Raw genomic sequence first — 55,533 nt, forward strand, 5'->3', positions numbered from 1 at the left:
GCTATTTCCTCTGGCCCGACGTTGGGCATGCCCCATTCGTAGCCGAACCGCCAAAGCTTGGTCTGAACGCGCAGCAAGTCGTGCGTCGCGGCGAGATCGATGGGCGTCACCCGTTTCAGGCGATGCGCCTCAACCTGCAGCAAGCCTTCTGCCGCCAACGCAGCAAAAGCCTCCCGAACGGGCGTCGGGCTTACGCCCAATTGTTCGGCAACCGCGGTTTCCCGCAAAAGGGTTCCGGGGGCGATGCGGGCGCTGACTATTTCCAGCCGCAGCCTGTCCGCCACCGCTTCGGCGCGTGTCGCGTTCGGCTGGAGCGGGGTTTGCGAGCCGGTGGCAAGCGCCACCTGCGGCTTGATGCCGGGCGACGGCATATGCGAATCTGTTCGGTCCAGCGCTCCCATCTTTTACCTGCTAGGGACGATCCGAGCTATACGCCATATATTCTATAGAATGTTTTGTTGCGCGAGCAGCACTTCGACCGATCGACGGATCGACCGCCAATCCCCCGGAAATGATCGTGTCAGTATCGGCCAGCCCGAACTTGCCGGGCCCGAATCATGGCCATTGCGAAAGCCTGCCCCCCATCCCGTCGAACACCGGCTTCATCTGTTCCGGTACGTTTCCGATGCCAACGCCGGTTCCGAAATTCACGCCTCGCCGTTCGTAGATCCGCCAGCCGTCGGGGTGCGCCGCAGGCGATCCTGATAGCCGCCGATGGCCAGCAGGTCCGTCTGCGCATGTTCGTCGCCATCTTCGCGATGGAACCAGTGCCACGCCATGATGCGGGAACTAGCGCGGGCCTCGTCGCCGTCGATCTCGATGGTGCTTTGCAAGGAAATTCCCGCGCCCAGCACTAGATTGACGCGTCGACCAGCTTGGCGGTCTCGAGATCTTCATAGGCTGTCGTCAGGCGAAGGTGGTTCATCACATTGATTTCCCACCCGTAATTTACGACCGGAGTGGTAAGCCACCCGATATAGACCGCCCATACCATCATGTGCCGATACTCGTTCCAGACCGTATCCATCGATGGCGCGTTCGCGACGCCTTCCTGCGACAGCCGGTCGAGATAATAGGCAAGCAAGTCACGTTCGCTGCCGCGCCGATCTTCGATCGAAAGCCCGGTTGCGATAATATAGCTGACGTCGTGCATAGCATAGCCGCGTACCATCAGTTGCCAGTCGAGCAGTCCGGCGACACCGTTGGGCAGCCGGTAGGTGTTCCCAAAGTGCGTGTCGCCGTGGAGCAGTGTCTGAGGCAGGGTCGATTGATGCCGCTGAAGTGCCTGGACGCCCGCCAGAAGTCGGTCAGGCGTGGAGCGGAGCCGCTGCACCATCTCGCGCTTGAAGTTTTCGTTCTCAACCTCATGCGCAATATAGGATGGAGCCACACGGTTCATCAGATCCGTCACCTTGCCCTCGATATGGGTCTCGACCCAGACGAGATCGCCCGATAAACGCGGTGAATCCCAGAAGCGGGCGTGAAGACTTGCCAATTGGTCGAGCAGCAGGCGGATATCGTCCGGTGCGCTGCGTCGTATTGGGAAAGGTTGCACCGCGTTCGGTCAGGTCTTCCAGCAACAAACCGAAATGGGTGGATTCCGCATTGAAATCCCCTCCGTAGCAGCGGGGCGCCTCAATCGTCAGTTCGGGACGAATGTTCAGGTAGAATGCGACTTCGTTGGCGTAAAAGGGTGCCATCACCTCATCGATCGCGCGGGTCAGCTTGATGACCAGCCGGGTCGGAATATCGGCGGGCGATCCGGCGGCATAGTCGACTTCGATCGCAACGCGTCCGGCGGTCGATACCATCTGTTCGCCGTAAGTCTTGGCATCGAGTATACGAACAGCCGTGACTGATGCGGATGGATTCGTGGTCGCCAGCAAAAGATTGATGTAGTCCGGCGTAATCGCGTCGGTTGATGTTGGATGGGCTAGAGCCATGATCCTTATCCCTTATTTCGCGGCTATTGGCCTAATCGGCAATCAAGGCTTCGTGCGCCGTAGGGCGCGTCCGTCACCTGTTCGCCGATCTAAGTGGCGAACGCCGTCATCGTGGCCCTTCCTATTTCATCTTCTTGAGTTCGCGCAGTGCGCGATTGGCCGCGATGCGCCCCGCAATACCCGATACGCCGCCGCCCGGATGGGCGCCCGCGCCGCCGATAAGGAAGCCGGGGAATGGCGGCTTGGGCCCGCCAAAGCCTGTGGCGGGACGATGGACCCCGGCGCGCAGGGCACCGAAATCGACGTGGGTGACACAGCCGTTGGTGACGTTGAGCCGCTTCTCACGCTCGCGCGCGGTTTCGACGAACCGGCCCACTTCGGTATCGAGACCGTCATAGAACTCACCTAGCTGCGTCTTGATCGACGTCATCGTGCGATCCTTGAGCTGCTGCGACCAGCCCTCGCGCGCATCGACTGCGATGCTGGGGAGGTAGACATAGGCCAGCGAACCGCCCGGAGGAGCCTGCGTCGGGTCCGAGTTCGACAGTGGCGTCACCGACACCGCATGTCGCCTCGGAATATCGCCGCGGCGGGCGGCGGCAAAGGACTCGCGCACTTCATCGGGCGTGCCAATCAGGCCCACGGCCTTGTTGAGATCGGCATCGTCGTGACGCAGGTCCTGATGCTTCTTCAGCGTCAGCGGACCCGACATCGCCAGATTGGCGAGGAAGGGGGCGGCATTGGAACGGTTCGCGGGCGCGTGCTCGATGCGCTTCATCAACGTGCGGGGCACGCAGCCAGGCGTGGTCAGGCGCATGGCCGTGCGCGGATCGCAGGTGGCGATCACCATCTTGGAACGAATGACCCGGCCATCCTGCAGCCGCACACCTTTTGCCGCGCCATCGTCGACGATGATCTCGGCAACAGGAGCATTGAGTTCGATCTGCGCGCCCGACGCCTCGATACTGCGCGCCAGCGCGTCGGAGAACGACTGGAGGCTGCCGATGGGCTTGCCCGTGCCATATTTGTGGGTGACGGCGAAAATCATATAGGCGGCCGCATTGCCATCGTCGTCGACGGGGCCGGCGCCCGCGGCAATGCCCAGCAGCAGTGCGATGGTCGCCGGATGTTCGAAACGCTCGCATGCGACCTGGTCGGCGGTGGCCTTAGACAGCGCCACCAGCTCGTCCTTCAGCCGCACGTTGCGTACTGCGCTGCCGATCATCTTGGACATGTTCTTCACGTCGGGACGCCCGGGTTCCGACATCATGATCGGAAAGCCGATGTCCATCATGACGTTCAGCGTCTTCATGAACTCCAGATAGGCCTTGCCGTCATTGCGATTGATGCGCGCGATGTCTTCGGCGGTGCGGCGATAATCGTAGAACAGCGCGATCGAACTGCCATCGGGATGGAGATAGGCGTAGGTCGGATCGGGATCGACCGTGCGCAGCCCGTATTTGGGCAGGTCGAAATCCTCGATGATCCCGGATTTGCGGGCGAACAGCAGTTCCACGGCGCATGGCGTGACGAGGTGTTCGGGCGCTTCGGGGATCATATAGCCCGAACTGGTCATGCCGCCGACCTTGTCGAGCCGCTCTACCACGAGCACTTTCTTGCCCTCGCGCGCCAGATATCCGGCAGCGGCCATGCCATTGTGGCCGGCGCCAATCACGACGGTGTCAAACTGGTCGGCGTCAATGTTGGGGTGCGTTGCCATGGTTCAGGCGTCTGCCGTTGTGGTGTAGGCCTTGCCCCATTCTGCCAGGGCCAGCAGGCGGGTCTTGCGATCGCACTGGATCTGCGGGATCTTTGCCTCGTCCGGTCCGTCGGGGACCAGCACCAGCGGTTCCTTGCCCAAGCTGGCCAGCGCCAGCGCGCACACGTCGTCAGGGTCATAGGCGATGGAGTAGTCCATCCCCAGCCCCTCGGTTGACTTGCGCAGCGTAGGCGTATCCATGATCGGGGCGCCCATGCCGAGAATATCGACATTCTGCCCGTCAAGTTCGGCCCAGAGCGATTCCACGAAGTTCAGTTCGAAAGCCTTGGTGGCGGAATACATGACGAGCCAAGGCTGGCCGCCAAGTCCGGCACCAGAGGACATGACGATGATGCCGCCCTTGCCGCGCTTTAGGAAGCGGTTGCTAAAGCCGTGGGTGGCTTCCAGCACATTGGCGGCGTTCATCGTCAGCAATCGCAGCGACCGTTCGACCGGCGAGGCGAGGAAGCTGTTGCCCGCCCCGTCCGCACCGGCATTGGAGATGTACAGACCCACGTCGAGATCGGCGGTTTCCTCGACAATGCGGCCACCAGCGCCCTGCTCGGTCAGATCGGCAACAAGCGCGCGGAATTCGATACCGTATTCGGAAGCGAGCTGCTTTCCCAGCGCGTCGAGCGCCTCTTGCCGGCGCGAGATGAGGACGAGGTTGATGCCCATGGCGGCAAGCTGCCTGGCATAGCACGCACCCGTGCCGTCGGAGGCACCAGCGATGACGGCCCAGGGACCATATTTCCCCGAAAAGGCGGCCCGGTCGAAATCGGGCAGGTCGATCTTGCGCATAAGCTTTTCTGTTCCTTTCAATTGCCGCAGGCGCGTGCTGGCCCCGGCGATGCTGTTTGCGGCGCAGCCTATAGATACGTGAAGTGGCGCCCGCCTATCGAGGGGAGGGCGGGCGGGAAGGCTCGGAGCCTGCCGGCCCGCTCAATGTTCGCGGTCTTGCCGGTGACGACTCCGGTATAATTTCCGACCGCCGCGCGTGTATAGAGATAGGCGAAGCGGGCGCGGTCCGTCGCGCCCTCCATTGGAATCGCAAGTCCTGCCGCTTGCGCCCGATCGTGCGTGGCGGTTCAGGCCGCGATGTTGGGCTGGCGATAGCCGATATAATGCAGCGCGATAGTGCGATCGTTTGGGAAAGGGCATCGATAGGTCTAGGCCATGCGAAGCGAGGTTCGATCAGCACAGCCTTTCGCAGATCTAGGTGCGAGTGCGTGCGGATGATAACTGGATTGCCCTAAAGATCGCGGAATTCTTCTTACAAGTCGATTCCCACCGTCAAATCCCCTACGCTCCGTCGACATCCCACAGCACATGCAGGGCATCAGGCCCGCGCATGTTCAGGCCGCGGATTTCGGGCTGGGGATAGGCCGGGTCAAAGCGCAGGCCCGGAAGGTCGAGTATCTCTTCCAGCGCGACCTCCATCTCGGTCAGCGCCATGTGCATGCCAAGACACATGTGCGGCCCAAAGCCAAAACTCAGCAGCGGCCGCATCGGGCGCTTGAGCCACAGCCGGTCGGGATCATCGTACACTTCGGGATCGCGGTTGGCGGAAGCGATCGAGCATAGCACCGCCGTTCCCTTGGGTATGGTCATTCCGCCGATTTCCATGTCGCGGGCGGCAATACGGGCAACCGCGCCGGCCGTGGGATCGCGGCGCATGGTCTCCATGACCGCCTTGGGCACAAGGCTGAGATCCTGGCGCAGTTCCTCCAGCACGTCCGGCTCTTCCAGCAACTGTACCATCATATTGGCAAAGCTGCGGGTCGTCGTTTCGCCTGCGGCCAGCAGCAGCATGCGGATGAAGTTCGCGATATCCTCGTCGCTGAACTTCTCGCCCTCATGCTCGGTCGTCATCATATAGCCGAGGATGTCGTTACGCATTTCACCGCGCGCGCGATATTGCTGCACGATCGGCATCAGCGTTTCGAACATGGATTGCCCGGCGACCATCGATTGGGGGATGGTGACCTTGGCGACTTCGGGATCGGTCTGCGGGGCGGCGACGACCTGAATGGCCCAGCTTGCCAGATTGCCCAGCAGGTCTTCGTCATGCGGAAAGCCGAAATAGGCATACATCGCGCGAATGGGGAAGGGCAGGGCAAACTCGCGCAGCAGGTCCGCCTTGCCGTTGGGGCGCAGTTTCTCGACGAATTCGTTCACAACCACCGGACGGATCAGCGTTTCCATCAGCTTGCGGATCTGGCCGCGCATGAACGGCTTTTGCAGCGTCTTGCGGTATTTGGTGTGTTCCTCGCCATCCATCGCGGTGAGCAACAGATTGTCGACTGCCGCCCCGAACCCGTCACCGACGATATAGCTGAGCCAGTCGTCGGGGTTCATCAACACCGAATGGATGTCATTATAGCGGTAGAGCGTCACCACAGGGCGGCCCGTCATCATATAGTCGGCCATGCTGGGAATGCTGTTTTCCTGCAGCAGGTCGCCGTGCATCACGGGGCACTTGGCGCGCTTTTCCTCGAACATCGGATAGGGGTTGGCGGGTGCGGCACCCGAATAGCCGTGGGTGACGAGCGAGTAATCCCTGACCATCTGGTCGAGCATTGCATTATATTTGCCGGTCATTTCACTTTCCAATCCATGCGGTGCAGGCCAGCTTTCGCGGAAGCGTCCGAACCGGTTACGGAGATGGACGTCCAGCAGCAGGCTTTGACGACGGTAAAAGCCGCTTGGCACCGCGGCTCCACCTATCGCAGGAAAGGGAAGGCGGGCTTAACCGGCGGTTATGCCACTATCTGCAACATGGCACGCGCCGTGCACGGAACGGGCGCGATCCGACGCCAGAAACAGCAAGGGCTCGACGATATCCTCGGGCTGCGAGGGCGGACGAAGGCTGATGTAACGGCTGATAAGCGACTGGTCCGCATGTTCGGGAAATGCAAGGCCATCGACCATTCCGGTCAGCATTGCGCCCGGCGCCAGCGCGTTGATGCGGACCGGCTTGTGCATGAACTCCATCGCCAGCGACTTTGTCAGGCTGAGTAGCGCCGACTTGGTCGCCCCATAGGGCGCGGTATAGGCTTGGCCCAGAAACGCCGCGCTCGACACCACGTTAACGACATTGCCATGGCTTTCCACCAGATGCGGCATGGCTGCCTGCATCATGAAGAACGGGCCCGATACATTGGCCGCAAACAGCGTGTTCCAGTCTTGCGTCGTGACATCCTCCAGCGCGTGAAAGCGCAGGATGCCCGCGATATTGCACAAAACGTCGAGGCCGCCGAAGGCGCCGACCGCTGTTGCGACAGCCTGTGCGCAAACCGCCGGATCGCCCAGATCGCCCGCCATGCTGGCGCATTCGCCTCCGGCCTCCTCTATCCGCCGCGCGGTTTCCGCCAGCCCGTCGGCATTGATGTCGACAAGGCATACCCTGCCGCCTTCGCGGGCGAAGCGGATGCTGGCGGCGCGGCCAAGGCCCGATGCCGCGCCGGTGACGAGGACGACCTTGCCTGCGAACTCGCCAGCGCTCATTAGACGTCCCAGACGAGCGGCAGGGTGACGGGCTGGATCATGCCCAGATGATATTCAAGCTGGTGGCCAGGCTTGATACTGAACTGCGGGATGCGGCCGAGAAACTCCTCGACCGCGATCCGCATCTCGCGCTTCGCCAGATGCATGCCGATGCAGGTGTGCGGGCCATAGCCGAAGGAAACATGACGCGGCCTGCGCCCGAAATCGACTTTGTCGGGGTTGTCGAACTCTGCCGGATCGCGCCCGGCCAGCGTGGTGCTCATCATCACTTTATCGCCGGGCATCATCCTTACTCCGTGGAATTCGGTTTCGCGGGTGCAGGTGCGGAACGTGGTCACCGCGGCATAGGCGCGCATCAGTTCGTCGATGGCATGCGGGATTTCCTCTGGATTGCGGCGGAGGAATTCCTGATCGTCGTGCTCGCGCGCGAGATGCGCGAATTGCAGGCCCATGTTGGTGGAGACGGTATCCAGCCCGCCGACAAACAGGTTGAAGGAAAATCCGACCAGCTCGTCATTGTTGAGCTTTGCGCCATCCACGTCGACCGCAAGGGCATAGCTGATGATGTCGTCGCGAGGCGATTTGCGTCGGTCCTCTATCTGCTCGCGCAGGAAATCGACGACTTTGCGGGTCGCCGCGGCGATCTTTCCCAGATCGGAAGCGTGGAGCAGGTCGTACTCCCATTCAAGGAAACGCCGCGTGTGATCGAGCGGGAAATCCATCAGTTGGAGGAAAACCTTGATCGGGAATTCAAACGCGAACTCCGCCATGAATTCGCATTCGCCCCGCTGGCGAAAGGCTTCGACGTAATCCACCGCGTATTGCCGGATCTTGTCATCGAGCGCGGATACCGCCTTGGGGGTGAACAGCGGGTTGGCCATCTTGCGATACTTGGCGTGGTTCGGCGGATCGATTTCCACCGGCGTGTTGATCCAGCTTTCGCCAATCAGCTTGGCGAAGGGAGAGAAATCCTTGCTGGAGAAGGTGTCGGTATCGAAATAGACCTCGCGAAGATGGTCCATGCGCCGCACCACCCACGCCGGCGTTCCACCGGGATAGGCGTGGGGTGCGAAGAAGATGTCGGGCTCTTCGGCGTGGATCCGGGGCGCCCACGTGCGATGCGGTTCCTCGCGCGTGGTCATGCCGAAAATATAGGGGAAATTCTTCACAAGCGCGGCAGGCACATGCTCCGGAATGACGGGTTCGGGCATCACTGGCTGCATTACTGGCTCCCAATTTCTGGCGACGCGATCCGCTTGCGCAGCAGGGACCGGTCAGACCGTTGTTTTCAAAGCCGGGACTATAACCTACACCTCAACCCAACAAGTAGGATCACTTTTATGGGGTTAGTCACCTTTACATGACTACGTCTGATGCCAATGCTGTCGGGCGGGATGTCAGTCCCGAAGAATACGAGGCGCTTCGCCGCGCGTTGACGATGATTTCAGGCAAGTGGAAGCTTGAGATATTGTGGCTGCTGTATCATCGCACCCATCGTTTCGGGGAATTGCAGAAAACCATTCGCGGTGTTTCGCAGCATGTGCTGACCAAGCAGCTGCGCGAGCTTGAGGCGGACGGGCTGATCACGCGAAAAGTCTATGCCGAGGTGCCGCCCCGCGTTGAATATTCGATGACCGATGCCACGCGTGAGCTTGAGGCGACGATCCAGTCGCTGATGCACTGGTGGGAAAACCATGGCATCAATACGAGGGGTAAATGATGGCAGCAGAACATGACACGATTTTTGCGGAGGCGCGCACTTTCAACAGCTATACCGACAGGCCCGTGCCCTCTGCATTGCTGCATGAATTATACGATCATCTGAAATGGGGCCCCACCTCGGCCAATTCCTGCCCGGCGCGGTTTGTCTTCGTTACATCGGAAGAGGCGAAGGAGCGGTTGCTGGCCTGCGTGAACGAGGGGAACATCGCCAAGGTTCGCTCCGCGCCGGTCACCGCCATTGTCGCAGCGGATACCCGATTTTACGAGGAGATGCCCAAGCTGTTTCCGTCGCGCGATTTCGCGTCGGCCTTTGCGGGAAAGACCGCGGTTGTCGACGATCTGCTGGCGCGCAACGTGCCGCTGCAGGGAGCGTATATGATTGTCGCGGCGAGAGGATTGGGATTGGATTGCGGGCCCATGTCGGGCTTTGATGCAGAGGCGCTGAACCGCGCTTTTTTTCCCGATGGCCGCTGGGAAGCGAATTTCATCTGCGCCCTAGGATATGGTGACAGGACGAGCTTGTTTCCTCGTAATCCGCGATTGCGGTTTGAGCATGCCTGCCGGATCCTCTGACGCGGATTAAACAAACAGACGACCGATCGCCCGACCTATGACCGGGCGATGGTCTTTCCTGTCCCGCCTTAGTAAGAGCCCGGAGGTGCTATTGGATCGCCACCGGCAAGGGCGCGGCCCTGAATTTCATAGCCGATCGTGGGAATGTTCTGGATGTGCCGAAGCGCCATCGAAATGTCGCGCCAGTAACGGTTGATCGGCTTATCGAGCGAAAAGCCCGACGAACCGGCCTGGAACATGAGCGATTCACTGGCCGCGTGGATCGATTCGACGATCTGGCCGCCCATCGCACGATGGCGAACCTTTTCCTCAGCCGTGAACTCTTCACCCATTCCGACCCGATCGAGCTTTGCGGCAAGGCTGAACAGGATGGTCTTGGCAGTTTCGACCAATGCGGCAGCTTCACCCAGATCGCGCATATATGCACCCGATCCAGTGCGCGGTCCGATCGTCGTGGTAAGGACGGGTTTGCCCGATTCCGCTGTCACGATCTCAAGCATGGCTTCGACCGCGCCGATAAGCTGGGCAAGACCGGTGGTCCGCACCATCGGAACTGCGGGAACAAGGTCCGACGGCGCGCCGAAATGTTTCTTGGTGGGATCGATTTGTCCGGTGCGTTCATTCATCAAAGCCATCTGGCTGTCAGGAATGAAAACGTCTTTTGCAATCGCGGTGTCGGAACCGGTGCCCTGCATGCCGCTGACGAACCAAGTATCCTTGATCTCGAATTCGCTCATCGGAATGTAGCACATGTTGATGCCGGGTACGACGGGGCCGTCGTAATCCTCGAGAACGACGCCCTGTTGCGTCCAAGTCGCCTGTCGCGAACCCGACATATAGGGCCACGCGCCATTGATAATCCAGCCGCCGTCAACCTTGCGCGCCTTGCCGGGCGGGTTATACGCGCCGCACACCGGCTGCGGTCCGTCGGCAAAAACAGCGTCCTGCACGCTGTCCGGCGCAAGGCTGGTGACCCAGGTAGTGCCATTGATGATCTGCATGACCCAGCTTACTGCCGGGTCGCCTTTGGCGATCTCCATCTGGACGCGGGAGAAATCGGTGGGCGAAAGGCCAAAGCCGCCGAGGCGTTGCGGCACGATCAGTTGCAGGAAACCTTCTTCCTTGAGCATTCGGTCAACCGCCTCCGTCGGGCTGCGGCGTTTTTCCCCTTCGGGCGCCTGCTCGGCCAGGAACGGGCGAAGTTCTTTCGCGCGGGCGACAAGCTTGTCTGCGACGGATTTATCAGCCCATCCGCAAACTTGCTCAAGAGGTGCTTTTGCCAAAGTAGCCATTTCATGCATCCTTTCGATTATTCAGACAGTCTGGTCGGCGGTGTCGAGTAGCCATTTTTCAAGGCTGTCCGCGCTTTCATTCCAGAGCATCAACCAGTTCTCGTCGGCTGGCACCAGAAGGGTGCTCAACTGGAGGCGAACAAGTATTTCAACGAAAGCTATGGCATTTATAGTCTTGCCAAGCTTTGCCTCGATATATTTGAAGGTAGGTTCCAACGCCGAATGGACGGCCAGCTTGTATCGGGCAAACCTACTGCGGAAGAACGACAGGTGAAACCGCGGTTCGACTTCGAAAACGCGATCGGGGGAATTCTCATTGGTGTAGCGCGCATAGAACTGCATCACCTGCCGGAACCGTTCGATCGGGTCATCGATGCCTTCCGCCGCTTCGCGAATGCCATTTTCGAACCCGATGCAGACAAACTCTGCGACTGCGGCAAGTACGTCGTCCTTGCTGGAGAAATAGCGATAAAGCGTGCCGCGCGAGACGCCGCTCGCTTCGATGATGTCGCTCATCGAAAGGCGCCTGACGCCGCGCTCGGCTATGGCATCCAGCGCTCCCGACAGGATCTTTATGACGCTGGGAGACATAACAAAATCGTCTCCTACCTCGGCAGAGGCGGCAAATTCAGGCTGGAACTTCATGTTTCCCCCTTTTCAAGTTCTTTGAGATTGTGGGGGATGCTGACATAGCCGGGCAGGTTCTGTCCGCCATCGACATTGATCATTTCGCCAGTGACGAAGCGCGACATGTCCGAAGCAAGGAACACGACGACCGGACCGATGTCGTTTTCAGGGTCGCCCGCGCGTTTCAGCGGATTGGTCGCAACGACATTTTCAAGAAAGCCTGGAACCTCGTCGACCAGCTTTGCGAAGACCTGACCAAGGCCGGTCGGAGCGATGGCATTAACGCGGACATTGAAGCGGCCCCATTCAACCGCGGCACTACGTGTCAACCCGACGATGCCAAGCTTGTTGATGTTGTAGTCGCTGTGGAGCCACGCCCCGGTCTGCGCGTCGATGGAGCTGAAATTGATAACCGAACCGCCGCCGCGTGCCTTCATGTGCGGAAAGGCGGCCTGCATGGCCCACCAGTTACCCCAGATGCCAATTTCCAGCGTGCGCTTGAGCATCTCGTCCGTCTTGTGCTCCAGCAGGACACCGTCAGACAATAACGAAGCATTATTGACCAGAATATCGAGGCCGCCGAATTCATCCACCGCGCGCTGCACCATGGCCAGCACGTCATCCTTGATGCCCATATCGGCGGACATGCCGACTGCACCGGTTCCGAATTCCTTGCGGATCTCTTCGGCCACCCGTTCGGTCGCAGCACCGTCGCGCCCAGTAATGAGTAGCGAAGCGCCTTCGCGCGCCAGACGACGCGAAATGCCATGGCCAAGGCCCTTCGCCCCGCCCGTTACGATTGCCACTTTACCTTCGAGCATTCCGCTCATGCCATTTCCCCATCAATTTATCCATTTCCATGCGTTGTTCGCATTTTCCCTGTGTCAGGACGTAACCCTGAACCCTGTTGTCGCTATCGACGAACAGATGCTTGTCGCCCTCTGCGTCACTTTCCACCTGCCGCCACTCGCCCCGCAAAGCCATCGCAGGCGGCAGCAGGTTGATCGGGAACACGGTCGTCTTCACTTGCACCGAAAGGGGAGGGAATCTGATCTGGGTCGGCGTGCCCAACGCGCTGGGCGCAATCCCGCGGGCCGCTGCCATGATCGGCGTGACATAGGCGGCAAGGCCGTTGGGATATTCGGCGCAATCGCCGATCGCGTATATGTCGCGGTCGCTCGTTTGCCCGAATTCATTGACCTTTATGCCGCGGCCGATTTCCAGCCCGGCTTCGCGGGCCAGTTCGACGTTCGGGCGCAGCCCGACGGCGGACAGAACGACATCCGCCTCTACCCGCGTACCGTCATCAAGTGTGGCGACATATCCGGGCGAGGGCTGGAGATAGTCGATGGCGTCGACCTTGCGGCCTAGATGCCACTCCACACCCTTTTCCTGCAGCGTATCGCGCACCTTCTCGCCCACCGCGGGCGGGACGAGCTGCGCGAGGGGATTATCCAGCATATCGACGACGATCGGCCGGTAGCCGTTGGTGATCAGGTCGTTGGCGAATTCGGTTCCGACAAGACCTGCGCCAATGATCAGGACGCGCGCGCCATCTGGCAATTCCTTGCGAAAGCGATCGTAATGTTCGAGCTGGTTCACCGAAATGGCGCGATGCGCGGCATCGCCACCGATCTGCGGTCGAACCGGCTCGGCGCCGGTTGCCAGGATCAGGGAATCGTACTGGATCGGTCCGCCAGTGGTCAAAAGCGCCTTGCCGGCACGGTCGATGGCCTCTGCCTCGCGCCCGATGCGAGCATCGAGCTTGAGATTGGCGATCATCTTTTCGGCCGGGGTCGTGACCAGCGTTTCGCTTGTCTTACCCTTGGCGAGCGCCGTGGATAGGGCGGGCTTGGAATAGAAATGCCCGTCCTCCAGCGTCACCATGACGAGCCGGGCCTCGGGCGAGAGCCTGCGCAATTCGCGCAGGACCCCGAAGCCCGCAAGGCCGCTACCGACGACCACCACAGTAGATGTTGCAGACGTGCCCATGCAATTTACAGGAACACCGCGAAATTGGACATGCCGAGCACCGACTGATCGACGATGATCTCGCGGCGGGCCAGCCTGTATTCGCCGTCCACTTCGCGCCAGACATCGCGGCGTTCGGCGGTGGTATTCTCGTTTTCCGGACTGTCGCCGCGGCTACGTTCGAGAAAGAGATAGCTGACGACTTCATATTCGCCCGGCGTGTCGAGCTCGCCCACGCGGACATTGGTCACGAAACGGCGACAACGCGACGGCGGATCTTCGGCCCATGCGCTTTTCTGCAAACGCCCTGAACGCATCACGAGCGAATCGTAATTCTCGTCGAAATGGAACATCGTGCGCATGACGTCACGGTCGCGGTTCGGACCGGTACGCGTCAGGCGGATCGGCGCCTGATAGATGATGTCCGGCGCAAGCATCGCGATCCAGTCATCGATCCGGCGCTCGTCGAGAGCGGCGGCTTCGTCATACAGCGTCTCTAGGAGCCGGTTATAGATTTCCGAGCCCAGCGGCACGCGCTTCTTGGAAACCAGGCCGCGAAGGATCGTGGTGGAATCGGGGGCGGCGGTCGATTTGGTAATCCAGGTCATGTCTTGATCTCCCCCGCTCAAACCGCGTCCATCAGGTCGTAATAGGCCAGCCACCAGTTCCACTGCGTGTCGTCCTTGGTGAAGCCGGGATAAAGCAAGCCTTCGCCAACCCAGCCTTCGGGCCGTTCGTGGCCGTGAAGGGCCTGATACTTGAGCGTCATGTCCTTGCTGACCGCGCCCCGCGCATTCTTCATGATTACAGGCCAGACGTCGGCATCATCCTGTTCGATCACGCCGGAGGTGCCGGTATTCCAGATCGAGTTCTGCAGCATGTCGCGCTTCATCTGTTCGGGCGCATCCTTCTCCGCGAACAGATAATTCACAAATTCCACCTTGTCCGGACCCTTGGGCACATAGGCATGCAGCGATAGGGCACCAGAAGATCCCCCGTCCGTGCGCGGGGCGAAAATGAAGGCGATCAGGATGTTGGGGAACATGCCGCCGACCTGCGGCGGAATGGTTGCCAGCTGGGCAACCTGATCTTCGGTCAGGTTCTCGAAAAGTTCGGGGATCATGTCCTTGGTGATGCCCGGCGGGGTGAGCAATTCCAGACGCTCGCGCGTGGACTTGCCTTCGAACGGCACGTCCGCGAACATCTTGAAGGTCTTTTCCGCCTCAAGGCAGCGCAGCGAATGGCCCTGCTCGCATGAAACATCGACGCCATACATGCCGGGTGCCTGATCATAGATCGTCTCGGCCGTGCCGCCCATGACTCCGCCTTCCATCAGCGAGCGGTGCAGGGTCAAGGTGTGGAAGCCGTCCGAACCCGATTGCTCGCCGGGAACCTTCCAGTTGCAGGGGAGGGTGAAACGCTGCGGCGGGCCGAGCAGTTCGAGGCCGCGATTGGTGCGGCAGAAAAGCTGGTCCATGTAATATTTGATGTCGCCGAGATACTCGTCGAACGAAGGTCCGTCGACGTTCCAGGTGGCGAAGATCAGCCCGCCGTAGAGATGCACCCTGGCCTTCTTCAGACCCAGCGTTTTCTTGTCGACGTCATTGCCATGCATCTTTTCGCGTTCGACCGGCGCACCGATGAAATCGCCGTTCGGGCGGAAGGCCCAGCCGTGATAGATGCACTGGTGGACGCGCTTGTTGCCTGCTTCGCCAAGACACACGCGCATGCCGCGGTGCGGGCAGACATTCAGGGAAACATGAACGTCCCCGTCCTGTCCGCGGGCCACGATGACGTTGTCTTCGGCCATGTCGCGTACGATGAAATCGCCCGCCTCCGGAATCTCGCTTTCGTGACCGAGCAGCAGCCAAGTCTTGGCGAAAATCTTCTCCATCTCAAGCTTGTAGAGCTCTTCGTCGGTCATAACGCGGAGCGAAACTTCGTTGCTCTCACGCATGATTAGATCGTCAAGCGACGTTCCGTCGCGCAACACGAGTTTGGATTTCTGGAGCATCGCAGCCTTCTCTCCGTAGCAAACATTTTCTGATTGATTCGCGTTATACACATTGAATAATATCTGTTCAATATGTAAAAGGGCGTTAAAGGCAAATCGAGGAGATTGGAGAGGTCGATGTCTGGAAACGGTAAACTCAAGGTCGTGATCAACAAGCCCGCTTGCTGCGGCTATGGCGTCTGCGCGGAAATCTGCCCGGAAGTGTACAAGCTCGACGAACATGGCATCGTCTATGTCGATGACGAGATCGTGCCAGAGGGTCTGGAGGACAAGGCGCGCGAAGGGGCCGATGCCTGCCCGCAATCCGCATTGGCAGTGGTCGACGCCTGAGGAGAACAGGCTGAGGAGGGGGTGCGCGCTTTCTCCTCTGCCCCCTTGATGAATTTCCCTATCGGTTGACAGGGCAGATATGCCTTGGCCTCGGCGACGGTCGCCTTCAGAAAAGGGGGCGAGCGATGCGTACCGAATTGAATCCGCTGTTTTCACCATTCTCGTGTAAGACGTTGCAGGTGCCTAATCGCTTCGTAATGTCGCCGATGACGCGGCAGTTCAGTCCCGGGGGCATTCCGGGTGAGAATGTTGCCGATTATTACGCGCGCCGCGCGGCCAGCGATGTCGGGTTGATCGTAACCGAAGGGATCGGCGTCGATCATCCTTCGGCCATCGGTGAGGGCAGCATGGGCGAAAAGGACATTCCTGTCCTGCATGGCGATGCCGCCCTGCAGGGCTGGCGCAATGTCGTTGACCGGGTGCACAAGGGTGGTGGCCGGATCGTGCCACAATTGTGGCACATGGGCGCCGTGCGCAAGGACGCCAGCCCGCCCCATCCCGAAGCGCGCTCGCTCCATCCGGGAAACATGGATGAAGACGATATCGCCGATGTCGTCGCTGCCTTCGCACGCAGTGCAGCCAATGCCAAGGACGTGGGATTTGACGGGATCGCGCTACATGGTGCGCATGGCTATCTGCTCGACAGCTTCATGTGGGAGCAGATGAACAACCGCGATGACGATTGGGGCGGGGACGTCGCTCGCCGAACGCGTTTTCCTGTCAAGGTTGTCGAGGCGGTCCGCGAAGCCGTCGGCCCCGATATGCCGATCATATTCCGCATATCGCAATGGAAGCTGCAGGATTACGATGCGCAGCTTGCCGATACGCCCGAAGGCCTTGGTGTTATCGTTAAGGCCCTGGCCGAAGCCGGGGTCGATATTTTCGATGTCAGCACGCGGGTATTCTCCCGCCCGGCGTTCGCCGATTCCGACATGGGACTTGCCGGCTGGATACGCCGCCTGTCCGGTCGCCCGACCATGACGGTCGGCGGCATCGGCTTCGACAAGGAACTGGCAGCCAGTTTCACGCAGCAGACCACCGTTCTCGACAATCTGGACGAGGTTGTCCGCCGGTTCGAAGCAGGCGAATTTGATCTGGTGGCGATCGGTCGGGCCTTGCTGATGGACCCGCAATGGGTGGTAAAGGCCAAGGAAGGCGAGGCTTTCAAGCCCTTCGACATCTCGGCCTATGCACGACTGGAGTGAAGCTGCGCGTCAGAACGTTTCCGACGTGGCATAGATGTGCATGCGTGCGGCATTGGCATTGCCCGTCTGCTCGCACATGAAGCGGATTGCGCGGGCAATATCCCCGGCCTGCATTGCCGGTAGAAATTCGTCCCAGCCGGGCTGGCCCCTGGACTTCATGTCTTCGAAGATCTCGGTCGAAGTCGTGCCTGGCGAGACCAGCCCGACCCGGACACCGGAACCGGCAAGCTCGACCCGCAGCACCTCGGTAAAGCGCTCCAGCGCCAGTTTCAGCCCCCCGTATATGCCGGTACCGGCTGCGGCGATGCCGGCGCCAATGCTTGACACGTTCACGATCTGGCCAACTCCCTGCGCCTTCATATGCCGGGCGAACAATATGCTGGCGCGGACGACGGCCGAATAGTTCACCGCGATCATCCGGTCGAGTTCGTCCAGATCGAAATCATCGTGGTGACTGGTGCGCAGGATCCCCGCATTGTTCACAAGGATGTCGACCTTGCCAAACGCTGCCAGCGCATGGTCCAGCAACGCGCTCGCGGACGACGGATCGGACAGGTTGAGCGCCATGAATTGCGCAGCATCCCCGATTTCCTGCTGCAACGTTTCAAGCCGGTCCTGCCGCCGCGCCACCAGCAGAACCCGCGCTCCAGCCGATGCGAGAATATGAGCCGTCGCGGCCCCAATTCCCGCAGAGGCACCTGTCACTACAGCGACTTTTCCATCCAGCATTATGCCTGATCCCTCTCCGATCCGATGATTAACGCCGTGAAAGTGCGCCGCGCAATCTTCCAGCCATCGCTCGTCCGGACAATGAAGTCATCGTATGAGCCGATCCCGCGATGCATCGGACCCTGCTTGTTTTCCGGGCTCAGCAGCGCATCGACATAGCTGGTTGCATTGGCACCGGCTTGGGCATTGGTCAGCTTGATATTGCTGATCCGGTGCAGCGTCGGGCCCAGCCGCGCATGGGCTTCCCGCATGTAATCGGTAAAGTCGGCGATATTCTGCCAGCTGCCAAAGTCTCCGTAATCGGCTTGGCAATCGGCGATGAAGCAACTGCGGAACAAGTCCCAGTCCCGCAAGTCTATGGCGCTTGCATAGGCGATCAGTACGGCACTGATCGAGCGTTCGTCCTGGGCGCTGAGCCCGGTATCGATCCCGCAATTGATGTTCATGTTTTCTGCCTCTCCCCCAATTTCACAGCCACGACCGGATCACACGATGTTCCGGTCCCAATATTCCGTCCGTGGCGGGCTGGTCAGCATGGCTGCCATTTGGTCCATCACGCCGCTTTTGGTCCGAAATGCGACATAGGCTTCATGGTCGGCCCGCGACGCCCATTCCTCGATAAAGATGACGCGATTGGGATCGTCGGCATTGTGGCGAATGCTGATATCGACAAAGCCCGGAAACTCCCTCGTATCCTTCAGAGCTTCGGGGATTTGCTCGCAGAAATCGTCGACAAGTTCGGGCTTCAAGGCCAATTCCAGTGTCACGATGACTGTATCTTGCATGGCGCTTTCTCCGTTCGATCGCGTTATCGGCCAATCGGATAGAAAATCGATTTTTCGTGCTGATATTCGCGCAGCCATCCGGGACCATATTCGCGCCCGATGCCGGACCGCTTGTATCCGCCGATGGGGGCGTCGCTCATCGTGCCCGTCCCGCCATTCAGCGACACGCTGCCGGCCCTGATCTGCAAGGCCATCTCGTATCCCTTTGCGGCATCGGCCGTTTCGACCGCGCCATTCAGGCCATAGCGGGACTCGTTGGCGATGCGGATGGCCTCCTCGTCCGTGGAGAAGCCGATGATGCAGCCGACCGGTCCGAAAATCTCTTCCTGCGCGATGGCCATGTCGTTGGTCACGTCGTCGAATAGGGTAACCTCGGTAAAATATCCCTTGTCGAGACCGTCAGGACGGCCTCCGCCACACACAAGCGTCGCGCCGGCGGACTGTCCCAGCCCGATGAAATGCTCCACCTTGCTGCGTTGGCTTTCGCGGATCAGCGGGCCCATGCGGATCGAAGGGTCGGCCGGATTACCGATGCTGATCTGCGCGGCGACGGCAGCCGCGGTGGCGGCAAAAGCAGGTCGCAGGCTTTCGTGGACGAGGAAACGCGTGGGAATGGCGCAGCCCTGGCCGGCGTTGATGGAAATAAGGGTTGCGGCCATGGCGGCGGCGCGCTCGACATCGGCGTCCTCGCGCACGATCAGCGCCGATTTGCCGCCCAGTTCCAGATGGATCTTCTTCAGCGTGGGCGCGGCCTGCCCCATGATCTGGGCGCCCACTCCTTCCGATCCAGTGAAGGTCACCATATCGATCCGCTCGTCAGTGCAAAGCAACCGGCCTTCTTCGATCCCGCCGGTCACGATGTTGACCACGCCGGGCGGCAGGCCGATCTCGTCCGCCACCTCGCCGAAGAGCAACGCCGAAAAAGGCGTGAACGGCGACGGTTTCAGCACCAGCGCGCAACCGGCGAGCAGGGCTGGGCCGATTTTCGCAAGGTTGAGCAGGAACGGAAAATTATAGCCGGTTATAGCGGAAACGACGCCGATCGGCTCGCAAACCACCGTTGTTCCGCCGATCGAGCGTGGACCATCCGGGACGAAAGGATTGGGTGTGATATCTATGGGCAGCCGTTCGGGACGGTCGCGCCGTGCATGGCCGATCGCAGCTTCTAGCAGGCGCAACGGATTGTCGACCTGCATCAGCTGGGTCACACCTGCCGCGCAGCCGACTTCGGCCACGATCAGCTCGGCGATGCGGCCCTGTCTTGCCCGCAGCGCCCGCGCCATCTTCTCGATCATGTCGGCGCGCTCGGCCATCGACATCTTGGGCCACGGGCCGTGGTCGAAAGCTTCGCGGGCGGCAGCAATGGCCAGTTCGACCTGTTGTGGCGAAGCGACGGGCGCATGGGCGAGGATTTCTTCGGTGGCGGGATTGATCACAGGCTCGGTTCCGGCCTCTGGCGCGTGCCAGCCGCCATCGATGTAGAGCTTCGAAATATCGGTAAAGGCGGTGCTCATCGGTTTGTGTCCCTGCCGAGAATCATGTCCGCGGCGTTCATGGCGATGGCCATCGCCGGTGCATTGGTATTGCCCGAGACCAGCGTGGGCATGATGGAGGTGTCGCAAACGCGCAGACCGGTCACGCCGCGCACGCGCAATTGCGGATCGAGCACGCTCCCTGCTTCGGCGCCCATCGCCGCCGTGCCGGCGATATGGAAGGACGTCCCGCCAAGCTGGAGCAGGTTTGCCAGGATGTCCTCGTCCGAATGGACCTGCGCCGCAGGTCCGACCTCCTCGACGATCCATGGCGAAAGCGCGTGCTGGCCCCCGAAACGGCGTATCCATTTGAACAGGGCCAGCGCCCTGTCGCGGTCCAGCTGTTTGCTGAAATGATTGGCATCGATTTGCGGCGGGGCAGCGGGGTCGGCCGACCGGATATGCGTCGATCCGCGGCTCTCGGGCCGGGTGAAATAGCCCAGCAGGCGCATGCCGGGAAAATCGTCCAGCACGACCCTGCCGCGCGCATCCTGCTTCATGGTGACCATCATCGAACCAATCTGCGCATCGGGACGGTCGAGGTCCGGCGCAGTCTTGATGAACCCGCCGACCTCATGCGCGGCGTCGGTCATCGCTCCCCGGCGCAGCAACAGATATTGCATGACCGAGGATATCAGACCGATTCCGCTCAGCTTCTGGTTGGAACTGTGGCCGCGGATGCGCCAGTCGATCGCGACATAGCGATGCTCGCGCAGGTTTTCCCCCACAAGGGGGCTATGCGCCGTGACCGTGATGCCCAGAGACTTCAGCCGCTGCGCATCGCCGATGCCGGAAAGCTCCAGCAAACGGGGCGATTCGACCGCTCCGGCGGAGAGGATGATTTCACCCTCGCAGCCGATGGTCCTGCCTTCGACCACGATGCCCACGGCGCGGGTGCCTTCGAAGGCGATCCTTTCGGCGGATTTGCCGGTCAGGACATAAAGGTTGGGCCGTTTGCGGGCCGGGTCGAGAAAAGCCCGCGCGGCAGAGAAGCGCTCTCCCTTCCACGTGGTGGTGGCCTGATATCCCATGCCCTCGTCCGCGACGACATCGACCGCGTTCACATCGCTGACGGTCGGAACGCCCATTTCGGCGCCCGCGCGCAATATCGCATCGGTAACCGGATTGCCATGCCTTGCCACCGAAATGCGCAATGGTCCGCCCGTGCCGCGCCACGCGGCCGCGCCCAGCGCGTGATCCTCCAGCGCGACGAAATGCGGGCCCATGCGGTCCCAGCCCCACCCGTCGCAACCGGCCCTTTTCCAGTCATCATAATCCTGCGGTGCGCCGCGCATGTAGACCATGCCGTTTACCGAACTGGAACCACCAATACCGCGGCCCTTCAGCCATGTTTCCTCGGGCTGGTTGCCAGCCGGGGTGACGCCATAGGCAAAGACGTGCGGATTGGCCGGATCGAGCAGCTTGCCCACACCGCGCGGCATGCGGATCAGCGGGCTGTTGTCATCGGGGCCGCATTCGATAAGCAGCACCCTGTTGGCTGGGTTCGCGCTCAGCCTGTTGGCAAGGACGCAGCCCGACGAGCCGGCACCGACCACGATGTAATCGAATGACATCCCGTCCATCATGGCAAGCGTGCGATCCATTTTCTCTCCCGTCGATCAGGGATGTGTCGCGCTTGGGTGCCAGCCTCTGTCCTACCCGCTGACAGGTTGGTGCTTTTTTTGCGCTCCTAAGCTGGCGTGAAACCAGAAAAGACAAAGAGAGGAACGCGCAGATGGGTGATCCGACGCCGCAGCAATTGATCGACGAAGCGGGGCTGGACCAGGAAATGGCCGCCGGTGTCATGCCCGGCCTTTCCGCCGCGCTGGCCGCTCTTGGGGAAGAGGGCGGTCTTTCCGAGTCCGGTCATCAGCGAGCCCTTGCGCAGTTTCGCGACAATCTGGCGCGCCTTTCCGCCATTGCGGCTGACCGCAGGGCGCATCCGGAGATCGCCGATGTCGAGATTGTGCGCCCAGTCTTCATTCTGGGCCTTCCGCGCTGCGGAACGTCGATCCTTCACGCGCTGATCGGGGCGGACCCGCAGATCCGCACCCCGCTGCAATGGGAGGTTGCCGCGCCATCGCCGCCGCCCGATGCCGCGACCTTCGATACCGATCCGCGCGCGGACGGGTTCGACGCCTATGTGCAGGAGAATTTCACCGGCGCCTGGGCCGATGTGCTGAAGGCGCATCCGATCGGATCGCGCATACCGCAGGAATGCGGCATGATCCTTGAGACTGCGTTTCAGGGGATCAACCCGACGATGCTGTTCCGCTTGCCGTCCTATTACGACTGGTATCGCAAGACGGATACGCGGTTCGGCTATGGCGTGCACAAGATGTGGCTGCAGCATCTGGCATGGAAGAATCCGCGCAAGCGCTGGGTGCTGAAGGTGCAGGAACATGCGCACCACCTTGCCGAATTGCTTGCTGTTTATCCCGACGCGGTGCTGGTGCAGCCGCATCGTGATCCGGTTACGGTCATGGCGTCGATCTCTCGCCTGATCGAAGTGATCCGCTGCGTGTCTTTCGACCGGATCGACCGTGACGAACTGGGGCAGGAATTGCTGCACCTGTGGCACGACGGGCAGGCTGCAGCGCTTGCATGGCGCAAGGCCAATCCGCAGGTAAAGGTGCTCGACCTTGCCTTTCGCGACCTCATCGCGGACCCGGTCGAGGCGGTACGCAAGATCTATGGCCATGCCGATATCGATTTCACGGGCGAGAGCGAGGAAGCGGTATCGCGCTGGTGGCGTGAGCATCCTGCGGACAAGCACGGGCAGCACCGCTACGAGTTGGCGGACTATGGCCTGACGCGCGAGCAGGTCGAGGGTGTTTATGCCGATTACATTTCTGCCTACAGGCCATATCTGTGAGCCGCTGGGCCGATTATCTGGCGCAGCTTTCCTCGGCAGAGGACGTGCTTGCCATGCTTCCGGACGACGCCGGTCCGGCTGATGTCGCCGAAGCGGAGCGCATGCTTTTCATGGCGCTCGCTTCGGGTTGGCTGACCGCCTTTGCGGATCGCGACAACCCCGATTTCGTTCCGGCGGTCGGCACCCATTTCAACCTTGTCGGCACCAATCCCGATTTCATTTACGCGGCGGCCTCCATCGATGGCGATGGCAGCTACCTGCTAACGGGCGAGCGCGGTGAAAGCCTTTTCGTGCAGATGGATATCACGGCAGGCGGCCTAGGCGTGATGGATGCGTTGGGGCCATCGCTGGGGACGGTCGATTTCGACGATCTTGCGGTGGATGGGGAAGGGCGCTTTTCCCTGATGTTGAGCCATGAACGGCCTGCGGGCTGGAGCGGCGACTGGCGTCATCTCGATCCCTCGGCTCGATCGCTCTCCCTCCGTCAGGCCAGCTATGACTGGGGTGCGGAAAGGGAAGCGCGAATTGCCATTGAACGGACCGACATCGCCCATTCTCCCCGTCGGTGGACGCAAAGGGAAATCGGCGAGCGGCTGATGGCGCTATGCGGGTATCCCAAGCGGATCGGGACCATGTCCCTTGGCTTTATTGCTGCGCAACAACAAAAGGGTTTGTGGAACGCGGTCGAACATGACGACTGGGCGGGACGCGGCGGCGTTGAGGGGCAGCATTATTACCAGGGCCTGTTCCGGCTAGAACCTGGTAGCGCCCTGTTGCTGGAAAGCGCATTGCCCGATGCGGTGCGCTACTGGAACGTGCAATTGAACGACATGCGCTGGAACACGATCGATTGGATGAACCGTCAGTCGAGCCTGAATGGCGGGCAGGCGAGTATCGATGCCGATGGCAGGTTTCGCGCAGTGATCGCCTTGGATGATCCGGGCATCGCCAACTGGCTGGACCCGGGCGGTTATTCGGAAGGCTCGATCATGCTGCGCTGGAGCGGGGCGAGCAGTGGGCCGGAGCCGAGCCTGACCGTCGTTCCCCTCGACAAGCTTGATGCGCGGCTGCCTCCGGAGACGATACGGATTTCGCCAGCGGAAAGGCAAGAGGCCCTGCGCGCGCGCCGCCGTTCCGTGCAGATGCGCCGCCGTTGGTAGCAGAGCGCCGTCAGGCCGAGCCGAGCTTCTCCGCGCCGCCCGTCAGCACATCGTCGCCCATGCGCGCACGGGCCTGTTCCTCGTCCGCAAGGCCTTGGGCGGTGGGGTGCTGGACATCGTCCTTCGTCAACCTGCCGGTCAGCCTGTCCCAATGCGTGACCAGCAGGTCGTCGCGTTCGACGAGGTCTGACAGCGCAAGTTCCGGCGCGTCTTTCCAACCCTGCCAGCTGTCGGAGGAATTGACCTTGTAGATGCCGACATAACTATATCGCGGCGTGGTGGGGATCATCTGTCCATGGCTGCGAAACGCCAGCAGGGCTGCGCTGTGAACGCCCGGACGGCGCACGGCGGCAGGCAGATAGCTGTCGGCATACCATTCGCGCAATTCGGCGTCCTTGCCCGGTGCGGCATTGAACTGTTCGAACACGACGCCGCCCGAATGTTCGATTTCGGGGTCGTTGTTCCGGAATGCCAGCGGATAATAGTGATAATCCTCAAGCACGCTGTCATCGATGGCGGTGGTGACCATCATGCGGCTGGTCAGCGCATTCTCCCAATGCTCGCGCGAGAAACGTTCGGGATCGAATACATCGTAAAGGGCGAAATACTGCCAGTCATATTCCGGCGGGATGTCCATCGGCTGATGCGGACTGCGGCTGAAACGCTGCGCGGTGACAGAGCCGCGGAATCGCAGTGCATCGCGGATGTGGATGTTGGTGTACCAGTCGTCGAGGTCAGCCTCGCGCCCCGGACGCGCCTTGGTCAGTACGACGAGGACCGCTTCGATCATGCCTGCTATCCGCCAACGCGGGTAAAGGGCATGTGCGGCGCGCCCATCGTTTCGCGATAGGAGATCGGCTGCTTCCCGTCGAGATCGCTGACTCCGTAACGCGCGCCCATTTCGGCCCCGATCAGCGCCTGCCCGGTGAAGGACATTATCCTGGGGTCGGCGTACAGGGCTTGCAGTACGCGCGCGGCGAATTCGGGCGTCTCCCATTGGGGAAGGCTTTCGCGCATGTCGGGGGGCAGCATGTCGGCAGGCATGGCTTTCACCGCATCGGTCAGGATGAAGCCCGGCCAATAGGAAATCGCGGCCACGCCGTGCGGGGCAAGGTCGACCGCCATGTCGGCCATCATCTTGTCGGTTCCGGCCTTGGCCGCGCCATAGGCGGCCCCGTGGAAATAGGACACCGCGCCATAAAACGAAATGCTCGCGATCAGGCCCTTGCCCGCCTTGGCCATCATCGGTGCCGCATGCCACGAGGATACATAGTTGGAGCGAAGACCGACATCGATCATGTCGACAAGGTGCAAAGGCTTTTCCCAGAACGGACCGGGCGCGATCAGGTCCATCGCATGCACCGCCGCGGCATTGTTGACCAATATGTCGATCCGGCCTGCTTCATCCTTGATCCGGGCGAAGGCACTGGCGACCGATGCGTCGTCGGCATGGTCGCATGCGATGGCAATCGGCTTGCCGCCGCGGTCCGCGATTTCGCCGGACACCGCCGCCAGATCCGCCTCGTTCCGGCCCGTCACCACCACGGTAGCGCCATCGGCTCCGAACTCGCGGGCGATACCCCGGCCAAGGCCCCTTGTTGCTCCGGTAACGACTGCGACAATGCTCATTTTTTCTCCCCCTGTACCCGAGTGCCCTGCGGCAACGCATAGGCAATCAGCTCGTTGCTATATCCCGACAATATGCCGCCATGTCCGCCGGCGGCGATCACAACGAATTGCCGACCGGACCGGTCGGACCAGTAGGTCATGGGCGTGGCATTGCCGCCCGCCGGTAGTCGTCCATGCCAAAGCTCCTTGCCCGACCGAAGTTCATAGGCGCGGATCATGTGTTCCTGCGTGGCACCGATGAAGGCCAGTCCGCTGCCCGTGACCACGCCGCCGCCGATATTGGGCACGCCCATCGGGATCGGTATGCCAAGCGGCATCATCAGCGGGCCGCTATCGCGCGCCGTGCCGAACGGCTTTTGCCAAAGCAGCTTGCCCGAAACGAGGTCGACAGCGCTGACGAGCCCGTAGGGCGGCTCTGTACAGGGCGCGACGAGCAGGGACAGGAACGGCGCAACCGAGGCTGCATAGGGTGTCCCCGTTTGTGCCACGGGCCCTGCAACGTTTTCGTAACTTGGGACCGCAACGGGCTTCAGGCCGATCCTGTCGGCTTCTTCGCGCGGTATCAGGCGGTTGTAGTTCAGGACATGCGACGAATTCACGAATGCGATGCCCTGCACCGGATCGACAGCGATGCTGCCCCAGTTGTTGCCGCCCAGAGAGCCCGGCCAGATGATCGACGCGCGGTCGGTCTCGATCGGAGTCATGTGCCCGTCGAAACGCGCCTGCCGGAACTTCAGGCGACACCATGCCTGATCTACCAGCGCCATGCCCCACATGCTGCGCTCGCTTGGCCGCGGCCCTTCGAAACTGGGCAGGCCGACCGAGAACGGCTGCGTGGGCGACGCGCGGTCGCCATCTGCCTTCGAAGGCGTCACCGGCAATTCGGCAACCTCGGCGATGGGCTCTCCCGTGCGGCGGTCTAGCATGAACAGCTCGCCCCGCTTCGTCGGCTGCAGCAGGGCAGGGCGGCCGTCGGGCAGATCGAACAGGACAGGCTGCGATCCGACATCGTAGTCCCAGATATCGTGATGGGCCGTCTGGAAATGCCAGCGCGGCCGGCCGGTTTCAGCATCCAGCGCAACTACGCTGGTCGAGTATCTCTCCATTTCCGGCGTGCGGTGCAGCCCCGTATAATCCGGGGTGGCATTGCCCATCGGTACATAGACCATGCCCAGCTCTTCATCGGCGCTCATCACGCTCCAGCTGTTGGGCGTACCTGGGGTATAGGTCTCGCCCGGCGCAGGCTCGCCCATCCGGTCGGGGGCGCCCATGTCCCATGCCCATGCCAGCTTTCCGGTGATGGCATCATAGGCGCGGATCACGCCTGAAGGCTCGCCGACCATCTGGCCGTCGGTGACCCAACCGCCGATCACCAGCTTCCCCGAAACGAGCGTGGGCGGTGAGGAAACGTGGTAATAGCCCGTCGGGGCCTTGCTCATGCCGCGTAGCAGATCGACTTCACCTTCTTTGCCAAAATCGGTGCAGGGCTGCCCTGTCTGCGGGTCGAGGGCGATCAGGCGGCTGTCGATAGTCGCGGTGTAGATCCGCGCGGCACAGCTTTCGCCGGCTGCCGCATCGGGCGCCGCGAAGTAAGTGACGCCCCTGCATGTCTGGCCGAAAACCCCGGTCGCGTCGGCATGGGCTTCAAAGCGCCAGATCTGCTTACCGCTTTCGGGATCGAGGGCGATGACGTCATTATAGCCGGTGCAGACATACAGCCGGTCGTCAACCATCAGCGGGGTTGCCTGAAAAGGCGCGGGCTGACCGTTCGGTTCTCGCCCGGTCGAATAGCGCCACACCTCTTGCAGCGCACCGACATTGGCAGGGGTGATCTGGTCAAGGGGCGAAAAGCGGCGTCCTGCCTGCAGATTCCCGTAATGATGCCATTCGCCGTCGCGCGCAGATGCGGGCGCTCCGGCCAGACCGGCAAGATCGGTGCCGCCGGTGATACGGTCGTTCCAGAAAGTCCACGAAAGCCCCGCAAGCAGACCCAGAAGCGCCACGCCCAACATTCCGCCGCTGATCCGCGTGACGGGGACGACGCCCAGCGATCGCCGCACCCATGGGGTAAGCAGCCAGATGCCGATGACCGTAAGCAAGCCCATCCGGCCCAGCAGTGGCCAGAAGGCGAAGCCCGCTTCCCAAACCGACCATGCCAGCGAAAGGGTCCATATGGCGGCATAGACATAAAGCGCTCTTGCCGATTGACGCCAAAGCAATCCGGCGACGGCAATGAATGCCAGACCGCCAGCCACATAATATGGCGAACCGCCCGCCAGCAGAAGTTGTGCGCCGATCCAGATCAGACTGATGCCCAGAAGCAGCACCAGTATTGCCAGCAAACGATTTAACCAGGTCACTTCGTTGCAATCTCACTTTTATGCGGATCAGGGCACAAGTGCACTGGGGCCACCGAACGCCATGCGTGCGATCACGGCGGGGGCGATATTGATCGCTAGGAAAGTCACCTGAAAAAGCAATACCATGCCCCACAGCCGAGCCCATTCCCGGCCGAGGCCGGCGGGCTTGGTCGCTGCGCCAAGGCGAACCTCATGCGCCATGAATCCTTGTGGATCGCGATCGGCAAGCATCCCGACGAACCAGCCAGCCCACAGACCGATGAGCAGGGGGAAAACGAGCGGCAACCGTCCCTGTTCGCTTTCCAGCGCTGGTCCCACCACCGAATCATAGGTCCACCAGCCGTTGGCGACTGAACTGCCCTCGACATAGATCTGATAGGCAAGGAAGAGCGGAAACGCGGTCATGAACGATAGCGCATAGGCCGATCGAGCAGGGAATTTGCGCTTGAGGAACAGCACCAGCGAGGTCAGCAAGGGAATCGAGACGGCAAACCACCATCCCCAGCTGAACGGCATGAACAGCGGCTTCACCGGCGTCGTATAGGCCATCTCGCCCCAGAATGGCAGGCGCGCGAATTGGGGGTTCCATGCGACATAGGCGCCCCAGTCACCGAAAAATTCCTGCCAGAAACCGCTTGAGGCTGCGATCAGCATCAGACCGAAAAGCGGGATGCGGCGGTTCTTCACCGCAAGCGCCGCGGCCGCCAGAAGCAGCGCACTCCACAGATAGATGCTGCCGATTTCCATCACCCATGGATTGACGGGGTCGCCCATCGTCTGGGCGGCGAGCGCCTCAGGACTCATCGCGCCATTGCCTTGATGTGTTCGGGAAGGTTGTGGTTGTAGCATTTCTTTTCGTAGAGGCCGGAAATGCGCCAGCCGTTCTGGGTGCGGCGGAACTGGTGGATGTACCACAGGCCGAAGAAGATTGTCTGGGGCTGCCCATCATCGCCGGGAACGACCATCGGGTTTGTGCAGACCGACCGCGTTTCGCAGCGATCACCGTCAAAGCTGTATTGCGTGGTCGAAACCGCATGCTGCGACATCGGCACGGGCCCAAGACTGGCTGCGAGGAACGACTTGATATCGGCCAGCGAACCTTTGACGCCGACCATTTCGCTATAGTCGATTACGGCATCATCGGTGAAATAGCCGTCAAGGGCATCGAAGTCCTTGTTGTCCACGGCATAGCAATATCCCACCATCAGGTCCTGAATCTCGAACCTGTCCGACATTTCTTCGATCGAAAGCACGGCAGTCTCCCTTCTGTCCGCTTATGCCACATGAATGTGCGGGTAATCGCCGGTCTGTTCCTGCCGATTGGTAGGTTGCAGACCGCAGCATGGAATTGAAAAGGGCCGCGATCGACGGCCGTATCCCTCTTCGGGCCTGGTCAGACGTATCCCTACGCTGCAAGATCGCAGCTCGACATAATGGAGAGTTTTTATGGCTGGACGGATCCCGCCCTTCACACTGGATGATTTCAAGCTTTCGCCCGAAAAGCGTGCCGAGATTTGCGAAGGCCTGACCGAACGTCAAACGTTCATGGTCAACCAGTGGATGAACCTGCACGACAAGCTGAACGTAGGCGACTGGTCCGGATTCGACGAGTTCATGGACAAGGACAAGATGACCTACGACAATCCGAACCGGCCCGATCTGGGGACGTTCGAAGAGTGGAACAGCTCGCCCCGCGCGCTTTTCACTACGTTCCCGCCGTCGGTCTACCGCACGCTCAAAGCATGGGGCCGTGGCGACGACGAGATCTGCGTCCTGTGCCACCACCACGGCAAGCACACGGGCGGCCCCTACATGGGTGTTCAGCCGACGGGCAATCAGCTCGACGTGCTCTGGTTCAGCTGGATCAAGTTCGACGGCGACAAGATCGTGCACATCTATTCCATCTCGGACGTGCTTTCGATGCTGATCGACCTTGAAGTGATCGAGGCTCCGCAGCCGGTCGATCCCTACAAGTAAGGCAGCGCCAGTCATGACGCGAAAGGGGGGCAATTCTGCCCCCCTTTTTCGCGTCATAGCGCGACCGGCCGCGTCGCTGGGTTAGAGGCTGAAACCGCCATCCACGATGATCGTCTGGCCAGTAATATACGACGCCCGGTCCGAGGCGAGGAAGCGAACCGCTTCAGCCACGTCCTCACCGTTGCCAAAGCGGCGCAGGGCGATCGTCTTCTTCTGCTGTTCCCAGATTTCAGGCGTGTAGAGCCTCTTGACGAATTCTGCGCCAAGGCCGGCGTCGATGATTCCGGGCGCCACCATATTGGCGCGGATACCAAACTTGCCTTCTTCCTTGGCGATTGCGCGGCCCAGCGCTTCCATGCCTGCCTTGGGAACCGAAGATAGCGCATCGCCGGGCGGGAAGGTGTAGTTTGCGACCGACACAACGATCACGAAATTACCGCTTCCTTGCTGGCGGAACACGGGCAGTGCTGCTGCAACGACGCGCATCAGGCCGAGCAATTCGGTCTCGATCACCTCGCGCCACTGGGGTTCCTCAATCCGGCTGACGAAAGGCTGTTCGATGGCGACACCCGATGCAAATACCACCGCATCGATCCGCCCAAAATGATCACTCGCCGCCGCGATAGCCGAACTCACGGACACAGGCTCGGTCAGGTCGCACGGCACCGGCCAGCCCTCGCAGAATTCCGGCAATTGAGTGGCAAGCTCTTCAGCGGCCGATTTGTTCGAGCGATAGGAAAGCGCAATCCCATCAAAATCCTGCGCAAGTGCGTGCGCGCAGGCCCGGCCGAGGCCACCGGTCGCGCCGATGACGAATGCTGTCCTCCCGCTCATCCGGCGGCATCCGCAGAAACGCGAGCCAGCTGATCGAGCAGTTTTGCTGCGAATTCGTCATTGCGGTCGGCGGTGAACATGTGGCCCACGCCTTTCGCGATCAGCACTTCAAGCTGGGGAGCAAGCTTCTGGAAACGCGCTGTATTATCGTCATGAACCAAGTGGCTTAGTTCCGCACGGACCATGACGACAGGCGAAGAAACGCGTGCCGCCGCTGCGAGTACCGCCTCGTTCTCACTGGCGGGGTGGAGGAATTCGTCCTTGCCGGTCGCAGGGTCCCAGTGCCAGTGCCATCGCCCGGCAGGATCCTGCCTCATGGAACGGCCAAGGCGCGATGCATCGTCGATGCGGGGTTGCTCCAGATGGAGGGCCAGTGCGTCTGCAGCCGCATCGAGACTTGGATAGCCATCCGCTCCCTCGGCAAAGAATCGGCGGATTCCGTCAATCGCGTGATTGGGCATGTCCGGCGCGACATCGGCCAGCATGATCAGCCGCACTTTTTCGGGATGGCGCGATCCGGCGATCAGCGAGGCCTGCCCTCCACGAGACGCGCCGACGAGCACTACGTGATGGTCGAACTGATCGAGCAGGCTTCCGACATCTCGGGCAAATGCGTCGACATGATAATCGCCATCCGCCGCCCAGTCGCTTTCGCCATGGCCGCGCAGGTCGAACGCAATACCGTAATAGCCCGCCTCGCCAACCTTGCGGGCAGAGCCCCGCCATGAGCTGCGGCTTTGGCCTCCGCCATGGAAAAAGAGGACGGGCGGAGCCTGCGGGTCGCCAAAGGCTTCACCCGCAAGCTCCAGGCCGTCCCCCTGATATCTGACTTTCGTGCCGTACAACTTAGGCGGATACAGGCACTGTTTCGGCGTGGCTCGGGTGTTCACCCGGTCCCTTGTAGGTGAACTTGCCGGGCGCATGGTGCCATTTGCCGTCATCGCGGCTTTCATACGGGGATGCCACTTCGATCAGGCAGCCATGGGTGCTCTTGGGGCCCACCCAGCTCCACTTCTGCCAGGTCATGTCGGGATCGTTGAACGTTTCGCCGTCTCCGGGAAGATGCAGGCCTTCGGCCTTCATTTTTTCCATGGCGGCGGGGACATCATCGGTGCTGAAGCACAGATGGTGGACATGCTCACCAACCTTGTCGAGCCGCTTGCCGAGCGGAGTTCCGGGTGCGGGCTGGATGAACTGGATCTCGGTCGAATATTCATTGACGAAGGTGGCCCATTTCATGCCGGCATCGTCGCCGCTCGAAAATTCGTCATATTTCACGATCGGCTTTTCAAGCGATTGCGGATCGAGCACGCGAAGGATTTTCGTCCAGTCCTCGATCGCCTGATCGAGGTCGCGGACGACCATGCATACATGGGCAAAGGGACCGCTGGGCATTGTTGTTCTCCTTGAATTAGATCAAAATCGTGGCGGTGCCGGCGTTGACAGTGCCGCGCCCGTCCACATCGAGCTTGAGATCGCAGGTGACGCGATTGCCTTCGACAGAGGTTACCTCGCCCGAAGCAATGACGCGGTCGCCTTCGTAGACGTTGTCGAGAAAACGCGAATCCATCGTCTCGATCCGGCAACCGGGAAAGGCCGTCATCAGCATGTTCATCATATAGGCAACGTTGATCGGACCCTGATTGATCCGCTTGTTACCAAGCCCTTTGGCCTTCACGACCTCTACATCGAGGTGGATCGGGTTGGGGTCGGCAAGAAATACCGACCAGTCGCGCATGGCGTCAGGGCTGACCGTTTCGATCACGAAGGGAGGAAGCGTGTATCCCGCCTTGATGTCTGCTGAAACGCTCATGCGGCAAGCTCCTTGCGCGGCAGGACCCAGACATTGTCCGTTTCCAGGACGGCATCGCCGCCTGCAGCCGGATGCAGGCGAAGGCGATAGGTGAGGACGTCCATCACGCCCAGCTTGCGGCTCTTCTTGCGCACGAGGCTGAGGATTTCGCCGGTAACCCGATAATCCTGCCCGACCATAAGCTGTCCTGCAAAGCGAACACCGGACGAACCCATCATCGGGCCGTCTTCCACGTCGAATTCGCAAGTCTCGCACACGCCGCCCACGGTCTTGCCCATGGCGACCTGCGTGGCGATGTAGTAATAGATCGGATGCGCACTGCCGTCAGTCGCGGGCTGCACGCCCGTCGACCGGCATAGCGCCGCATTCTCGTCCGCGGCGATCGAGAATATCGCAGTTCCATCCAGCGAAGTGCCAGCGACATCGGGGGCAGGGGGAAATTCTTCCATTTGCTCCATCCTCAGAACGACCGGGGAAGGCCGAGATTCTCGGCGATCGAATTGCGCACCATCTCGTTCGAAATGGGCGTCATGCGCAGGATGCGGTGGTCGCGCCAGTAACGCTGCATGTCGGTTTCGGCCGAATAGCCCATGCCGCCCATGATCTGGATACCCATGTCGGCGGCCTTTACCGCGTTTTCCGTGGCGACCATCTTCAGCATGTTCGCTTCATTGCCGCACGGCATGCCGTTGGATTGCATCCATGCGACATTATACAGCAACAATTCGGTCAGCTTTTGCGATGTAGCTATATCCGCGACATAATGCTGCAGGATCTGGAAGCGACCGATCACGCCGCCAAAGGCCTTACGTTGCATCATGTAATCCAGCGCATCTTCCAGCACGCCGTCGATCGCGCCGAGACATTGTGCGCCTACCATGATGCGCTCATTGTTAAGGCTGGGCAGCATCGCGCTCCATGCCTTCCCGGGTTCGCCCAGAACGTCCTCATCCGGAACGAAAACGTCCTCGTAATGAACCTCGCAACTGCCCATTGCACGCATACCTAGCTTGGGCAGGAGGCTTGCCGTGATCCCCGGCGACTTTGCGTCGACGAACAGAGCGATCAGGCCGTGATGTTTTTTTTCTGCGTTGCGGTCACTCCGGGCAAGTACAAGCAAGCGATCGGCGACCTTCGCAGCCGTAGTCCACATTTTCGCACCGTTGAGTTTCCAACCGCCATCGACCTTATCGGCAAAAGTCTTCATCGCGCCCAGCACGTCGGTTCCGCCATCGGGTTCGGTCATCGAGATCGACACGCGTAGATTGCCGGCCGCCATTTCTGGCAACCAACGCTGCTTCTGCTCTTCATTTCCGGCAATCGCGATCGAATGGGCACCCCCAAACGAAGTGAGACCCCAGACCCATAACAGGCCTCCGGCAGTACGAGACATTTCGCGGGCGAAGATCATCTGCATCACAACATCGCCACCAAGGCCGCCGTATTCCTCGGGAATGCCGACGCCAAAGAATCCTTCTGCTTTCAACTTTTCCCAGATCTCGAAGGGATAGTTCTGCTCATCTGCCTCAAGCTTGCGCATGAGATCTTTGGGCAACTCCGCATCGACCCAACGTCTTACGACATCGCGAAACGCGACTTGCTCTTCGGTGAGATTGAAATCCATGCTTACCTCGTGCTTCGCATCGCCACGACTGAAACCTATCGAACGGAGGGTTAGATCGACAGTCCGCCCTCGACAGGCAGAACGGAACCGGTAACGTAGGAGCCTGCGGGGGAGGCCAGATAAATCGCCGCACCTGCCATGTCTTCCGCCAAGCCGGTTCGACCGCGCGGCACCATGGATTCTACCATCTTGCGCATTGCATTATCTTTGATCACGGTCATGTCGCTTTCGAAGAACCCCGGCGCGATGGCATTCACGGTGATATTGTCCGAGGCAAGGTTCTTGGCGAGCGACTTGGTCAGCCAGTGGATCGCGCCCTTCGATGCCTGATAGGCATAGACTTCACGCGGGCCGACCTTGAGCGCGCCGACCGACCCGATATTGATCACGCTGGCCGGTCGTTGTGCGCTGCCCCCCGCACGCAGCAGCGGCAACAGCTTCTGCAACAGGAAGAAAGGGCTCTTCAGGTTGAGGTCGAGGACGCCGTCCCAATCGGATTCCGTAAATTCGTCGATCGCGGCGTCGGACAGAGTGCCTGCGTTGTTGACGAGCACATGCAGAGCTTTCTCGCGGCCCGAAAGCTCGGCTACCAGCGCCTTGATGCCGTCGATGGTCGAGATATCGGCAGCGATGCCGATGACGTCGCCGGGGATATCGTCGGCCACGGCAGCGACCTTTTCCGCGTTTCGAGCACAGATATAGACCCGCGCACCCGCTGCGGCGAGGCCTACGGCGATCATCCGGCCGATTCCGGCGCTGCCGCCGGTAACCAGTGCGACACGGCCTTTTACCGAAAACAGCTTGGCGGCATCGATCATCCCACGATCTCCAGCATCATGTCGGCAAGCCCTTCGGGATCGCCTACATTGAAAGCATGGTCGCCCGGATGCTTGTGTATCGTCCAGCCAAGCTTTTCGGCCCGTTCGTGCATCATGCCCATGATGGTGTGTTCGGCAGCGATATAATCCACCGGATGGGTGATCGATTCCGCGCCGACGGGAATGACGCAGCTGGTGGCGCGCATTGGCTGGTCAGACAGGTGGTCCAGCAGCCATTTCTCGCGATTGCGATCCATCATGTGCGGATGGTCCTTGGCCATCGCGCGCTGTTGTTCATGTACGCCCGAGCCGATCGGACCCTCTCCGCCATCCAGCATGGCATCCAGTCCGGCGGCTTCCTCTTCGCTCGCGAAACCCATCATCGATGCGATGCGTTCACCCGCGTGGGGCACGATCGCGTCGAGATAGATGACGCGTCGAACGCGGTCGCCCGCCTGCGCCAGCACGCCTGGCGCGACGGTGCCGGCATAGGAATGCGCAACCAGGATGACGTCCGACAGATCTTCATACTTAAGGACGTTCACGATGTCGGTCACATGGACCGCATTGCCGACGTCGCGGCCGATCAGATGTTCCCGTTCGCCAAATCCGGTGAAGGTGGGGGTGAATACCGTGTGCCCCTTGGACTCAAGCGCATCCCGCATGAATTTCCACGTCCAGCCGCCCATGCCGCCGCCATGCATCAGAAGAAAAACAGCCATTATTCGGGCGCTCCGGGTTCAAGGTTGAGGACGAGTTCTGGGGGCACGTCAGGGCCCCACAGGTAAAAGCTGTCATCCGGCGAGTGCTGGGCCGCAGGCCATTCGCAGTCTGCCGGGATGAAATCGATATCGGCCGAAAACTCGGCATAGCTGCCCCACGGGTCGCGGGCATAATAGAAGTAGTTGCCGCCAAGAACGTGGCGACCCACACCCCAGCCTTCCTTGTAACCGGCGCGCATCATCTGCGCCGATCCAAGGCCCACTTCCTGGAACGAACCGACATCCCAGCTGCTGTGGTGCATGCCGCGATGCGTCGATCCGACCAGGGCAAGCAGGTGATGGTCGCTGCCATGCGGGCCGTGCAGGAACGCGACAACCGGGCCGCTGCCGTCGGACAGGCGCAGGCCGAGATTTTCCTCGTACCATTGGGTCGCCGCCATCACATCCGATGTAAAGATAGCGAAATGGGAGAGATTGCGCGGCTTGGTTTTGGGCGCTTTCGAATTGAAAATGGCGCCCGACTCGCCAGCAGCAGACGAAGTCGTCTGAAACTGCGTCTTTGCATCGGGCGAACATTTTTCGGCGACCGCAAGGTGAATCGGCATGTCGTCGAAGCCAAGGATCCAAGTGCCGCAGTTAGGCGCCTTTGCGGACGCTTCGATGCGCTTCACGCCGTTCTCATCCAACCGGGCGAGCAGCGGCGCTTCGTCTTCTTCGTACACCCCGAAGCTGATGTAGCGCAGCTGCTTCACTGGACCTTCGACGATCCGCGCCCAGCACTGGTCGTGGCCAAAGGTATAGAGTTCCAACCCGGCATCGGTCTCGCGCACGTCAAGCCCGAATGCGGTGTAGAAGTCCTTTGCCACAGCCAGATCGGGCACCTGGAGGCCGAAATGGTCGATCGAATGCACGCCAAGCGCACCTGCGCGTTTTTGCGCCATGTATCTCTCCCGTTACAGTCGAGCTTCAGCTCATTCTGCGACGACACGATTGCTAAGCAATCCGATGCCTTCGATCTCCACTTCGCAAATGTCGCCCGCCTTCATCCAGACCTGCGGATCGCGCGCCACGCCGACACCGCCGGGGGTGCCCATCACCAGCACATCCCCTGGTTCAAGTGTCATGAACGTGGACAGCAGATGGATGGTATTGGCGACAGTGAAGATCAGATTGCCGGTGTTGGATGATTGCATGACATTGCCATTCACCCGGCATTCGATCTTCAGTCCAGAAGCGCCTGCAGGGACTTCATCGGGCGTGACCAGCCACGGGCCGAAAGCGCCGGTGTCGTCGAAGTTCTTGCCCGCGGTCCACTGCGGCGTGCGCATCTGGTAGTCGCGCAGGGAGGCATCGTTGAAGACCGAATATCCGGCCACGTGATCTAGCGCATCGGCTTCGGAAATGTTCTTGCCGCCCTTGGAAAGGACGACCGCCAGTTCGGCCTCCCAGTCAAGCTGCCTTGAGATTTTCGGCAGGATAATGGGCGCGCCGTGGCCCATCAGGCTGGACGGGAAGCGGCCGAACAGCACGGGAAAATCAGGAATGTCGAAGCCAGATTCTTCCGCGTGGTCGCGATAGTTGAGGCCCATGCAGACGATCTTAGAAGGCCGTGTGACCGGGGGAAGAAAGTTCAGCAATGCTTCATCGACGACTTCGCCGTCTGCCGCGGCCTTGCCGGCCGCCGCCAACGATCCTTCCGCGATCTTTGCGTCGAGGTCGGCCAGTTCGCTGTCCCAGACAACCCTGATCTCGCCATCGACCTTGGCGGCGAGGCCGATCCGGCCGGCCTTGCTTACTCGTGCAATGCGCATTTCAATCTCCAATCCTGAATTTACTCGCTGGCCTTTTGGCCGGTTCCGCCACCCGTGGCGGGCATAAGGTTGATGCTCATTCCGCCATCCACCAGAATATCGATGCCGGAAATGTGACCCGCTTGCGGTTCAAGCAGAAAGATAATCGCATTGGCCACGTCCTCGGCCATTCCCAGCTTACCAAGCGGAATCATCGATTCGCGCTGTGCCCGGCGCTGGGGGTCGTCATAGCCAGCCTGCGTCATTGGCGTGTAGGTCGGCCCCGGCGACACCGTGTTGCAGCGAATGCCGTCCGGCCCCCATTCCAGCGCGCATTGCCGCATCAGCATCAGCAGCGCGGCCTTGCTCGACGAATAAAAGCCGAGCCCCGGGGTCGGCTGCGTTGCCGACATGGAGGCGGTGGCGATAAAGGCCCCGCGCGAATGGGCGAGATAGGGATGAGCCGCCTGGCCCAGCAGCCAAGTGGCGCGCGTGTTGATCGCGTACACACGATCGAATTGTTCTGGCGTCTGATCGACCAGCGGTGCGCCCGAGATAATCCCCGCATTGCTGACGACCCCGTCGATCCCGCCCATGAAATTGGCGGCAGCGGCGATGATGTCCTTTCCGCAATCGGGTGACGAAAGATCGGCGACAAAAGCGCGTGCCGCGGGCCCGATGGCCTCTGCCACGGCCTTGACGCCGTCAGCATCCCTATCGGTCAGCAGCATCTGGTGGGGTTCATCCTGCCCGGCCAGCAATTCCGCGACGGCCCTGCCAATGCCGCTGGCGGCCCCCGTAATCACGACTTGCATCACAAATTCCTCATTCGCTGATTCCGAGTTCTTCCATGAGCCGCTGCCGCAGCTTGAACTTCTGGATCTTGGAGGCCGACATCGGCCATTCGTCGACATAGCGAATGTGGCGCGGAACCTTGAAGGATGCGATCCTTTCCTTGGCAAAGGCGATCAGCTCGGCTTCGCTGGGCCGGAAACCGTTCGCCAGCTTGACGAAGGCGGCGGGAACCTCTGCCAGTCTCTGGTCGGGGATGCCGATGACCTGTGAAAGCTCCACCGCCTCGTGCGCTTCAAGAACGGTCTCGACTTCGGCGGCGGCGACGTTTTCCCCGCCTACCTTCAGCATGTCCTTGAAACGGCCATGGAATCGCATGTGGCCATCGCTGTCGAGCGAGCCGATATCCCCGCTGTGATACCAGCCATCGGCGTCGATCGCCTCGGCCGTCTTGACTGGATCGCGGTGATAGCCGTCGAGCATGTTGTAGCCCTTGATAAGGACTTCGCCGCGCTGTCCCGTCGGCAGGTCCTTGCCGGTTTCAGTGTCGACGATGCGGACGGAAATCCCCTTGAGCGGATAGCCCAAGGTCTGAAAGCCCAGTTCAGGATCCATATCATAGCCGCCGGTGCTAACGATCCCGCTGGCCTCCGACATGCCGAACGTGCCGACCTGAAGTGCATTCGGCATTTTTTCGCGATAGGCATCGCCGATCGCCTTGGGCATCTGGCTGAAACAGCTGTTCATCAGCCGCACGCTGCCCATGTCGGTCTTGTCCCAATCGGGATGTGCGATCATCGACTGGTGAAAGGTGACGAAGGGCAGAAAGATCATCGTTGCCTTTTCAGTCTCGATCTGGCGCAGGCTTTCGCCCGGATCGAAATGGGGCTGGCCGATGAAGGTGCCGCCCACCTCTATCGCGCCGAGCATCGCCAGCATGGCCGCGATATGGAACAAAGGCATGGGCGACCAGACGCGCTCGTCATCCTGAAAAGCCCATCGGTTACGCGCAAGATTGCTGGCTTCGCGGCAGATCGCCTCGTTCGATAGCAGGCAGCCTTTCGGGTTTGCGGAGGTCCCCGAAGTATAGAGGACCATGCATGTATCGCGCAGCCGGACCGAAAGCCGTGCTTCGTGAACGGCTTCCTCGTCGACGGTGGCTGCTGCGGCATCGAAGGCGGACTGGTCAATAAAGCCTGCCGCCTGCTTCCCTCCGTTCAGGATAAGGCGGCGCAAACGCGGGGCCTGCGCAATGTCGAGCGCCATGGGATCGGCACATCGTCCAATTTCTGGAAAAGCCTCTGTCAGGCGGGTCGTGAAATCGACGAAATCATCGGCCTCGCTGTTCGTTATGACAGCGCATAGTTCGGCATTCTCGACGACATAGGCGATTTCGGGGGCGCGATAGCGGGCATTCATCAGGACCGATACGCCGCCCACCATGGAGACGGCGAACAGGGTTTCGACGAAATCGATGCCGGATGGCAGCAGGATGCCGACATGGTCGCCCTGCGTGATGCCAAGGCCGAGCAGCCCGCGGGCCCGGTGCAGCACTGATTGCACGACATCGTCATAGCTGCGCCGTCCCGACGGGAAGACGAGCGCTTCCTTGTCGGGATGTGAGTCCCATGACTTTAGCAACATGTCGGCAAGCGGACTTACACTGACCCGAATACTGGACGCATCTTCGCCATTAGCGGACACGCAGGCCTCCTCCATTTTCTGGCTTACTTCGCGCATCTCTGTTCCGCCTCAAGGCACTCTCGTGCCCTTCCCAAGGATAGGCTCCCACGCATTGCGCGACCTAACCGCAACCGGCGACGCCGCCGTCGACAGGCAGGGCGACACCGGTGATGTAGGCGCCGGCACGCGACGACAGGAACACGACCGATCCGGCGATTTCGTCCGGCCTACCCAGTCGGGCCATCGGAATTTGCGACAGCACCGCCGGGTCCACTTCGTCGTCCTCGCGAAGATGCGCCGTCATCTTGGTGGGGAAGAAGCCGGGAACGAGCGCGTTGACGTTGATGTTGCGAGCCGCCAGATCGCCGGCCAGATCGCGGCTCAGCATGTGGATGGCCGCCTTGCTGGCCGAATAGGAATAGGCGCTGAGGCGGGCCGTCTTCAGCCCCGCGACGGAACCGATATTGATGACCCTTGCCGGATCGTCGGGGGTCCCGGCGGCTTCCAGCGCGCCTAGCAATTCGCGGACCAGCGTGAAGGGCGCCTGCACATTGACCATCATCACGCCCGGCCATGCCTTGTCGGGATAATTGTCGACCGGCCCGCCCCATGTCTTGCCGGCATTATTGACAAGAATATGGAGCTTGTCGCCGCAAGCGGCGCGCAACCGGTTGGCAAGGTCCACCGCAGCTTCGGGGCTGGAAAGATCACAGGGCAAGGGGATGCAGACACCCAGCGACGACATTTCCGCCGCCGCCGTATTGCACACGTCTTCCTTCCTCGACGTGATCGCGACCGTGGCCCCCGCCTTCAGCAGACCCTCGGCAATCATGCGGCCAAGGCCTTGCGCGCCGCCCGTGATCAGCGCGACTTTTCCGCTCAGATCGAAAAGCCCGGTCATACGGTGATCGCCACTTTGCCGAACTTGTGATCGTTTTCGAGATAGGTCAGAGCCTTGTCGGCTTCGGCCAGAGGAAACGTCTTTTCGATCACCGGCTTGATGCCATGCTTGTCGATGAAATCCAGCATGTTGCGGAAATCTTCAGGATCTCCGACCTGACTGCCGACGATGCTGGCACTCTTCAGGAAAACGCCGGTCGCGGTAATCTCGAACTTATCGCCTGCGGTCGATCCATAGATCACGATGCGGGCGCCCGGTTTTATGGCACGAATGTAATTGGCATAGCTCGGTCCGGGCGCGCCATCGAGTACGACGTCGATGCCGCCCGTCATCGGGCCGACCTTCTTGCGCCATTCGGGATCGGTGTAGAGCAGGCCGTCGGTCGCGCCCATGCTCTTGGCACGTTCGATGACTTCTTCGCTTTCACCCGTGACATAGACCTTGCAGCCAAGCGCCACCGCATAGGCGAGGCCAAAGGTCGCTACGCCGCCGCCGACGCCGCTGATCAGAACGGTATCGGTAGGCTGCAGCTGGCCCTTGAACATCAGCGCGCGCCATGCCGTCAGGCCGGTCAGGATCGAAGCGGCGGCCTCTTCCCAGCTCATGCCCGCGGGCTTCGGGGCCAGATTTTCGGCAGGGACACAGACATATTCGGCGATCGTGCCAGGGTGCGGCATGCCCAGCAGGCCGAATTCGGCCTGCGGGGCGTGGCGGTTTGGTCCCCAATCGCGGCCGGGATACAACACGACTTCGTCGCCGATTTCGACGCCAGTGACGCCTTCGCCGATCATGTCGACGACGCCGGCGCCGTCGCAGCCCATGGTGCAAGGTGTGACCATCCCGGGGTACAGCCCGCGCGAGATCCACATTTCCCGGTGGTTCATCGACGCCGCCTTGATCGCGACCCGCACTTGTCCGGCAACAGGTTCCGGCGTCTCGACATCCACCACGCGAACGGCTTCTGGACCATCCGTGGATTCGAGCAATAGAGCTTTCATAAGTCGGGAATCCTTTTTCTATAATCGGTTATTGGCACGGATGGCCAAAGAGCGGCGGCGCCATTTCTGACCGTGAGGTTGGTGATGGATGCGGCCGGGGCGAATGCGGGTGTCATGCGCGGATTCTCGCGTTCGTCCGCTGCCGGACGAATTCCCGCAGGGAATGGCGCACTCCCGCCAATTTGAAATTCATATCCCAACTCCCGCTGCCGCAAGATCATCGTCCTGCACGCCGATAGCTTTATCGGATTGTGGGGTTATCGCCGCCCAAGCGCATCACAACCTATCTGCGGATAGGAAATCGGGCTTGCCATGATGGATGCGCTGCACGATAACAGCGGCATTGCCGGCATACGACCGGCAGGGAGAGGCGAAGAGGCTGGCCACATGGGCTTAGTGCAGACCACGATCGTGCCGCCGCGTTCGGCGCACGCGTATGTGAAACGGGCAAGGATCGAAAGCCTGGCGGAAAAGATCGCCGGCTATCGCGCAGTCACGGTTATCGCTCCGGCCGGTTTCGGGAAGACAACCGCCATGCTGCGATGGGCCGATCTGCTGGCCGAACGAGGGCGATCCGTTCTTTGGATCGCGGCGCGCGCCGGTGTGGACAGTCTCGACACCTTTCTCGAGGCACTGTCCCAGGCCTGTGTCGTGTCGGGTCTTGGCATCGCTTCCAGCGATCCGCGTGCATGGTTCGTCGAGCTTGCCAAGCGATCGGGCGCGGCGCCGATCCTGTTCATAGACGATGCCCAGTTGCTGCCCCGCGAAGTGCATGATTTCGTCGAGCAGCTGATTTTCAGCTCACGCGACGGGTTGACGACCGTCATGGCGTCCCGGGGCGAAAATGACATCAATCTCGCTCGCCTGAGATCGCTGGGATACCTGATGGAAGTCAGGATGGCGGACCTGTGTTTCGATACAGAGGAAGCAAGCAGCCTGCTGAGGCAGGAAATTGGGGCAGAGCCGACTGCGGCGCAGATCCAGCGCATGATAATGGATACACAGGGCTGGGCCGCCGGCCTGATTCTTGCCTCCCAGACGTGGCACAAGGATAGTTTGCACGCGGAAATGCCTGAACGGGCGGCCAGTCGGCTGCGTTACGAATATGCGAGCTATTTCCACGAGGAAGTGATCGAGGGACTTCCGCAGGAATTGCGGAACTTCATCATCGACACCTCGATCCTGAAAGAACTTTCGCCGTCGGCTTGCGCTGCGGTGATCGGCCAGAGCGAAGCGCGCAAATATCTCGACGAGGCTTTCGAGCGCGGGCTCTTCCTGATCGAACTGGACCGCGAGCAGGGCGAATATCGCCACTACAAGCTGTTCCGCGATATGGTTCTGGGGCGGCTCATGAAGCTGGCACCTGAACGCGCAGCCGAATTGCACCGGCGCGCCAGCCGCTTCTACGCAGAAACCAGCAATTATCACCTTGCACTGGAGCATGCCGAGCAAAGTACCGATCAGGAATTTCTCGCGTCGCAGATCGAAACCCTAGCCGAACAGATGATCTATGCCGGGCTGATGCAGCGGCTTGACGAACTGGCTAGCCGGTTGCCGTGGCAGGTGGTCGAGGACAAGCCGTCGATCCTGCTGGCCATGTCGTGGCGGCGCAGCAGGCGACTGGCATTCACGTCCGCCGAACGCCTGATCGAAGCGGCGGAAAAAGCCATCGAAGATAAGATGGATGCCGGCGAACTGGATGACTACGCAGCGCGACAGCTGGATTTTCATGTGCGCCACCGCAAGGTCATGTTGCACGCCGCACGCGACGACATGGTCGCGGTAGAGGAGGAATGCGGCCCGCTGTTGGCCGATCTGGGTGACGATCATCCATATCTCAGCTGTACCCTGCTGGCACAGCTGCTTTCCGCCCGTCGTGAGCTGTTTCACTTCCACGACATGCTTCGACTGGAAGGTGAATTGCGCAAGGCATTGGCGCGACCGGGTTCAGCCTTCGCATCGATTGCGCTCAAGTCGTCGGTCGCGCCTACGCTCGTCGCACAGGGCAAGACGGAAACCGCAAAGCAGTTCCTGCATGAAGCGCAGGAAATCGCGCGCCAGCGTGAAAGCGAGGTTTCGGGGCTAGGCGCGCTGCCGGCACTTCCGTTGGCCGAGATATTATACGAATGCGGCGAACTGGACGAGGCAGCCAGGCTGGTCGACCAGTACATGCCTTCTATTCGACAATGGGGCTTCGTCGATCAAGTCGCGTCGGGATATCTCGTGCGCGCCCGGCTGGCGGCCGCCGATGGCGACCTCGCTTCGGCGCTTTCGGTGCTGGAGGAAGCGCATCTTGTCGCGATCGAATGCGGGCTCGACCGTTTGCGGGCCATGGTCGTATCGGAACAGGTACGCATTTTGATCAAGAACGGGCAGCTGGAACAGGCCGAAACGCTGTTCTATTCCTGCGACCTGGTGGGCGAAGGAGAACCTGTCCCCACGCTGAATCCGTCGCGGCTCAACGAATGGCTGGCTATTGCCTGGCTGCGGATTGAAATGCACCGGTTCAGGCTGGTGCGCTCGCGCAAGGTGGCGAAGCGCTGGCTGGAACTGGTGCGCCGCCGGGGCGCCATCCGTTCCGCCCTGTCGTTCGAACTGCTGCTGGCCGAAATTGCGGTACTGGCAGGCAACCGCTCGGAAGCGCGCCGTTCAGTGCGCGCTGCCGTGGAACTGGCCGAGACCGGCGGCTGGCTGCGCCCGTTCCTCGACGAGGGGGAAGCGATTGCTGCGCTGATCGTCGACGCCTATGGGACTGGCCCGATCCTCGACGATCCGGTCGACAGGTTTGCCCATGGGTTGGTGAAGCTGCTCAAGGGAAATCCGCAGATCGATCAGGACGAAGAGGACGATGACGAGTTCGGCCCCAGCGGCGGCCTGTCGCTGCGCGAGATCGAGATCCTCACCCAGGTGAGCGGCGGCCTGCGCAACAGGGAAATCGGTGACCGGCTAGGCCTGACCGAAGGCACAGTCAAATGGTACATGCAGCAGATCTACGACAAGCTGGGCGTTCGCCGCCGTCCGCAAGCCGTTCTGCGGGCAAGGCAGCTGGGCATTTTGTCCTGACACCCTATCGAAGGTTAGATTACGCCCGGTACCGCACGTCCTACCGCAGGGGAAACTATAGCATTTCTGGCGGGAGTATTCTGTGGCCAAGGGTAAGGTAATCATCAGCTGCGCGGTGACCGGCGCGATCCATACGCCGAGCATGTCGCCGCATTTGCCGGTGACCGCTGACGAGATTGCGGAAGCGGCCATCGGCGCGGCTGACGCGGGTGCGGCCATCATTCATTTGCACGCCCGCAATCCCAAGGACGGGCGTCCGGACCAGAATCCCGATCTCTACGAACCCTTCCTCAAGGTCATCAAGCAGCGGACCGATGCGGTGCTGAACATCACCACCGGCGGCCATCCCTCGATGACGCTGGAAGAAAGGCTGAGGCCGGCAACGCGTTTCGCGCCTGAAGTCGCCAGCCTCAACATGGGTTCGATGGGGTTCGGCCTGTTCCCGATGCTGACCCGCTACAAGGACTGGAAATACGACTGGGAGCCGGCCACGCTTGAGGCATCTCGCGACCTTGTATTCAAGAACACCTATAAGGATATCGAAGGGCTGCTGGAACTGCTTTCCCCGCTGGGCACGCGGTTCGAGTTCGAATGCTATGACACTAGCCATCTGTACAACCTGGCGCATTTCCTCGATCGCGGGCTGGTGAAGGCTCCGCTGTTCGTTCAGACTTGCTTCGGCATCCTCGGCGGCATCGGCAGCCACCCTGAAGATATCCAGCACATGAAGCGCACGGCGGACAGGCTGTTTGGCGACCAGTACGAATGGTCGGTGCTGGGCGCCGGCGCACGGCAGATGAGCATCGTCGCCATGGCTGCGTCGATGGGCGGCAATGTTCGCGTGGGCCTTGAAGATTCGCTCTGGGCCGGTCCGGGCCGACTGGCGGAAACCAACGCCGAACAAGTCGCGACCGCAAAAGCCATCGTAGAGGGTATGGGCCTGTCCGTGGCAACGCCTGACGAAGCGCGCCAGATCCTTGACCTCAAGGGCGCCGACCGGACCAATATCTGAGCAGGAAATGATCCACGCAGGACCAGGACGCTATAGGGAACGCGGCGATAGTCAGCGCAGTCACGTTGCGCCGCCGGCCCGTTGCGTTTGCTGGGGGCGAGGCCGATGAAGCTGGGTATCTGTTCGATGTGGGGCACCTCGCTGGACTTGTTCCGCAGCGAGGTGAGGCTGGCGGCGGAGCTGGACTATGATCTGGTCACGGTCGGGGATTCGCCGGCCGGCTGGCATGAAATGGTCACCTCCATGACATTGGCGGCACTTGAAGCGCCCAAGGCGCGGATCGGCTCGCTTGTGACATCGCCGTTCATGCGCCACCCGCTCGTCGCGGCGAGTGCCTTTGCCACCATCGACAAATTGACGGGCGGGCGGGCGGTCATGGGATTTGCGACAGGGGGCAGCACGGTCCTGGCCGTGGGGCGCGCACCGGCCACGCAAAAGGAAGTGCGGGCCGAACTTGTCGCCCTGCGCCAGCTTTTCGCCGGCGAGGAGATCGAGTGGGAAGGGCGGCCCGTCAAATCGCTTCGCTTCGCGCGCAAGGTTCCGATCTATTATTCCGCTTTCGGCCCAAAGGCTCTCGCGCTTGCAGGAGAGCTTGCCGATGGGGCCATCCTGTTTGCAGGTGACCAGAGCCTCGATGCACTGGAGCAGAGGATTGCTGAGTTGCGCGTTGCCGCCGCCAGGGCGGGCCGCGATGCCGATGCGCTCGACATCTGGGTGACCAGCTATATTTCGGTGCGAGAGCATCGGCAGCAGGCCATCGACGACCTGAAGGCTTTTATTGCCGTCAATGCGATGGCCTTTCGTACGCCCGAGACGTTGGCGATGCTGCCCGATAATGTCCGCCCGCTCGTCCAGGCTTTTCAGGCACGTTATGATCCATCGGAACATGTCGTGGTCGGCGGACGCAACGTTCGGCTGATGGACGAGATGGGGCTCACCGAATTCCTGCAGGATTTCGATACGATCGCGGGACCTGAAGACCACGTGGCAGGGGTCATGGCCAGGATGGAAGCGATGGGTGTTTCCACGCTTATCGCCGCGCTTCCTGGGCATGCCGATCCGCTCACCACGATCCGCGGCCTCGCAGCCGCAAGAAAGAGAATGTAACGCGATATGGCATATTGGTGGAACAGGACCGAAGCGCGCGATTGGCTGGACAGGCTGGAGCGTTTCTCGCTGGACGAACTGGCCGCAGAGGCCGAGGCCAAGACGATTGCGGCGCATGGCGCGGTGGTCACCTATTCGCGCAAGGTTTTCATACCGCTGACGAAATTGTGCCGCGATGTCTGCCATTACTGCACGTTCGCTCACCGCCCGTCGCAACTGACGGCGCCATTCCTCGAACCGGAAGAAGTGCTTGAGATCGCCCGCGCGGGCGAACAGCGCGGTTGCCGCGAAGCATTGTTCACTCTGGGCGACCAGCCCGAGGCCCGCTATTCCGCCGCGCGCCGGTGGCTGGACGAGCGCGGCTTCGCCAGCACGCTGGATTATCTGGCGCATGTCGCCTCGCTCGTCCTCGAAGAAACGAGCCTTCTGCCGCATCTCAACCCCGGGATCATGACGGCTGCCGACTACGAAAAGCTGCGTCCGGTCTCGGCTTCGATGGGATTGATGCTGGAAAGCACGTCGGAACGGCTGTGCGGCAAGGGAATGCCGCATTACGGGTCTCCCGACAAGATACCGGAAGTCCGCCTGCAATCCCTGCGCGATGCTGGCGAGGCAAAGGTGCCCTTTACCACCGGCCTGCTGATCGGGATTGGCGAAACGCGGCTGGAACGGGTGGAGGCACTGCTTGCGATCCGCGATCTGCATGCGCGCCATGGCCATATCCAGGAAGTCATCATCCAGAACTTCCGCGCCAAGCCCGGGACGCTGATGGCAGCAACGCCCGATATCGGGCTCGACGAACATCTCTGGACGATAGCCGCTGCCCGCTTGATACTTCTGGCGGAAATGGTGGTGCAGGCACCGCCCAACCTGCAGCCGGGACAGCTGGGCAAGCTTATCCGTGCGGGCGTCAACGACTGGGGCGGGGTTTCGCCGGTCACGCTCGACCATGTGAACCCCGAAGCGCCCTGGCCACATCTTGAGCAGCTGGAGACCCAGACCGAGGAGGCCGGACGGCACCTGCGCCAGCGGCTTGCCATCGGCCCGGCATTCGCTCGTGCACCCGGATTGTGGACGGACGAGGCGCTTCAGCCGCGCATTCGAAGGGCCACCGATGCGCGCGGATTACCGCGTGACAGCGACTGGCATCCCGGCACCGGCGGGGCGATACCGGAAAGGCCGCTATCCATCGGTATCGGAGGGGACAAGGAAATCCGCATAGCCCTGGGCCGGGTCGAGCACGGCGAGGAGCTCGGCGCGTTCCACATCGAAAGGATGTTCGGGGCCGAAGGCCGCGATTTCGAGCGGATCTGCCGCGTTGCCGACGAGCTGAGGCATGACCGGGTGGGCGACAATGTCACCCATGTGATCAATCGCAACATCAACTATACCAATATCTGCCTTTACCGTTGCGGCTTCTGCGCCTTCTCCAAGGGCAGCACCAAGAGCGAGCGCGGCCCGGCGTATAATATCGACCATGCCGAAATCGCCCGCCGCACGGTTGAGGCGCGCGAACGCGGCGCGAGCGAGGTGTGCCTGCAAGGGGGCATCCACCCGAGCTATGACGGCAACACCTATCGCGGGATCGTGCAAGCGGTAAAGGATGCGGTGCCGGACATGCATGTGCACGCGTTCTCGCCGCTGGAGGTGCATCACGGCGCCACCACACTGGGGCTGGATTACGAAGATTACCTCGCTTCGCTCAAGGAATGCGGGCTGGCAACCTTGCCGGGGACGGCGGCTGAAATCCTGTCAGATGATATCCGCGACATCATTTGCCCCGACAAGCTTTCGACCGGCGAATGGCTGGCGGTGATGCAGGCGGCACACAAGGTGGGGCTGAAGACAACATCCACCATCATGTTCGGCCATGTCGAAACCTATGCCCACTGGGCCACGCATCTGCTGCGCCTGCGCGAATTGCAGATGGAAAGCAGCGGCTTCACCGAATTCGTGCCTTTGCCTTTCGTCCATATGGAGGCACCGAACTGGCGCCGCGGGCAAACCCGTTCCGGCCCGACATGGCGCGAAACAGTGCTGATGCATGCCGTGTCGCGGATTGCGCTGGACGGTGCCATTCCGAACATTCAGGTCAGCTGGGTAAAACTGGGTCCGGAGGGGGCGGCCCACATACTTCAGGCAGGTGCCAACGATCTGGGCGGGACGCTGATGGACGAATCGATCACGCGCGCTGCGGGCGGGGTGAACGGACAGGAATTCGGTGTTCCCGAAATGCGCGCGCTGGCCCATGGCATCGGTCGCCGCCTGCAGGAACGCACCACGCTTTACGGTCTGGCCGCGGGCGAGACCGTCGCATAATTTGACAGGATTGGATTAGTTTATGAGCCAGACGATCGCAGTAGTCGGCGGTACGGGCAATCTCGGCAGCGCCATTGCATGGCGGCTTGCCAAGGCAGGGCATCAGGTGATCATCGGATCGCGCTCTGCCGAAGCGGCCATTGCCCGGGCAGAGGAACTCGGCCATGGGCTGACCGGCATGGCCAATGCCGATGCGGCGCAGGCGGGCGACATCGTGTTGGTCACCGTGCCGTTTTCCGCCCAAGCGGCGACGCTGGCCGATATCAAGCCGCATGTCGCCGGCAAGATCGTCGTCGATACCACTGTCCCGCTCGTTCCGCCCAAGGTGATGCGCGTCCAGTTGCCTGAAGAAGGATCGGCAGCGATATGCGCCAGCAATCTGCTGGGCGACGATGTCCGGTTGGTCGCGGCGTTCCACAATGTCGCGGCGCATCGCCTGGCAGAGGATGGCTTTGTCGATTGCGACATTCTGGTGTTCGGCGACGACAAGGCGGCACGTGCCGAAGTTGTCGCGCTGGCAGAAGCCATTGGGCAACGCGGCATCCATGCCGGCCCGCTGGTCAACGCGGCGGCGGCCGAGGCGATGACCTCGCTGCTGATTTTCATCAACAAGAACTACAAGGTCGATGGCGCCGGAATTCGCATCACGGGCGAATTGAACGCCCCCGATTGACGATGTTCAGCGTATTTCCCGTCGGCGACTTGCCGGAATTCCATGGTGGCGATGACCTGCCTTCCATACTGGCCGACCGCCTTGCCCAGGGCGACCCCGGCCTTGCGCCCGGCGATATTCTTGTCGTCACGCAAAAGATCGTTTCGAAATCGGAAGGCCGGATGGTCGCGCTTTCGTCGGTCAATATTAGCGACGGCGCGCGCGATCTTGCCCGCCAAACCCATAAGGACCCCGCGCTGGTCGAGATGGTACTGCGCGAATCCAGCGACGTGGTGAGAGCGGTGCCCAACGTACTGATAACGCGGCACCGGCTTGGCCATGTGATGGCGAATGCCGGCATCGATGCTTCCAATCTGGGTACATGTGGCGAGGAAAAGGTGCTTTTACTGCCCGAAGATCCCGATGCCAGCGCGGCCCGCATAGCCGATGCATGCCACGCCCGAACGGGCATCAGGCCTGGTGTCATCATCTCCGACAGCTTTGGCCGTCCATGGCGGATCGGGACGACCAATGTGGCGATCGGCGTGGCTGGTCCCCCCGCCGTGATCGATGAGCGAGGCAAACCCGACAGGGACGGGCGGATCATGCAGGTGACGCAAATCGCCTTCGCCGATGCCGCAGCCGGGGCGGCTGGGCTTGCGATGGGCGAGGGCCCCGAGGGCTTGCCGGCCTGCGTGCTGCGCGGCCTGCCATGGCAGCACGGCGACCAGACCAGCCGGAACCTGCTGCGTCCGGCGGGGGAGGATTTGTTCCGATGAGCGCACGTGTCACTGTCCTGACCGGAGGCGTGGGCGGCGCCAAGCTGGTCGAGGGCTTGCAGCAGATCGTGCCCGGCACTCACCTGACGGCGATCGTGAACACTGGCGATGATTTCGAGCATTTCGGCCTGCCGATCTCGCCCGACATTGATACCTTGCTCTACACGCTGGCGGGGCTGTCGAATGTCAGCCTGGGCTGGGGCCGCGAAGGCGAGACATGGTCGTTCATGGCCGCGGTAAAGAGCCTTGGCGGCGAGGACTGGTTCAACCTCGGCGATGGCGACCTCGCGCTGCATGTCTTGCGCCGCATGGCCAAGGACGCGGGCCAGCCTTTGTCTGAAATCGTGCGGGGTTTTGCCCGCCAATGGGGTCTTGGCCTGACGATCCTGCCGATGAGCGACGATCCCGTCGCGACATGGGTGAGAACGGACGAAGGATTGCTGCCTTTCCAGCGCTATTTCGTGGCGCGGCGGTGCGAACCGCGCGTCAATGCGATCCGCTTAGAAGGTGCTGATGCTGCCTTGCCGGCACCGGGCGTGGTGGCGGCCATCGAAGCGGCCGATATGATCCTGATTGCGCCATCCAATCCTTGGCTCAGCATCGATCCCATATTGGCGGTTCCCGGCCTGCGGCAGGCGCTGGAACGCAGGAATGCGCCGCTTGTGGCCGTGTCGCCGCTGGTGGGCGGAAAAGCGGTCAAGGGGCCGACGGCCAAGCTGATGGGCGAACTTGGCCTTTCGGTGACGAACCAGACGATTGCCGAACATTACGGCGAACTGCTGGACGCGATGCTGGTGCACGAGGGCGATCCACAGCCTTCCGGGCTTTCTTTTGCTGAAGCCGACACGCTTATGAACACGGCGCGGGATCGGCACCGCGTTGCGATCGCCGCCATGGATCTCGCCGAACGACTGACGCGCTGATGGCATGGACGGCGCTGGTCCCGATCCGCACCGGCCCTGCGGGAAAGTCGCGATTGAAAGGCGTGCTGGATGCAGACGCACGCGGGCGCCTGGCATTGGACATGGCTCGGCACGTGATCGACGTTCTGGCGCAATGTCCGGGAATCGACCGGATCGTCGTGCTTTCGAACGAAGCCTTCGACCATCCTGCGGCCGTGTGGGCCAAGGACGGCGGGCAGGGGCTGAATGCCGAGATTTCGGCGTTTCGGAACGGTTTCGGTGCGTCGCCGCTACTTGTGATCCACGCAGACCTGCCCTTGTTGGCTCGGGACGATGTCGATGCGCTGCTTGATGCTGCGACCCGCCATGGCGCTGCCTTGGCCACGGATCGCCTGGGGCAGGGCACCAATGCATTGGCACTGGCTGACGGTCGATCGTTCTCGTTCCAATTCGGGCAGGGCAGTCGCATTCTTCACTGCGGCGCGGATGTTGCCATGCCGGTACTTCAGCGGACGGGTCTGTCAGCCGATCTCGATACGCCTGCCGACTTGGAGTTCCTGCAGGAACGGGGATTGCGTGTCTAAACCGCCTTTCTTCCGGCAGGTAAGTTGACTGCGCCGGACTGTTACCCGCCCGGTACACCAGCGCAGGAGAGGCAGTCATGAAACTGAGTATCGGTATCCCCAAAAGCATGAAGGTTGCCGCCATGGTCCAGCCATGGGAGGAACCGCTGACCGGAGCCGATGTCGGGGAACTGATGGCAGTCGCGGACCGGCTCGGCTTCTACAAATGCATGCTGGGTGAACATTTCATCATTCCCAAGGAACACATCGAACTGTCGGGCGACTGGTATTTCCACACCGCCGTGGCGCTGGGTTTTTATGGCGGGCAGACGAAGAACCTGCGCCTTGCATCCTCGATCTCCATCCTGCCGCTGCAAAGCCCCATCGTGCAGGCCAAGGCATGGTCGACGCTCGACTGGCTAACGGGTGGTCGGGCAGAGCCGATCTTCGGCGTCGGCTGGCTGAAAGAAGAATTCGACATGCTGGGCGTGCCGTTCGAAAAACGCGGCGCGATGGCGGATGAATATATTGCGGCGATGATCGAACTCTGGACGCAGGACGATCCGGAATTCGAGGGCGAATTCGTCAGCTTCAAAAATTGCGGTTTCGCACCCAAGCCGCTTCAAAAACCGCACGTGCCAATCTGGTTCGGCGGCGATGCGCCTGCGGTTCAGCGGCGGGTGGCGAAGTTCGGCAATGGCTGGTCGCCGTTCCGTACACCGCCCGAAAGCTTTCCCGACTGCATCGACTACATCAAGTCACAACCGGAATATGACGGTCGGCCGCTGGAGATGTTTTTCGCCCTCGAAATGCTGAACGTCGGTGCGCATCATGAAATTCTGGATGATGCCCGTGCGCCGGGGACCGAGGACAAGCAGAAGATCATCGACCAGATCGGATGGCTGAAGGAACTGGGTATTACCGAAACCATCGTACCCTTGCCGCCGGGCCTGTCCGGCAAGCAGGCATGGATCGACCGCCAGCACTGGGTTGCCGAGGAGATCATGCCGGCAATCTGACCGATAGCGTTTCGTCCCGTTACCCCGGCATGGCTGCGAACATGTCCAGCATGTCGGCGTAATGGGGCTGGTGGTGGGCGATGCCGCCATCGGCCGAGATGATCTGGGCGGTGACAAAGCCCGCAAGATCCGACGCCAGCCACAGCACGGCGCCCGCGATATCATCCGCAACGCTTTCGCGGGGCAAAAGCACGTGGCGCTGGATCATGGCGAGCTGGTGGTCGGTCATTTGCGCGCGCGCCACGGGGCTGAGCACAAGGCCGGGAAGCACCGCGTTGCAACGGATATTGGCCCGCCCGAACTGCGTGGCCGTATTGCGGGTCAGCGCATTTACCGCGGCCTTGGACGCGCTATAGGCGGGATTGAGCACATCGCCGAGCAGCGAAACGCCCGAGCTGGTGTTGATGATCGAACCGCCGCCCGCGGCGATCATGTGCGGTACGACATGCTTGGTCACGAACATCGTCCCGCGCACATTGATGTCGAAAGCGGCATCCCACACTTCCGGATCCATTTCGGCCAGAGAAGCGTCGCGCATCATCTGCTGGGCGCCGGTGTTGGCGGCATTATTATGCAGGATATCGATCCTGCCGAATTCGTCGATCGTCGCCGCCACCATAGCAGCGACGCTGGCTTCATCGCCCAGATCGACCTTCAAGGCGATGGCCTTGCCTCCGGCTTCTGCAATGCCAGAGGCCACCCGCCGCGCGCCTTCCTCGTTGATATCGGCAACCGCGACCGACGCGCCGTTCGCAGCCAGCATGCGGGCGCAGGCTTCCCCGATATTCGCACCGCCGCCGGTAACTATGGCGATCTTGCCCTCGACCAGACCCATTCTTATTCTCCTAATAGCTGCCACGTGCCGTAATCCTCGGCAGCCGTGAAGAAGCGTTCGTTCATGGGAAGGCCGTTCTGCCCCCACTCATCGAGATTGGCGGCCCAGGCTTGCAATCCGTACATCACGAAAAGCCGCGTCTGCTCCCATGCCTCGTCAAAGTCGGGAACCCCCTGCGCGCCGGTCGCGATCAGATATTCGCGATATTGCTTCACCATGTCCTTGTGATGCTTGCGGCGCTCTTCGATGCTGAGCGCGCCGATCACGAAATAGGTCAGGTCGCGCCATGGGCGGCCGCGCCGGACCAGCTGCCAGTCCAGCCAGAGCCGGTCGCCGTCGGGCAGGATATAGGTATTGCCCTGATGGCAGTCGCCCAGCACGATACAATGCGGCGCATCATAGGCCCGCTCAAGCTCACCCAAACGGTCAAATGCGCGTTCCAGCTTGCGCGGATCGTCAAGGTAATGCTGCGGCGCGACGGCGCGGAAAGCAGGGTCCGCCAGATTGGCTTCGATCCATTGCCACATGATCCGCACCTGATCGCTGTCGACGGGTGTGTCCATTTGGGTCTGGAGCCATGGGGCATTGGCGGTGCTGATCTTGTCGCTTCCCCAAAGGCTGCCATGCAGCGTGGCAAGGCCTTCGAGATTGTCCATGATCATGTCGACGCCATTGGCATCGGTACTGTGCCCGAACTTGCCGCCGCGCTGCACTAGATCTTCCAGCACCACGAAGCCATGCGCACTGCCGTCATCGTCCCAGTCGGCGTAATAGCATTTTGCCGTCGGCACTTTCATTTCGTCGATCAGGAAGTGGTAGAAGCGCGCTTCGACGGCGTGGATATCGACATTGTCGAACGATCCCGACCAGTTCGCCTTCATGCAGACATGCTCGGGCAGTCCTGCGGCCTTGCCCGCATCGTTCCAGTCGACTTTAACGCGCCATTTCGTCGTGTGGCTGTTGAGCAGTTGGACGGTTTCCACGCTGTGCGCCGCAACGCCCGGATATTTATAGCTCATCATCCTGCCCAGCCACTCGGCGTCGACATCCTCCAGCCTTGTCGGCAGCTTGTCCGTGCGGGCGGGATAGGGACGCGGCACGCAATTCGTGTCGACGACTGTACTCTTATATTGGGCGGGGGCGTGCGGATCCATGGGTCAGCTCCTTGCGATCTGTCTGTTTTCGAACCTGCGGCGCGATGGGCGGCATGTTCCTCTCTTGCCCTCATGCTTCGCAGAGCACCTGATGGAGCAACCTGTCCAAGGAAAGGGGCGGGACGGGCTGGGCAGGGTGATGAAGCGGCGACGGAGAGAGACC

General features: G+C 61.2%; 56 protein-coding genes (1 of these 56 cut by a window edge). 16 read left to right on the forward strand and 40 right to left on the reverse strand.

Annotated features, from left to right (window positions below):
- The 8 genes from A9D14_RS14510 to A9D14_RS14545 form a co-directional block, all read right to left on the reverse strand.
- Positions 1 to 401, reverse strand: partial view of a GntR family transcriptional regulator gene (locus tag A9D14_RS14510; protein ID WP_087910577.1) — the 5' portion only. The gene continues 325 nt to the left of window position 1, outside the view; the window shows 401 of its 726 coding nt (coding positions 1–401); its start codon is at positions 399 to 401; the stop codon falls past the left edge of the window.
- Positions 402 to 647: 246 nt separating this feature from the next.
- Complete coding sequence (locus A9D14_RS14515) at positions 648 to 833, reverse strand: nuclear transport factor 2 family protein (RefSeq protein WP_157668256.1); 186 nt, start codon at positions 831 to 833, stop codon at positions 648 to 650.
- A gap of 20 nt (positions 834 to 853) precedes the next feature.
- On the reverse strand, positions 854 to 1,555 hold the full coding sequence (locus A9D14_RS20135) for a phosphotransferase (protein ID WP_232469044.1): 702 nt from the start codon (positions 1,553 to 1,555) through the stop codon (positions 854 to 856).
- Positions 1,556 to 2,064: 509 nt separating this feature from the next.
- Positions 2,065 to 3,663 (reverse strand): phytoene desaturase family protein, encoded by a 1,599-nt coding sequence (locus A9D14_RS14525; protein WP_066849440.1) that lies wholly within the window; start codon positions 3,661 to 3,663, stop codon positions 2,065 to 2,067.
- Between the two features lie 3 nt (positions 3,664 to 3,666).
- Positions 3,667 to 4,503 (reverse strand): SDR family NAD(P)-dependent oxidoreductase, encoded by an 837-nt coding sequence (locus A9D14_RS14530; protein ID WP_066849443.1) that lies wholly within the window; start codon positions 4,501 to 4,503, stop codon positions 3,667 to 3,669.
- 501 nt (positions 4,504 to 5,004) lie between these two features.
- The gene (locus A9D14_RS14535; RefSeq protein WP_066849446.1) at positions 5,005 to 6,303 is read right to left on the reverse strand and encodes a cytochrome P450; all 1,299 of its coding nucleotides are present in this window, start codon (positions 6,301 to 6,303) and stop codon (positions 5,005 to 5,007) included.
- 147 nt (positions 6,304 to 6,450) lie between these two features.
- A complete protein-coding gene (locus A9D14_RS14540; protein WP_066849449.1) occupies positions 6,451 to 7,209 on the reverse strand; it encodes an SDR family NAD(P)-dependent oxidoreductase in 759 nt (252 codons plus the stop codon).
- Positions 7,209 to 8,420 carry a cytochrome P450 gene (locus A9D14_RS14545; protein WP_232469046.1) on the reverse strand — a complete coding sequence of 404 codons (1,212 nt, stop codon included), beginning with the start codon at positions 8,418 to 8,420 and terminating at the stop codon, positions 7,209 to 7,211. The genes A9D14_RS14540 and A9D14_RS14545 overlap by 1 nt, the downstream gene beginning before the upstream one ends.
- 149 nt (positions 8,421 to 8,569) lie before the next feature.
- Between A9D14_RS14545 and A9D14_RS14550 the strand changes: the two genes are divergently transcribed.
- Together A9D14_RS14550 and A9D14_RS14555 are read left to right on the forward strand one after the other, a co-directional pair.
- Positions 8,570 to 8,929, forward strand: coding sequence for a winged helix-turn-helix transcriptional regulator (locus A9D14_RS14550; RefSeq protein WP_066849455.1), 360 nt, complete (start codon positions 8,570 to 8,572; stop codon positions 8,927 to 8,929).
- Positions 8,926 to 9,504, forward strand: a complete 579-nt coding sequence (locus tag A9D14_RS14555; RefSeq protein ID WP_066849457.1) for a malonic semialdehyde reductase — start codon at positions 8,926 to 8,928, stop codon at positions 9,502 to 9,504. Before A9D14_RS14550 ends, A9D14_RS14555 begins: the two co-directional genes overlap by 4 nt.
- A gap of 68 nt (positions 9,505 to 9,572) precedes the next feature.
- On the opposite strand, the gene A9D14_RS14560 is transcribed toward A9D14_RS14555, so the two are convergent.
- Genes A9D14_RS14560 through A9D14_RS14585 form a run of 6 tightly spaced genes read right to left on the reverse strand, consistent with a single transcriptional unit; the run spans position 9,573 to position 15,408 of the window.
- Entirely contained in the window at positions 9,573 to 10,796 is a 1,224-nt protein-coding gene (locus A9D14_RS14560) for an acyl-CoA dehydrogenase family protein (protein WP_066850645.1), read from the reverse strand.
- A gap of 21 nt (positions 10,797 to 10,817) precedes the next feature.
- A complete protein-coding gene (locus A9D14_RS14565; RefSeq protein ID WP_066849459.1) occupies positions 10,818 to 11,441 on the reverse strand; it encodes a TetR/AcrR family transcriptional regulator in 624 nt (207 codons plus the stop codon).
- Positions 11,438 to 12,253, reverse strand: a complete 816-nt coding sequence (locus A9D14_RS14570; protein ID WP_066849463.1) for an SDR family NAD(P)-dependent oxidoreductase — start codon at positions 12,251 to 12,253, stop codon at positions 11,438 to 11,440. The genes A9D14_RS14565 and A9D14_RS14570 overlap by 4 nt, the downstream gene beginning before the upstream one ends.
- Complete coding sequence (locus A9D14_RS14575; RefSeq protein ID WP_232469048.1) at positions 12,231 to 13,388, reverse strand: NAD(P)/FAD-dependent oxidoreductase; 1,158 nt, start codon at positions 13,386 to 13,388, stop codon at positions 12,231 to 12,233. The genes A9D14_RS14570 and A9D14_RS14575 overlap by 23 nt, the downstream gene beginning before the upstream one ends.
- 32 nt (positions 13,389 to 13,420) lie before the next feature.
- On the reverse strand, positions 13,421 to 14,002 hold the full coding sequence (locus A9D14_RS14580; protein ID WP_066849467.1) for an aromatic-ring-hydroxylating dioxygenase subunit beta: 582 nt from the start codon (positions 14,000 to 14,002) through the stop codon (positions 13,421 to 13,423).
- Between the two features lie 17 nt (positions 14,003 to 14,019).
- Positions 14,020 to 15,408: an aromatic ring-hydroxylating dioxygenase subunit alpha gene (locus tag A9D14_RS14585; protein WP_066849469.1), complete on the reverse strand. Its 1,389-nt coding sequence runs from the start codon at positions 15,406 to 15,408 to the stop codon at positions 14,020 to 14,022.
- A 117-nt stretch (positions 15,409 to 15,525) separates the two neighbouring features.
- On the opposite strand from A9D14_RS14585, the gene A9D14_RS14590 reads away from it, so the two are divergent.
- Positions 15,526 to 15,738: a ferredoxin gene (locus A9D14_RS14590; RefSeq protein WP_066849472.1), complete on the forward strand. Its 213-nt coding sequence runs from the start codon at positions 15,526 to 15,528 to the stop codon at positions 15,736 to 15,738.
- Positions 15,739 to 15,863: 125 nt separating this feature from the next.
- Positions 15,864 to 16,943, forward strand: a complete 1,080-nt coding sequence (locus tag A9D14_RS14595; RefSeq protein ID WP_066849475.1) for an oxidoreductase — start codon at positions 15,864 to 15,866, stop codon at positions 16,941 to 16,943.
- Positions 16,944 to 16,952: 9 nt separating this feature from the next.
- Here A9D14_RS14595 and A9D14_RS14600 read toward each other — a convergent pair whose 3' ends face one another.
- From A9D14_RS14600 to A9D14_RS14620, 5 genes are read right to left on the reverse strand one after another with little or no spacing between them, the layout of a single operon-like run.
- Positions 16,953 to 17,672, reverse strand: a complete 720-nt coding sequence (locus A9D14_RS14600; protein ID WP_066849477.1) for an SDR family oxidoreductase — start codon at positions 17,670 to 17,672, stop codon at positions 16,953 to 16,955.
- Positions 17,672 to 18,118, reverse strand: coding sequence for a nuclear transport factor 2 family protein (locus A9D14_RS14605; protein WP_066849480.1), 447 nt, complete (start codon positions 18,116 to 18,118; stop codon positions 17,672 to 17,674). Before A9D14_RS14605 ends, A9D14_RS14600 begins: the two co-directional genes overlap by 1 nt.
- A gap of 39 nt (positions 18,119 to 18,157) precedes the next feature.
- On the reverse strand, positions 18,158 to 18,457 hold the full coding sequence (locus A9D14_RS14610; RefSeq protein ID WP_066849484.1) for a putative quinol monooxygenase: 300 nt from the start codon (positions 18,455 to 18,457) through the stop codon (positions 18,158 to 18,160).
- Positions 18,458 to 18,480: 23 nt separating this feature from the next.
- On the reverse strand, positions 18,481 to 19,971 hold the full coding sequence (locus A9D14_RS14615; protein WP_066849487.1) for an aldehyde dehydrogenase family protein: 1,491 nt from the start codon (positions 19,969 to 19,971) through the stop codon (positions 18,481 to 18,483).
- Positions 19,968 to 21,572 carry a GMC family oxidoreductase gene (locus A9D14_RS14620; protein ID WP_066850646.1) on the reverse strand — a complete coding sequence of 535 codons (1,605 nt, stop codon included), beginning with the start codon at positions 21,570 to 21,572 and terminating at the stop codon, positions 19,968 to 19,970. Before A9D14_RS14620 ends, A9D14_RS14615 begins: the two co-directional genes overlap by 4 nt.
- A 152-nt stretch (positions 21,573 to 21,724) precedes the next feature.
- On the opposite strand from A9D14_RS14620, the gene A9D14_RS14625 reads away from it, so the two are divergent.
- Together A9D14_RS14625 and A9D14_RS14630 are read left to right on the forward strand one after the other, a co-directional pair.
- Complete coding sequence (locus tag A9D14_RS14625) at positions 21,725 to 22,864, forward strand: sulfotransferase family protein (RefSeq protein WP_066849490.1); 1,140 nt, start codon at positions 21,725 to 21,727, stop codon at positions 22,862 to 22,864.
- Positions 22,861 to 24,024, forward strand: a complete 1,164-nt coding sequence (locus tag A9D14_RS14630; protein ID WP_232469052.1) for a hypothetical protein — start codon at positions 22,861 to 22,863, stop codon at positions 24,022 to 24,024. Before A9D14_RS14625 ends, A9D14_RS14630 begins: the two co-directional genes overlap by 4 nt.
- Positions 24,025 to 24,034: 10 nt before the next feature.
- Here the strand turns inward: A9D14_RS14630 and A9D14_RS14635 are convergent, their stop codons facing one another.
- From A9D14_RS14635 to A9D14_RS14655, 5 genes are read right to left on the reverse strand one after another with little or no spacing between them, the layout of a single operon-like run.
- Entirely contained in the window at positions 24,035 to 24,814 is a 780-nt protein-coding gene (locus A9D14_RS14635; RefSeq protein ID WP_066849493.1) for a hypothetical protein, read from the reverse strand.
- A 5-nt stretch (positions 24,815 to 24,819) separates the two neighbouring features.
- Positions 24,820 to 25,653: an SDR family NAD(P)-dependent oxidoreductase gene (locus A9D14_RS14640; RefSeq protein WP_066849496.1), complete on the reverse strand. Its 834-nt coding sequence runs from the start codon at positions 25,651 to 25,653 to the stop codon at positions 24,820 to 24,822.
- Positions 25,650 to 27,980 carry a membrane-bound PQQ-dependent dehydrogenase, glucose/quinate/shikimate family gene (locus tag A9D14_RS14645; protein WP_232469054.1) on the reverse strand — a complete coding sequence of 777 codons (2,331 nt, stop codon included), beginning with the start codon at positions 27,978 to 27,980 and terminating at the stop codon, positions 25,650 to 25,652. The genes A9D14_RS14640 and A9D14_RS14645 overlap by 4 nt, the downstream gene beginning before the upstream one ends.
- A gap of 60 nt (positions 27,981 to 28,040) precedes the next feature.
- Positions 28,041 to 28,817 carry a hypothetical protein gene (locus A9D14_RS14650; protein WP_087910579.1) on the reverse strand — a complete coding sequence of 259 codons (777 nt, stop codon included), beginning with the start codon at positions 28,815 to 28,817 and terminating at the stop codon, positions 28,041 to 28,043.
- Entirely contained in the window at positions 28,814 to 29,197 is a 384-nt protein-coding gene (locus A9D14_RS14655) for a nuclear transport factor 2 family protein (RefSeq protein ID WP_232469056.1), read from the reverse strand. Before A9D14_RS14655 ends, A9D14_RS14650 begins: the two co-directional genes overlap by 4 nt.
- A 262-nt stretch (positions 29,198 to 29,459) precedes the next feature.
- On the opposite strand from A9D14_RS14655, the gene A9D14_RS14660 reads away from it, so the two are divergent.
- Positions 29,460 to 29,990, forward strand: coding sequence for an ester cyclase (locus A9D14_RS14660; protein ID WP_066849505.1), 531 nt, complete (start codon positions 29,460 to 29,462; stop codon positions 29,988 to 29,990).
- An 81-nt stretch (positions 29,991 to 30,071) separates the two neighbouring features.
- Here the strand turns inward: A9D14_RS14660 and A9D14_RS14665 are convergent, their stop codons facing one another.
- The 14 genes from A9D14_RS14665 to A9D14_RS14730 all read right to left on the reverse strand — a co-directional run bounded on the left by A9D14_RS14665 (position 30,072) and on the right by A9D14_RS14730 (position 41,965).
- Positions 30,072 to 30,824 (reverse strand): SDR family NAD(P)-dependent oxidoreductase, encoded by a 753-nt coding sequence (locus tag A9D14_RS14665; RefSeq protein ID WP_066849508.1) that lies wholly within the window; start codon positions 30,822 to 30,824, stop codon positions 30,072 to 30,074.
- Positions 30,821 to 31,765 carry an alpha/beta fold hydrolase gene (locus A9D14_RS14670; protein WP_232469057.1) on the reverse strand — a complete coding sequence of 315 codons (945 nt, stop codon included), beginning with the start codon at positions 31,763 to 31,765 and terminating at the stop codon, positions 30,821 to 30,823. Before A9D14_RS14670 ends, A9D14_RS14665 begins: the two co-directional genes overlap by 4 nt.
- A complete protein-coding gene (locus A9D14_RS14675) occupies positions 31,671 to 32,219 on the reverse strand; it encodes a VOC family protein (protein WP_232469059.1) in 549 nt (182 codons plus the stop codon). Before A9D14_RS14675 ends, A9D14_RS14670 begins: the two co-directional genes overlap by 95 nt.
- A gap of 16 nt (positions 32,220 to 32,235) precedes the next feature.
- Positions 32,236 to 32,637 carry a MaoC family dehydratase gene (locus tag A9D14_RS14680; protein ID WP_066849511.1) on the reverse strand — a complete coding sequence of 134 codons (402 nt, stop codon included), beginning with the start codon at positions 32,635 to 32,637 and terminating at the stop codon, positions 32,236 to 32,238.
- Positions 32,634 to 33,086 carry a hypothetical protein gene (locus tag A9D14_RS14685; protein WP_232469061.1) on the reverse strand — a complete coding sequence of 151 codons (453 nt, stop codon included), beginning with the start codon at positions 33,084 to 33,086 and terminating at the stop codon, positions 32,634 to 32,636. The genes A9D14_RS14680 and A9D14_RS14685 overlap by 4 nt, the downstream gene beginning before the upstream one ends.
- Before the next feature lie 11 nt (positions 33,087 to 33,097).
- Entirely contained in the window at positions 33,098 to 34,261 is a 1,164-nt protein-coding gene (locus A9D14_RS14690; protein ID WP_066849517.1) for an acyl-CoA dehydrogenase family protein, read from the reverse strand.
- A gap of 50 nt (positions 34,262 to 34,311) precedes the next feature.
- Positions 34,312 to 35,076: an SDR family oxidoreductase gene (locus A9D14_RS14695; RefSeq protein WP_083988150.1), complete on the reverse strand. Its 765-nt coding sequence runs from the start codon at positions 35,074 to 35,076 to the stop codon at positions 34,312 to 34,314.
- Entirely contained in the window at positions 35,076 to 35,801 is a 726-nt protein-coding gene (locus A9D14_RS14700) for an alpha/beta fold hydrolase (protein ID WP_083988087.1), read from the reverse strand. The genes A9D14_RS14695 and A9D14_RS14700 overlap by 1 nt, the downstream gene beginning before the upstream one ends.
- On the reverse strand, positions 35,801 to 36,742 hold the full coding sequence (locus A9D14_RS14705; RefSeq protein ID WP_066849524.1) for a VOC family protein: 942 nt from the start codon (positions 36,740 to 36,742) through the stop codon (positions 35,801 to 35,803). The genes A9D14_RS14700 and A9D14_RS14705 overlap by 1 nt, the downstream gene beginning before the upstream one ends.
- Positions 36,743 to 36,772: 30 nt before the next feature.
- A complete protein-coding gene (locus tag A9D14_RS14710) occupies positions 36,773 to 37,612 on the reverse strand; it encodes a fumarylacetoacetate hydrolase family protein (protein WP_066849527.1) in 840 nt (279 codons plus the stop codon).
- Positions 37,613 to 37,632: 20 nt separating this feature from the next.
- On the reverse strand, positions 37,633 to 38,352 hold the full coding sequence (locus A9D14_RS14715; RefSeq protein ID WP_232469063.1) for an SDR family NAD(P)-dependent oxidoreductase: 720 nt from the start codon (positions 38,350 to 38,352) through the stop codon (positions 37,633 to 37,635).
- Positions 38,353 to 38,416: 64 nt separating this feature from the next.
- A complete protein-coding gene (locus tag A9D14_RS14720) occupies positions 38,417 to 40,087 on the reverse strand; it encodes a class I adenylate-forming enzyme family protein (protein ID WP_087910601.1) in 1,671 nt (556 codons plus the stop codon).
- Positions 40,088 to 40,187: 100 nt separating this feature from the next.
- A complete protein-coding gene (locus A9D14_RS14725; protein ID WP_066849536.1) occupies positions 40,188 to 40,967 on the reverse strand; it encodes an SDR family oxidoreductase in 780 nt (259 codons plus the stop codon).
- On the reverse strand, positions 40,964 to 41,965 hold the full coding sequence (locus A9D14_RS14730; RefSeq protein WP_066849545.1) for a quinone oxidoreductase family protein: 1,002 nt from the start codon (positions 41,963 to 41,965) through the stop codon (positions 40,964 to 40,966). The genes A9D14_RS14725 and A9D14_RS14730 overlap by 4 nt, the downstream gene beginning before the upstream one ends.
- Before the next feature lie 312 nt (positions 41,966 to 42,277).
- Between A9D14_RS14730 and A9D14_RS14735 the strand changes: the two genes are divergently transcribed.
- The 9 genes from A9D14_RS14735 to A9D14_RS14775 all read left to right on the forward strand — a co-directional run bounded on the left by A9D14_RS14735 (position 42,278) and on the right by A9D14_RS14775 (position 53,381).
- Entirely contained in the window at positions 42,278 to 45,028 is a 2,751-nt protein-coding gene (locus A9D14_RS14735; RefSeq protein WP_232469065.1) for a LuxR C-terminal-related transcriptional regulator, read from the forward strand.
- Positions 45,029 to 45,170: 142 nt separating this feature from the next.
- A complete protein-coding gene (gene kce / locus A9D14_RS14740; RefSeq protein ID WP_463054481.1) occupies positions 45,171 to 46,040 on the forward strand; it encodes a 3,5-dioxohexanoate:acetyl-CoA acetone transferase in 870 nt (289 codons plus the stop codon).
- A gap of 105 nt (positions 46,041 to 46,145) precedes the next feature.
- Entirely contained in the window at positions 46,146 to 47,147 is a 1,002-nt protein-coding gene (locus A9D14_RS14745) for an LLM class flavin-dependent oxidoreductase (protein WP_066849550.1), read from the forward strand.
- Positions 47,148 to 47,153: 6 nt separating this feature from the next.
- A complete protein-coding gene (gene cofH / locus A9D14_RS14750) occupies positions 47,154 to 49,466 on the forward strand; it encodes a 5-amino-6-(D-ribitylamino)uracil--L-tyrosine 4-hydroxyphenyl transferase CofH (protein WP_066849552.1) in 2,313 nt (770 codons plus the stop codon).
- A 22-nt stretch (positions 49,467 to 49,488) separates the two neighbouring features.
- Positions 49,489 to 50,139 carry an NADPH-dependent F420 reductase gene (gene npdG / locus A9D14_RS14755; RefSeq protein ID WP_066849556.1) on the forward strand — a complete coding sequence of 217 codons (651 nt, stop codon included), beginning with the start codon at positions 49,489 to 49,491 and terminating at the stop codon, positions 50,137 to 50,139.
- Between the two features lie 2 nt (positions 50,140 to 50,141).
- Positions 50,142 to 50,897 (forward strand): coenzyme F420-0:L-glutamate ligase, encoded by a 756-nt coding sequence (cofE, locus tag A9D14_RS14760; RefSeq protein WP_066849559.1) that lies wholly within the window; start codon positions 50,142 to 50,144, stop codon positions 50,895 to 50,897.
- Positions 50,894 to 51,820, forward strand: a complete 927-nt coding sequence (gene cofD / locus A9D14_RS14765) for a 2-phospho-L-lactate transferase (RefSeq protein WP_066849563.1) — start codon at positions 50,894 to 50,896, stop codon at positions 51,818 to 51,820. Before cofE ends, cofD begins: the two co-directional genes overlap by 4 nt.
- Complete coding sequence (cofC, locus tag A9D14_RS14770) at positions 51,820 to 52,383, forward strand: 2-phospho-L-lactate guanylyltransferase (protein ID WP_066849566.1); 564 nt, start codon at positions 51,820 to 51,822, stop codon at positions 52,381 to 52,383. Before cofD ends, cofC begins: the two co-directional genes overlap by 1 nt.
- Positions 52,384 to 52,460: 77 nt before the next feature.
- Positions 52,461 to 53,381, forward strand: a complete 921-nt coding sequence (locus tag A9D14_RS14775; protein ID WP_066849569.1) for a TIGR03619 family F420-dependent LLM class oxidoreductase — start codon at positions 52,461 to 52,463, stop codon at positions 53,379 to 53,381.
- A 19-nt stretch (positions 53,382 to 53,400) separates the two neighbouring features.
- Here the strand turns inward: A9D14_RS14775 and A9D14_RS14780 are convergent, their stop codons facing one another.
- Positions 53,401 to 54,216, reverse strand: coding sequence for an SDR family NAD(P)-dependent oxidoreductase (locus A9D14_RS14780; RefSeq protein ID WP_232469067.1), 816 nt, complete (start codon positions 54,214 to 54,216; stop codon positions 53,401 to 53,403).
- A gap of 2 nt (positions 54,217 to 54,218) precedes the next feature.
- On the reverse strand, positions 54,219 to 55,370 hold the full coding sequence (locus A9D14_RS14785; RefSeq protein WP_083988089.1) for an oxidoreductase family protein: 1,152 nt from the start codon (positions 55,368 to 55,370) through the stop codon (positions 54,219 to 54,221).
- Positions 55,371 to 55,533: the final 163 nt, after the last annotated feature.

Origin of the sequence: Croceicoccus marinus (assembly GCF_001661675.2) — a bacterium.
GTDB classification, from domain to species: domain Bacteria; phylum Pseudomonadota; class Alphaproteobacteria; order Sphingomonadales; family Sphingomonadaceae; genus Croceicoccus; species Croceicoccus marinus.

What these genes read in the sequence shown, in the direction of transcription:
- A9D14_RS14525 (WP_066849440.1), bottom strand. Translation starts at nt 3,663, where the DNA reads ATGGCAACGCACCCCAACATTGACGCCGACCAGTTTGACACCGTCGTG.
- A9D14_RS14530 (WP_066849443.1), bottom strand. Translation starts at nt 4,503, where the DNA reads ATGCGCAAGATCGACCTGCCCGATTTCGACCGGGCCGCCTTTTCGGGG.
- A9D14_RS14535 (WP_066849446.1), bottom strand. Translation starts at nt 6,303, where the DNA reads ATGACCGGCAAATATAATGCAATGCTCGACCAGATGGTCAGGGATTAC.
- A9D14_RS14540 (WP_066849449.1), bottom strand. Translation starts at nt 7,209, where the DNA reads ATGAGCGCTGGCGAGTTCGCAGGCAAGGTCGTCCTCGTCACCGGCGCG.
- A9D14_RS14545 (WP_232469046.1), bottom strand. Translation starts at nt 8,420, where the DNA reads ATGCCCGAACCCGTCATTCCGGAGCATGTGCCTGCCGCGCTTGTGAAG.
- A9D14_RS14550 (WP_066849455.1), top strand. Translation starts at nt 8,570, where the DNA reads ATGACTACGTCTGATGCCAATGCTGTCGGGCGGGATGTCAGTCCCGAA.
- A9D14_RS14555 (WP_066849457.1), top strand. Translation starts at nt 8,926, where the DNA reads ATGATGGCAGCAGAACATGACACGATTTTTGCGGAGGCGCGCACTTTC.
- A9D14_RS14560 (WP_066850645.1), bottom strand. Translation starts at nt 10,796, where the DNA reads ATGGCTACTTTGGCAAAAGCACCTCTTGAGCAAGTTTGCGGATGGGCT.
- A9D14_RS14565 (WP_066849459.1), bottom strand. Translation starts at nt 11,441, where the DNA reads ATGAAGTTCCAGCCTGAATTTGCCGCCTCTGCCGAGGTAGGAGACGAT.
- A9D14_RS14570 (WP_066849463.1), bottom strand. Translation starts at nt 12,253, where the DNA reads ATGAGCGGAATGCTCGAAGGTAAAGTGGCAATCGTAACGGGCGGGGCG.
- A9D14_RS14580 (WP_066849467.1), bottom strand. Translation starts at nt 14,002, where the DNA reads ATGACCTGGATTACCAAATCGACCGCCGCCCCCGATTCCACCACGATC.
- A9D14_RS14585 (WP_066849469.1), bottom strand. Translation starts at nt 15,408, where the DNA reads ATGCTCCAGAAATCCAAACTCGTGTTGCGCGACGGAACGTCGCTTGAC.
- A9D14_RS14590 (WP_066849472.1), top strand. Translation starts at nt 15,526, where the DNA reads ATGTCTGGAAACGGTAAACTCAAGGTCGTGATCAACAAGCCCGCTTGC.
- A9D14_RS14595 (WP_066849475.1), top strand. Translation starts at nt 15,864, where the DNA reads ATGCGTACCGAATTGAATCCGCTGTTTTCACCATTCTCGTGTAAGACG.
- A9D14_RS14600 (WP_066849477.1), bottom strand. Translation starts at nt 17,672, where the DNA reads ATGCTGGATGGAAAAGTCGCTGTAGTGACAGGTGCCTCTGCGGGAATT.
- A9D14_RS14605 (WP_066849480.1), bottom strand. Translation starts at nt 18,118, where the DNA reads ATGAACATCAATTGCGGGATCGATACCGGGCTCAGCGCCCAGGACGAA.
- A9D14_RS14610 (WP_066849484.1), bottom strand. Translation starts at nt 18,457, where the DNA reads ATGCAAGATACAGTCATCGTGACACTGGAATTGGCCTTGAAGCCCGAA.
- A9D14_RS14615 (WP_066849487.1), bottom strand. Translation starts at nt 19,971, where the DNA reads ATGAGCACCGCCTTTACCGATATTTCGAAGCTCTACATCGATGGCGGC.
- A9D14_RS14620 (WP_066850646.1), bottom strand. Translation starts at nt 21,572, where the DNA reads ATGGACGGGATGTCATTCGATTACATCGTGGTCGGTGCCGGCTCGTCG.
- A9D14_RS14625 (WP_066849490.1), top strand. Translation starts at nt 21,725, where the DNA reads ATGGGTGATCCGACGCCGCAGCAATTGATCGACGAAGCGGGGCTGGAC.
- A9D14_RS14635 (WP_066849493.1), bottom strand. Translation starts at nt 24,814, where the DNA reads ATGATCGAAGCGGTCCTCGTCGTACTGACCAAGGCGCGTCCGGGGCGC.
- A9D14_RS14640 (WP_066849496.1), bottom strand. Translation starts at nt 25,653, where the DNA reads ATGAGCATTGTCGCAGTCGTTACCGGAGCAACAAGGGGCCTTGGCCGG.
- A9D14_RS14650 (WP_087910579.1), bottom strand. Translation starts at nt 28,817, where the DNA reads ATGAGTCCTGAGGCGCTCGCCGCCCAGACGATGGGCGACCCCGTCAAT.
- A9D14_RS14660 (WP_066849505.1), top strand. Translation starts at nt 29,460, where the DNA reads ATGGCTGGACGGATCCCGCCCTTCACACTGGATGATTTCAAGCTTTCG.
- A9D14_RS14665 (WP_066849508.1), bottom strand. Translation starts at nt 30,824, where the DNA reads ATGAGCGGGAGGACAGCATTCGTCATCGGCGCGACCGGTGGCCTCGGC.
- A9D14_RS14670 (WP_232469057.1), bottom strand. Translation starts at nt 31,765, where the DNA reads ATGACGGCAAATGGCACCATGCGCCCGGCAAGTTCACCTACAAGGGAC.
- A9D14_RS14675 (WP_232469059.1), bottom strand. Translation starts at nt 32,219, where the DNA reads ATGCCCAGCGGTCCCTTTGCCCATGTATGCATGGTCGTCCGCGACCTC.
- A9D14_RS14680 (WP_066849511.1), bottom strand. Translation starts at nt 32,637, where the DNA reads ATGAGCGTTTCAGCAGACATCAAGGCGGGATACACGCTTCCTCCCTTC.
- A9D14_RS14685 (WP_232469061.1), bottom strand. Translation starts at nt 33,086, where the DNA reads ATGGAAGAATTTCCCCCTGCCCCCGATGTCGCTGGCACTTCGCTGGAT.
- A9D14_RS14690 (WP_066849517.1), bottom strand. Translation starts at nt 34,261, where the DNA reads ATGGATTTCAATCTCACCGAAGAGCAAGTCGCGTTTCGCGATGTCGTA.
- A9D14_RS14700 (WP_083988087.1), bottom strand. Translation starts at nt 35,801, where the DNA reads ATGGCTGTTTTTCTTCTGATGCATGGCGGCGGCATGGGCGGCTGGACG.
- A9D14_RS14705 (WP_066849524.1), bottom strand. Translation starts at nt 36,742, where the DNA reads ATGGCGCAAAAACGCGCAGGTGCGCTTGGCGTGCATTCGATCGACCAT.
- A9D14_RS14710 (WP_066849527.1), bottom strand. Translation starts at nt 37,612, where the DNA reads ATGCGCATTGCACGAGTAAGCAAGGCCGGCCGGATCGGCCTCGCCGCC.
- A9D14_RS14725 (WP_066849536.1), bottom strand. Translation starts at nt 40,967, where the DNA reads ATGACCGGGCTTTTCGATCTGAGCGGAAAAGTCGCGCTGATCACGGGC.
- A9D14_RS14730 (WP_066849545.1), bottom strand. Translation starts at nt 41,965, where the DNA reads ATGAAAGCTCTATTGCTCGAATCCACGGATGGTCCAGAAGCCGTTCGC.
- A9D14_RS14735 (WP_232469065.1), top strand. Translation starts at nt 42,278, where the DNA reads ATGATGGATGCGCTGCACGATAACAGCGGCATTGCCGGCATACGACCG.
- kce (WP_463054481.1), top strand. Translation starts at nt 45,171, where the DNA reads ATGTCGCCGCATTTGCCGGTGACCGCTGACGAGATTGCGGAAGCGGCC.
- A9D14_RS14745 (WP_066849550.1), top strand. Translation starts at nt 46,146, where the DNA reads ATGAAGCTGGGTATCTGTTCGATGTGGGGCACCTCGCTGGACTTGTTC.
- cofH (WP_066849552.1), top strand. Translation starts at nt 47,154, where the DNA reads ATGGCATATTGGTGGAACAGGACCGAAGCGCGCGATTGGCTGGACAGG.
- npdG (WP_066849556.1), top strand. Translation starts at nt 49,489, where the DNA reads ATGAGCCAGACGATCGCAGTAGTCGGCGGTACGGGCAATCTCGGCAGC.
- cofE (WP_066849559.1), top strand. Translation starts at nt 50,142, where the DNA reads ATGTTCAGCGTATTTCCCGTCGGCGACTTGCCGGAATTCCATGGTGGC.
- cofD (WP_066849563.1), top strand. Translation starts at nt 50,894, where the DNA reads ATGAGCGCACGTGTCACTGTCCTGACCGGAGGCGTGGGCGGCGCCAAG.
- cofC (WP_066849566.1), top strand. Translation starts at nt 51,820, where the DNA reads ATGGCATGGACGGCGCTGGTCCCGATCCGCACCGGCCCTGCGGGAAAG.
- A9D14_RS14775 (WP_066849569.1), top strand. Translation starts at nt 52,461, where the DNA reads ATGAAACTGAGTATCGGTATCCCCAAAAGCATGAAGGTTGCCGCCATG.
- A9D14_RS14780 (WP_232469067.1), bottom strand. Translation starts at nt 54,216, where the DNA reads ATGGGTCTGGTCGAGGGCAAGATCGCCATAGTTACCGGCGGCGGTGCG.
- A9D14_RS14785 (WP_083988089.1), bottom strand. Translation starts at nt 55,370, where the DNA reads ATGGATCCGCACGCCCCCGCCCAATATAAGAGTACAGTCGTCGACACG.